Source organism: Chloroflexota bacterium (assembly GCA_020161265.1).
GTDB lineage: Bacteria > Chloroflexota > Chloroflexia > Chloroflexales > Herpetosiphonaceae > Herpetosiphon.
This window is the reverse complement of the sequence record JAIUOC010000005.1, coordinates 57672-115342: the sequence shown is the minus strand read 5'-3', so window position 1 is coordinate 115342 and position 57671 is coordinate 57672. Positions and strand designations below refer to the sequence as shown.

Sequence of the window (57671 nt, the reverse complement as noted above, 5' to 3'; positions counted from 1 at the left end):
ATGCTCTATGTTCTATGCTCTTAACTGCTAACACAATCGACATTTGGCTCCTCGACTTAACGCGGCTGCGCCCCCAACGTAGCCGTTTTTGGGCTGTGCTCAACACCGAGGAGCAATCGCGGGCGCTGCGTTTTCATTTCGAGCATGATCAAGTGCGCTACACGATTTGCCGTGGAGCAATGCGCCTGATTTTGGCCGAATACCTTGGCCGCGACCCAAGCAGCCTTGAATTTAGCCAAAACAACTATGGCAAGCCCTTATTGGCCGAGGTCGATTTGAGCTTTAACCTCTCACATGCTGGCAACTACGGCCTACTTGGCCTCAGCCAACTTGCTACCATCGGCGTAGATATCGAAGAACAACGCCAGCTTGACGACTTGGCAGGGATTGCTCAGCATTATTTTGCCCCTAGCGAACGCCAAGCCGTGCTGAATGCTGATGATCAGACTGCTGCATTTTTTCGCTGTTGGACACGCAAAGAAGCCTATATCAAAGCCCATGGCATGGGCCTTTCGTTGCCACTCTCCAGCTTTGCCGTCTCGATCGAACCAGAAATTGCCCAAGCCCTTGAATGGAACCGCGAAAACACCGTCGATCAATGGCATGTTCAGCCGCTCAGTGCGCCTGCTGGCTACGCCGCCGCCCTTGCTTACCCAAGCTCGGAGGACGTAATACTTGTGCAGCAGCGCGAGTGGATGGGAGTGGCTGAGTAAATCGTTGAGGCCCAATTTTTTGTCAAGCCGCCAGCCCTGTGTTAAAATGCGCTATTGCGTTGAGCACGCACTAGCTTGAAGGGCTTTTGATGCAGCGGTTTCGCCAATCTTCGATCATTCTTCTTCTGACCATGGCTTTGTTGGGCCTTGGCAGCCTGTTGATCGCTCAGTGGTTACGCCCCGATCGTTCGCCACGCATCTGGACAGGTGGCAATATTTTGGCTAACGCCGATTGGCAGAGCGCCGCCGATAACGGGATTCCCGATGGTTGGTCGGGCAATGGCCTCAAACGCGCCGATACCACCAATGGCTATGTGCTCGATGATCAATACAGCTTGCAGTTGTATGGGGTCAATAGTTTTGCCCGTTCACCACGCTTAACTGCCCAAGCAGGCCAGCGCTATCGACTAGGCTTTCAGGCCCTGATCGATCCCGGTACGCAGCGCAGCAGTCTGGGCGCACAAATTCAGGTTTGGGTGCATTGGATCGATGCTGCTGGCGATGATATTCGGCTCGATAAACAAACTCCGGTTTTGCTGGGCTTCGATAGCCAAGGCGCAGCCACGTGGACTCCCGTGTTGGTTGAAACTGAACCCAGCCCCAATCAAGCCGCTTGGCTAGCAATTTCCATCCACGCACTTTCTGATGACCCAATTTATCTTGATAATTTGAGTATGGCAGCGGCTGGCATTTACATCGAACCCTATCCACAGGGCGCAATTGCCGCCGTAAGTTTTAGCGTCGATTGGGAAACAGCCATGGGCGGGGCGATTCACTCGCTCAGTTTACCAACCGATGCGATCAGCAGCGCCACGACCTTGGGTTTGCAAGCTCGCCAAGGCACATTCAATTTGCTGGGCTTGTTTGCGCCGCATCAGATTCGCGGCACATGGTTTGGCAATGGCTACAATTTTTTATTCGGCAACCAAGAGCGTCGCACATGGATGGACGATCCAACCTTTGCTTGGGCTGCCAGCACGCCGCGCCGTTGGCAAACCATCGATTGGTCACAAACGCCGTGGTTCAGCTATGATCCCTATGGCACGGTCGAGAGCGATCCAGCCTGGTATTTTGGCGATTTGCTTGAGCCGCTGCGAAATGCTCAGCAAACGATCGAAAGTCATACATTTAGCCATATGTACGTTGGCTTTGCCCATGCCAAAGAGTTAGCCAGCGACAGCAACGAGTGGCAGGCGGTGGCAAGCAGTCAGGGCATCGCACCCGCCAGCAGTTTGGCTTTTCCGTATGGCGGCAGCGATGGTATGACCGAAGCTCACTGGCAAACATTACAAGCCGCAGGCATTCGCACCATCGTGCGTACTCGCGTGCTCGATGCTACCAACCTACAGCGCGGCCTGAATGATCGTCACTTGTTGATCGATCGGCGTTGGTGGCAACCGCGCCAATTGCCAGGCCACGATCTGGTTGCCCTGCCCGATGTTTACCTGACCCCGCAAACCGCTGTGACTGCAACCAATTATTTGCAGCAAGCCATCGCTAGCGGCGGTGTGATCGATATCTATGCCCATAATTACGAAATTTACAACCCTGAGCAAATTGGCGTTTGGCAAACGGCAATTCAACAGGCAGTTGATGCCCAAGCGTGGATCGCCACTGTGCCGGAGATTGCCGACCGCTGGCGAGCACGCCAAACGCTCCAACTTACTATCGAACAAACCCCTGATCAACTTCGGCTTCAGCTCGCCAATCCCAGCCGTTTCGATTTAGCCCAGCTTAGCTTGCGGCTTCCGGCTGAGAGCACTGGTAGTGATAAAGGCAATTTTGATCAGGCTAACCATCGGCTGATTCTTGATTTACCAGCAAACTCCGCCGAGGAGATTACGATATGGCTCAAACCATCAACGCCGCACGTACCGTAAATGGCCAACGTCGTCGGTTGGGCGGCTTTCATTGGTTTTTGTTGTTGCTGACGATTGGCATGACCTTGCTGATTTCAGCGCCAACTCTGTTTTTTCAAACGGTTCAATACGATGCTAGCGCCACGATTCAACTCGATGCCCAGCGCTATCGCAGTTTTATGGCCGAGCAAGCGTTGCAAAATCAGTTGTGCGATGCCAGTCGCAACGTGGTCAAAAGCATTTTGCCCAAATTTGGCAGCAATACCTTTGGCTCAGCCTGCGCCGCGCCCACTGCTGATGGAAGCCTGATCCTGACCGCTCAAGCCACTTCGCCTGAAAATGCCCAAGCTGCCGCCGATTACACCGCCCAAAAGCTGATTCAGCAAATTCGCGCGGCTGGTGGTCGTGATAGTTTGCGCCGTTTGATGGAGTATGAGCTGGGCTTATTGCTCAAAAATCAGCCTGCTAACGATGAGCTTGGGCGACGGTTGCGCGAATTGATCGGTGTGCAAGCCTTTGATTTTTCGCTGCACGCCAGCACTGAGCTGCCAACAATCAACGCCGAAGATTTGAATGATCTGATTCGAGCATTCGAAGTACGCTTTGATCAAATTGCTTTTGAGTTACGGCAACCAGATTTACCAGCCGAACGGGCACGCGACCTCAAAACCGCCCGTGGCTTGATTGGCACAATCCTGACCGATGTGCTCTACTCCGACCCACGCTACCAATCCGATGATAGCCAAATCAGCGCAGCCTATGTCAAACAAGCGGCAATCTTGCCAACCGAGGCCCGTTCGCAAAATTTTGTGCTCAAATTTGGTTTAGCTTTGATTGTTGGGATTGTTGGTGGGATTTTGTTGGTGTTAGCCGATCGGGCAATCGGCATCGTCGATAAAGTTCGCGAGCTGTGGGAATATCGCGAACTCATTCGCAACTTGGTGCTGCGCGATTTACGTTCACGCTACAAAAACTCGGCATTGGGCTATGTTTGGTCGTTGCTCAATCCATTATTGATGATTTCAATCTTCTATTTAATTTTTGGCTTGCTGCTGAATTCCAATATTCGCCATTTTCATATTTTCTTGATGGTGGCGTTATTACCGTGGAATTACTTTATCGGCGGCATGGCGGAAGGCATGATGAGCGTGATCAGCAATGCTAATTTAGTTAAAAAAGTGTATTTTCCCCGTGAAATTCTGCCAATCACCACATTAATTTCCAATTTGGTGAATTTTATGCTGGCCTTGCCAATCATGTTTTTGATTATGTTCATCACTGGTGCGCCAATCAAAGCCACGCTTTTATTGATGCCTGTGATTATTGTGATCGAAAGCATGTTCATTTTGGGCATGATTTTATTCTTATCATCGGTAATCGTGTTTTATCGTGATGTTTCGCATATTATGGGGATTGTGCTGCAATTGTGGTTTTTTATCACACCAGTATTTTATCCCTTAGATAATATTGCCAGTGCCAATTATGCCAAACTGGTGCGTTGGCTCAACCCAATGGCCTCGATTGTCGATTTCTATCGCGATATTGCCTATGGTGGGGTCACCAACATTCCCGATTATCCAACGCCTGGCTTGCCCAGCCTCGATGGAGTTGCCCGAACTGGCCTGACCGCCTTGATTGTGCTGTGTTTCGGAGCCTATGTGTTCAATCATTACAGCGCCCGATTTGGCGAAGAACTCTAAGCGAGGCAATGATGATTATTTTTGAGAATGTTTCCAAGCATTTTACGATCAAACGTGATCGACGTAATAGTATTCAGGAACGGATCGCTGGTTTATTCAAGCCACAAGTGCTGCCTGACGAGGATTTTTGGGCGCTGCGCGATGTCAGTTTCACGATCAATCGCGGCGAAACGGTTGGCTTGATCGGTCATAATGGTTCGGGTAAATCGACCACGCTCAAGCTCATTACGCGGATTTTACAGCCCAACAGCGGCAAAGTGATTGTCGATGGCAGGGTTTCGGCTTTGCTTGAGCTTGGTTCAGGCTTTCACCCCGACCTAACAGGCCGCGAAAATATCTTCTTAAATGGCTCGTTGCTCGGCTTCAATCGCACCGAAATGGCCGAAAAAGTACCAGCGATCATTCGCTTCTCCGAGATGCAAGAGTTTATCGACATGCCCGTCAAGCACTATTCATCGGGGATGTATATGCGCTTGGGCTTTGCCGTGGCGATCAACGTCGATCCCGATATTTTGATCACCGACGAAGTGCTCGCAGTTGGCGACGAGTTGTTTCAGCGCAAATGCTTGGATCGGATTTACCAACTCAAACGGCGCGGCAAAACGATTTTGTTTGTCTCGCATGCCTTGGGCCAAGTGCGCGACTTATGTGATCGGGCGTTATGGTTTCATCATGGTAATTTGATGACCGACAGCGCCCCAACTGAGGCGATCGATGCTTATTTAGCCGAAACCAACCAACGTGATGCCGCACGGATCGAGGCCGAAAAAGCTGCCGAAAACCCTGAACCAGCAGAACAAGCCACCGAAATCGAAACCAAGACCGAAGAAGAAATCGAATTTGATGCGCGGCGTTGGGGCAGTCGCGAGGCCGAAATCTCCAAGGTAGAATTGCTCAATGCTGCTGGTGAAGTTATTCAAACTGCTACTACCGGCCAAGCCTTAACTATTCGCATGCATTATCAAGCCCACCAAGCGATTGAAAAACCGGTTTTTGGCGTGGCAATTCACCATCGCACAGGCTTTCACATCAATGGGCCAAATTCGCGCTTTGCTGGGCTAGAAATTCCCCAAATCGCTGAACAAGGCTATGTTGATTATCAGATCGAAAACCTGCCTTTGCTTGAGGGCAATTATGAACTTTCGGTGGCGTTATATGATCATACCCTGACCCATGCCTATGATCATCAAGACCGTAAGCATGATTTACGGGTGTATGCGGCCTCGATTGGTGAGCAATTTGGCGCAATTTATATTCCTTCGCAATGGTCTTGGCACAAATAAACAATATTACAGTAGCATTTGCTGGTTAATCCCCAATTGTTTAATGCAGGGAGAACTTTATGCTCAAAACTTGGCTCAAACCACAAGAATGGTCGTTTGATCGGTTTCTCCTATGGATTGCTGGATTAATGCTGCTGGGCATGGCGTTGTTAGTTCCGTTACAAAGTGATACGTGGTGGTTATTGCGCACAGGCCAAGATATTGTGCAGCAACGCACGATTATTACGACTGATCTGTATAGCTGGACGAATCAAGGAAATTTTTGGCCAAACCACGAATGGTTAACCCAAACATTGATGTATTTATTCTATGCGATTGGTGGTTTTCCACTATTAGTTGGAATATTTGCTGCTATCATTGTATTTACATGGCATTTAATCTATCGTTCCGAAAAAATCAATCCAAAATTAGCAATTCTATTTCTAACCCTTGGAATTGTAGATAACGCTAAAGGCTGGAGCGTTCGGCCACAAATTATCACAATTTGCTTGTTCGTTCTATTAATCTTAATGATTCAAAACCGTAAATACCATTGGTGGATTATTCCATTTATGCTGATTTGGGCCAATCTGCATGCTGGCTTTGTGGTTGGAATGGTATTAATCGGTATTATCACTGCGGTAAATATTGTCCAGCGCCAAGATGTTGTGCGCTGGCTAGCAATCAGTGCGCTCTCATTTTTGGCAAGTTTATGCAATCCGCATGGCTATGAATTATGGTTATTCACGCTTAATTCACTTGATAGCAGCACCTATGCGTATATTGAAGAATGGCAACCCCAAAAGTTTACTAAATTTGCGAGTTACCCCTATTTCTTACTGGTTACGGTGCTTGGTTTAGTTTGGTATCGACGACGATATAAGCCAAGCACGAATTATGAATGGTTTTTGGTGCTTGCAACGATTTTATTTGGCATAATGGCATTCCGTTCAGTGCGCCAAAATGTCTTTTTTGATGTGCTAGCAGTATTGTTATTATTTAAGATCTATGCAGTAACTCCCTACAAGCCAAGCAAATTGAGTGCCTTTGAGCCAATGCAAGGAGTTATTTTAGGGCTAACGGCAATTATTGCGATTAGCTTAGTGAGTTTTAGTTGGCTTCAACGCACACCATTATTATCACCAGCAATTCTTGATTCAATGAAGAACTGCCCTGGGAATATCTATAATACCTATAATAGCGGCGGCGATTTAATTTGGTATTTGCCAGAACGCCCTGTTTTCATTGATAATCGTTTTGATCCCTATCCAACTGATTTTATGAATACAAGTATGCAAGTTGAAGATAATGGGCAATATCAGCCATTATTTGAACAATATACAATTGAATGTGCTTTAGTTGAAATTGGCAGTCCAATTGGCAAAAACCTACAAGCCGATAATTGGCAAGTAATCAGTCAAAATCAAACCTATCAAGTATTTTCTCGTCGATAGCCTAGATCAATAATAGAACCAAATGCTTGGTTTATTGTTAGGGAGGTTTTGCATGCGTCGATGGTTTTCGATCAGTTTGCTGTTGATTGTAGCAGCATGCAGCACAACCGGAACACCAACCGCCACTGTGCCAGCCCAACCCAGCCCAACCGCCACGCTAGCGGCCAGCCCAACCCTTGCGCCAACTGCGACAACCCAGCCTAGCCCAACCAGCGTGCCAACTGCCACGCCAATCAGCAGCGACCCTCGCACTGGGCGGCCTGCCATGGCGCGAGGCACCCTAACCCAACGGCCCTACATCACCATGATTGATAACTTTCCGGCGGCCTATCCGCAAACTGGCTTGGATCAAGCCGCAATTGTGTTTGAGGCCTTGGCAGAATACGGCGTTACTCGCTATATGGCGGTTTTTACTCCCGAATTGGCTGAGGTTGCTGGCGATTTAGGGCCAATTCGCTCGGCGCGGCTCTATTTCGTGCAATGGGCCATGGGTTTTCGGGCAGTCTATACCCACGCTGGTGGTAGCCCCGAAGGCCTCGAACGCCTTGCCGCCGATGCTAATGATTTGGTAATTGATATCGATTTGGTTAGTTTGGAAAGCCGCCAGATTTTCGATTACTCACGTCGCTCGTTGCAGCGCGAAGCACCACATAATTTGTATACGAGTGCCACTGAAATTGCCCAATATGTTGATGATCGGGCGAGCGATAGCGCCGAGGCCGATGTTAGCGACGTGGGCTTTTTGTTTGTACCAGAGGCTCCAGTGGCTGAGCTGATTAGCACGATCGATTATTTCTTCATCTACCCCGAAGATCCGGCGGGCTGGCGCTACGATTCCGATACCAACGAATATGCCCGTTTGCGACGCGGCACAGCTCACATCGATGCGGTTAGTGGACAACAACTGACCTTCAAAAGCGTTGTAACAATGGAAGTTTTTGAAGCTCCAATCATCGGCGATGACAAAGGCCGCATCGATCAGCAGGTGATTGGCGAAGGTCGGGCGTTGGTTTTTGCCAATGGCTCGCTCCAAGAGGCTACTTGGCGCAAGGATTCCGAATCGGCTCCATTGCGGTTTTATGATCGGAGCAATGCCGAAATCGTCTTTCCAGCTGGTCCAATCTGGATCGCCGCGATGCCCAGCTTAGATAATGTGAGTTATCAGTAGGGACGAGGGATGAGGATTGATCCACGAAGGACACGAAGAGCACGAAACAATTAACCTTCGTGGTGCTTCGTGTCCTTCGTGGATCAATCATTCAACATCTTTCAAGGTGCGCGAGGCCAAGGTTAATAAAAACAACCCATAGCCGACCAAAATCGCTATATTTGTCCAGATCACGCTCGCGCTGGGGGTTTTGCCAATAATTTCTTGAATTGCGTCGTTGGCATAGAACAATGGAAAGGCATGACCAAGCCAATTAGCCCAAGTTGGCAATTGCTCAGGATTAATCAACAAGCCCGAAAGAAACACCGACGGTAAGATAATCATCGGAATAAACGGGAAAACTTGGCCCTCATGCCGAGCAAAGGTCGAGATAAACATCCCCAGCATTACCGAAGTAATTGCCAGCAGCCAAATCACCCCAAACAACATCCCCAAATCAGCCCACGCATAGCTCAAATCGAACAACCACAAGGCTTGCGCCAAGGCAATTGCTGCCTGGAAAGTGGCCAGCAAAATATAGCCCAGCACATAGCCACCAATAATTTCAATCCGTCGAAAGCCGTTAATAAACATCCGTTCCAAGGTTCCGGCGGTGCGCTCTTGGACTAAGACGATTGCGCAGAGCAAAAATGCCAAAAAATGCACCATAAATGCAGTAATCGGCATGATGTAGCGGGCATTATTGAAACCCTTGGGCATGGTATCGAAGAAAATTTTCAACAAATAAATAATCAGCAACGGAGCCATAACCGATAAACCAAGCAAGCGTTTGTCGTGACGAAGCTGGGTTAGCACCCGTTTGGCAACAACTAAAATGCGGCTCATTCGCTCACCTCGCTTTTTTGCAGCATGCGCAGCACAATCGTTTCGAGTGAATCGGGGTGTAAGGCCAAAGCTTGAATTGTTGAATTAAGCCCATAGCTATGTAAGGCTTCGGCTAAAGCGCTAGGCGTGCTGGCGATCTGCTGGTCGCTGGTTTGCTCAGCCTGTTTGATGGTTAATCGGGTTTGCCCATGCTCCAAAATCGCTTGGGGCGTATCGACAATTAAAATTTTGCCAGTTTGTTGAATGGCGAGGCGGTCGCAGAGCAAAGCTTCATCCATCAGGTGAGTGCTGATAAATAGGGTTGTGCCAGCGTTGGCTAATTCGCGAAAGAGCTGCCATGAGCGCACCTTGAGATGTGGATCGACCGCCGCAGTCGGTTCATCAAGAAAGAGCATGCGTGGTTTGTGTAGCAGAGCACAGGCTAACGAAACCCGTTTCTTCATCCCGCCCGAAAAACCATAGACTGGATGATCAGCGCGGCTGGTTAATTCGGTAAATTCAAGTGCCTCTTGAATCCGTTGCTCCAACTCAGGCACACCATGAGCACTGCCAAAAAAGCGTAAATTTTCGCGGGCCGAGAGATCTTCATACAGCGCCACACCCTGAGGCATATAACCAATCAAGGCACGGAGCTTAGCTTGATCGCGCAACGGATTGAGGCCAAGCACCTGCCATTCGCCGCTATTGGGCTTGAGTGCGCCAACCAAAGCTTTAATCAAGGTCGATTTGCCAGCTCCGTTCGAGCCAAGCAAGCCAAAAATTATGCCTTCAGGTACGGTCAAATCGACACCTTGAAGGGCTTGGACATTGCCGTACCGTTTGGTGAGTCCCCGAACTTCAACAGCGTTCATGGGTTTACTCCTCTGGCTTGAGTCCATTCAGAAAAATATCAATAATCGTGGCAATATGTTCATCGTCGGTTAAGCCATCGGCCTGCAAACTTGGCAAAATCACTTTGCTCAACATTTGGGGCATTAACATCCCCAAAAAAGCTCTGGTGCTGGCGCGAGTATCGTGCTGGCGCATGCGGCCAAGCTGAATTTGATGGATTAAATAGCGTTCCAAAAATTGCTTGATCTGCGGCACAATTTGTTGATTAAGCAACTCGGTTGGATTACGACCCAACAACATTTCGCCCAAAAGCACCCGCATTATCTGCACAGTGCGCGGATTATCGCCTGCTTGCAAGTAACCTTTAGCCAATAATCCCAGCAATTGGCGTGGCTCCTGATCCAACAAACCATCAAGTGCCTGTATATTTTGCAAGATCGGCATTTGAACCTGGATCACCGCTTCCAACAACGCATCTTTATTGGGAAAATACCAATAGATCAAGGCTGGTGACTGAATCTGGGCGCGGGCGGCAATTGATTTGATCGTGGCCCCCCGAAAGCCTTTCTCGGCAAATTCGGCCCGTGCAGCCTCAAGAATTGCTTCGCGCCGCTCTTGTTGTTCATCAGTCATACCATACCTCAAAAAATTGATTGAACGTTCAATCAAAAGTATAGCTATTCCAAATAAGCCTGTCAAGGGGGATTTTGGGCAAACAAAAACGCGACCAAGTTTTTGATCGCGTTTCTGCTGGAGCCTAGGCTACTTACTAGCCCACGGTATCCAAACATCATACTCGTTGAGCACAGCCGTACTCGTCGGAGTTGGTACGTTCGTCGGCGTGTTGGTTGGTGTATTCGTCAACGTCGCCGTTGCTGTTGGTGTATTGGTTGGTGTATTCGTCAACGTCGCCGTTGCTGTTGGTGTATTGGTTCGAGTATTGGTCGGTGTATTGGTTGGCGTGTTAGTCGCCGTTGCGGTTGGCGTGTTGGTTGTCGTCGCCGTTGCGGTTGGCGTATTGGTAGGCGTGTTCGTTGCCGTCGCAATTGGCGTTGGGGTTGGCGTACCGCCGCCAGTGCCTTCGCGCAACGGGCCAGCTACAGCTAAGCCATAGGGTTGGCTAGCAATTGGCACATTATGCGCATTGACCTCAATTTGATAAGCCCCAATTTGCGGATTGTTGATAATTACCCCTTCAGCATTATTGGTGCGATCGCCAGTGCTCTGATTGTTGCCATAATAGCGCGTGCCATCAGGCCCAATCACCACCAGATCAAGATCGTTAACCAATTGTTGGGCCGCTGCCAACGAAGCTGGCGGATCGGTCCAGTTGAGCATAACCCGCAACGGTTGGGTATTGGTCAGCACAGTTAGCGGTTGGTTGGCAGTATGATTGTAGCTGATCGTTTGGCCTGTGCTCAAACCAGCAGTTCGATCTGCCACCCACAAATGATAGGGCGCTGGTTTGGTAATAAAGCTTAAATTGCTGCGACCCCAGCCAGCCACACTATTTGGGCGATTGTAGGGAATCTCTTGGGTTACGCCCGTACCGTATTGACCTGGCGCAATATCAACGGTGGTATTCAGGGCAATTGCCTTGATCACGGCGGCGCTTGGGGAAATCAAGCCTTGGGTCGCCAGCCATTCGCGAATAAGCGCAACCGTACCAGCAACCAATGGCGTGGACATCGATGTACCACCAGAGTACACATAGTTGCCATTGGTTTCGTGTACACCCCATAAAGTGCTGGCACCACTCCCATACGAGCGAGTTGAAACAATATTCGTGCCAGGCGCAACCAAATCGGGTTTGATCCGACCGTCATCGGTTGGCCCACGCGATGAGAATGCCGCCATGCCATTGGCATCATCAGAAAGCGTATCGGAGAGAATTGGCTCGGTTGCAAAACAAAAGCTGAGCAACAGCCAAGGCAAGCCAGTATAGCCACCAGTTGGGCGTGGGCTTTCACTAGCGCCAACTGTAATCACATTTTTAGCAGTCCCAGGTGCCAGCAACGAGTCGGGATCAACCACGCCATCGCCGCCAGTACAAAAACCTAATTCGCCAACATTTCCATCGGCTCCACTGTTACCAGCCCCAAATAGCATGGTGTAATCGGGGTGTTCCCACAGAAATTGGTCGGTGCGCTGGGCACTATAGGGGTAACCACCAAACGAAGCCTCGGTATCGGTGACAGGGCCAGTCAGATCGCCCCAGCTATTGCTATGAATACGGGCACCAGCATCGTAAGCTTGTTGAAACATTGGGTAAAAATCAGTGGGTAAGCCAATAATGTTGCCACTAGCATCTGCCTCAAAGGCTTGGACAACCAACTTGGCCTCAGGCGCAATCCCCGCCATTGAGCCAGTATAGCTATGAGTGGCCGGGTTTGAGCCAGAAAGTGCTCCATTCCCAGCAATCGAGCCAGCAACGTGGGATCCGTGGCCATGGTTATCATCCCAATTAGCTCCAGCGGAAAGCACATGGGTTGATTGAATTCGATTGGCAAAATCGTTGCTGACCGTTGCCAAGGAGCCAGTATCCAAGCCAGTGTCAGTGTAGGCTACAATTTGATTTTGGCCATACAACTGATGGTTAGTCCAAACTGGCTCGACTTGTTGAACTTGACGAGCATATTGATCAGATAATTTAGGCGTGCTTGCCACCTCGATCCAGCGGACTTCGTTAATTCGCGCAAGTTGGAGCAATTGATCGATCGTCGTGATGGCATCGAGCTTGAGGCCTTGGGCTTTGACCGCTTGCTCAGCGCTGGCCAGTTGGTTATCCCAGCCAATTGTGCGTAAGGGCAAGCCCTGATAGCCGCCAGTTTGGATCAACTTCAACAAACCAGGCTGAAACTTATCAGCTAAAGTCCAATCGCCACGCGCATAAAAGCCATCGATCCGATCAGCGGCAGCCTGTTGGGCAGCCGAGCCACGCACCAAATAAGCATAATCGGGCAGATATTCAATAATGCTTAACCCAGTAGCTTCGAGTGCTTGCCGCTGCCTGAGCAAAATTGGCCCACTAAATTGAATAACCGCATACTCGGCAACTGCCTGTAACAACGGATCATTTTGGTTGGCCTGATTCACCACGTTGAGATCGATCGTACCACGTTGCAGATACAACTTGGGCGGGATTGTAGCACTAGGGGGTTTACTAGCCGCGCTTCCTAGGCTTAAAAAAATTAAACCTAGCAGTAAAAGACCATGAAATATTCGCATGCCGACCTCCAGGTGGTTGTGGTAGGTGTGCCACGAGAGAATTATAAATATTGCACACCGTTGAGGGAAATCAATTGTATAAGTATAAAAAATTTTTACCCAAATTACTAGGGTGAATTTGAGTATAAGGATGAAGGATGAGGGATGAAGGATGAAGAGCGAGGGGTCAGGGGCTAGGGATCAGGGGTCAGGAAGTGAGTGGGTTGGGTTTTAACGCAGCGGCGCAGAGTAATTATGGCTATAGGCTAAAGGCTATCGGAAGATTAATTGCAGCCAATAGCCTCTAGCCTATAGCCAACCTTCATAAATCAACCTACCCCAACCAAGCAGAGAACGTGCTATCATAGGCGCACAATTCTACCCAGCCAATCTAGATAGGTTGCATCGTATTATGACATCTGCGCCATCAACTGGCACGACCTCGCTGCGTCGCCAAACCAAAATTGTGCTAGGAGCCAGCCTCGTGTTGCTGGTAGCTATCCTCATTTTTCCGCTGCGTATCTTGTTGCTCCAATCGTTTGCCGAGCTTGAAACAACCTCAATGCAAACCGACCTTGATCGGGTATTAAATGCCTTGCAGTTTGAGCAAAATCGCCTCGACACCGCCTTGGTTTCATGGTCAACCTGGGATGATACCTATGCCTTTATCGAGGCTCCCGATGCTGATTACATTAGCAACAATGCTGGCGATGATGTTTTCGCGACCTATAAATTTAATATTATGGCCTTTCTCAACCAGCAACAAGCTTTAGTATATGGTCGAATGGCCGAAACAGATATATTTAACGATTTACCAGCAAGCTTTTTGCCATTTGTACAGCAAATTCCGCAACTAACGACGTTTAGCGACCCCAGCCAACGCAACTTGGGTATTGTGCGTTTTCAAGAGCGCATTGTGTTGGTTGCTGCTCGTCCGATTATTGATAGCCAAGGCCAAGGGCCAATTCGCGGCACGGTGATTTTTGGGCGCTACCTTGATCAACAGGTGCTGAATGATTTAGCGGCGGTCACTCTCTTTCCCTTCAGCTTGGAAGATGTACTGAATCCACCAAGCGATCTGACAAGCAGCATTCAGCAATTGAGTGATGTCAATCCCCGCCAAATCATCCCAATCGATGAACATGCCTTGCGTGGCTTGCAACAAATCAACGATCTCCAAGGCAACCCAGCCCTGATTATCAACATTATTCGGCCACGCACAATCTACAACCAAGGCCATCATGCCTTGCAGTTTGTAGTGATTTTGACCTTTCTGGTAACCGCAGTTGGTGGCATTGTGTTGTACTTTTTGCTCAATCGAGTGGTCATCAACCGTGTGTTGCGCTTGAGCAGCGAAATCAAACACGTTGCCAATAATCTGCACGAACGGGTAGCGGTGGTGGGCAACGATGAGGTTGCGGGCTTGGCGACCAGCATTAATCAAACCTTGAACGTGCTCGAACAAGCGCAGCTCGCAACCGCAGCGGCTGAGGCTGAGCGCAATCAACTGCAAGCCAATACCTTGGCGGCCCAAACTGAGCAACTAGCGCTCCAAGAACAATTAATCAAAGCTCAAGAGTTTGTGATCGCCGAGCAAGCCACGCCGTTAATTCCCTTCCGCGATGATATGTTGGTGATGCCCTTGGTCGGCGCGATCGATCAGGCGCGGGCTAACCACATTTTGGGCACATTATTGCAAGGGGTTGAGCAACAACGCGCTCGGATCGCCATCATCGATATTACTGGGGTCGCCCAAATTGATGGCTTTACCGCCGAAATGTTGCTCAAGGCCGCCAAGGCTGTGCGCTTGCTCGGCGCTCAATTGGTGCTAACGGGCCTCAGCCCAGAGATTGCTCAATCGTTAGTTGGCTTCGGCCAGCAGTTGAACCAACTTACCACATTTAGCAGCTTGCAGGCAGGCATTGCTTGGAGCATTCGGCGCTAAATTCGCTCTTCTCAACCAATTTTGGCCATGCTATGATGGGGAACAATCGTGATTGATTGTTCCCCATTATTAATGCTTGCCCCAAGCCAATCAAGGAGCAGAAATATGGCCGATTATCAGGTTCCGCATGCAGATCAAACCCACGCCAGTTTTGCTTGCCCTGAGTGTGGTAGCAAAAAACAGTCAATGCAACCATTACTTACATCTGGTATTCACATGTTTCGCTATTTTGTTCAGTGCATTGACTGTGGCTACGAATATACCTACAAAAAGCCCTTGCCCAATTTGAATCGTCAATTGCGCAAGGACCCTTTAGCATGGTTTATGTTAGCGGCAATGCTGTTATTGCTGGCCTTTATGCTCTTTGGTTAGCGGCGCAGCAAGCGCAAGCCGTTGGCAACCACCAACAAGGTGCTCCCTTCATGGCCAACCACGCCCAACGGCAAGGCAATATTGCCAAACAAGGCTGAAGCAATCAGCACCACAATCACGCCGCCAGCAAAGGCAATATTTTGCCAAACAATCCGTTGGGTGCGGCGGCCAAGCCGTAACGCCTCGGCCAATTTCAGCAGATCGTCGCTCAGCAACAACACATCGGCGCTTTGCACAGCTACATCAGTGCCAGCAACGCCCATTGCCACACCCAGTTGGGCGGTGGCCAAGGCTGGTGCATCATTCACGCCATCACCAACCATCGCAACGGGGCCATAGCGCTGTTGCAATTCTTCGATAATCTGGGCTTTATCACCAGGCAAAAGTTCAGCACGCACATCATCAATGCCAATTTGGCCGGCCACATGCTGAGCAACAGCTTGATTATCACCAGTCAACAATACCACCCGTTCAACACCCACAGCGTGCAGCGCGGCAATCGCTTGCTTGGCATCAGGCCGAATCGTATCAGCCAAAGCAATTAAGCCCCAGGCTTGTTCGGTTGTGCCAACGCCAATCACAGTTGCGCCTTGGGCTTCAAGTTTGGCAGCTTGGGATAGCACCGCCTCGCCCCACAAACGGGGCCGACCAACTTGCACCAATTCGCCATGCACATCGGCTTGCGCACCCATCCCAGTGATCGATTGGAAATCAACCGCAGTTGGAATGTTCAGTTTCTGATCTTGAGCATGGGCGACAATCGCTTTGGCCAAGGGATGTTCTGAGAAGGCTTCGACCGCTGCTGCTGCGGTTAGCCATTGTTCAGTTGGTCGTTGACCAAGATCCATAGTTTGCATCACGCTCAATTGGCCTGTGGTCAGCGTACCAGTTTTATCCAAGGCCACGACGTTAATTTTAGCGGCAGCTTCAAGATAGCGCCCACCTTTGAACAACATCCCGTGGCGGGCAGCATTGGCCATGGCCGAAAGCATCGCCGCCGGAATTGAAATCACCAAGGCACAAGGCGAGGCCACAACCATCAGTGCCATTGCCCGGTAGAGCGTGGTTTTAACGCTCCAATCGAGAAACAACAAAGGAATCGCAATCGCCAACAGGGTCATGGCAACCACAGCATAGGCATAATATTGACCAATCACCCGATCGGTAAAATCTTGGGCTTTGGCTTTTTGGCTGCGGGCTTCGGCTACGGTTTCGATAATACGAGCCAACGTCGTATCACCAACTGCTACAGTTACTTCGATGGTCAGAGCGCCAGTGGTATTAAGCGTACCAGCAAAAACCTTGCTCCCAGCGCCTTTATCAACTGGCACTGATTCGCCAGTAATTGCTGCTTCGTTAATTGATGAAGCGCCGATCCGCACAATCCCATCAACCGGAATCCGTTCGCCAGGCCGCACCAACACCCGATCGCCAATCGCCAAATCGGCCACGGCTACGACTTGTTGTGTACCATCAGCGGCGATCAGGGTTGCTTGGTCGGGAGCCATCTCCAGCAGGGCATTGACGGCCCGATGGGTTCGCCCCATGGCATAGGTTTCGAGCGTATTGGAAAGCGCAAATAAAAACATCAAAATTGCGCCTTCGCGGGGCTGACCAACTGCTGCGGCCCCAATTGCTGCCACAATCATCAAGAAATTAACATCGAATTCGCGTTGGCGCAGGCTTTCCCAGGCATTGCCCAGCGGAAACCAGCCGCCGCTAGCAAACGCTACCACATACAACAGCCAAGGCAACCAGGTTGGCACTCCCGCAAAACTTCCGGCCACCCAGCCCAAACCTGTGGTGATCAAACAAATCGCGGTTAGGCGCATCATCCATGGCAACGCTGCTAGCTCATCAAGCTCGGCTTGGGCCTCAGCATGCAGGTGGCGGCTATTAACACTTGTGGTAGTCATGATACCTGCTCCTTAGCAATGAGAATCATTCTAAATTGCTGATAAAAAAATTTCGGCTATTACAACCGTTTTATTAGTTTTATTTAGAATCATTCTAAATTGAGTCTAAATAAAAAGTGCCGAAGCACTCTTTACTGATTTAATTTTTACAACGTTCGCAACGCCCGTAAACCACCACATTGGCCGATTCAAAGGTTGCTCCGGCGGTTGAGGCGATCTGGGCCAGCATCAAATCAAGCTGTGGTGCATGACAATCGATAATCGCGCCGCATTGCGAACAGACAAAGTTCATATGCGGAGTTGTATCGAGATCATAGCGGGTATGCTCATCGGTATTCAACGGCATCGACTGAATAACCCCCAGCTTTTCCAAGGTTGTAATCGTGTTATAAACTGTGGCCTGACCAATGCCATGCTGCTTAACGACTTCGACAATCTCGGCAGCAGTCGGATGACCGCCATGGCGAGCCAAGGCCCAACAAACCGCTTCGCGCTGCGGCGTTGGCCGATAACCATGATGTTCCAATTCGCGTAATAGGCGACGCGCCCGCTCTTCAGGTTGCATAATTGCCATTGTGCTTCAACCTTAGAATGATTCTAACTACTATTCTAGCATCAGGATTCATTTTTAGCAATATTTGCGGGTAACGTCAAGTTAAGCTTCGACAACAATTGGATTTTTGCAACCATCTTTTATCAAGCTAATCACGTATGACCCGCCATACACGCCTCTGGTGATCCTGAATTTGACACCAGTATCATACCAATTACGTGCTGGCGGGTCATGCCATACGATTATATTTAAATTATTATCGCATTGCCGCTGGCAAATAGACCTGTTTGGTCGGCACAAAGACCGCCACACCCAACGATGCGACTGTGCCCACTTTGGTGAAATCGCCAGCAACATACACATAATTGTGATCAACGCTCAGTGAGCTGACGCGACCATTGGGTTGGCTCACCAAACCACGGAAATTCGTGCCATCAAAGCTGGCGATTGGACCAGTTGCCGCTGCATCAATGGTGCTGAAATCGCCACCAAGATAGAGCAAACCATCATCACGCCCAGCCAAAGCATAAATGCCACCGTCAGCCGTAGCAATTTCATCCAAACTACCATCAGGATTAATTTCGTAGAAATTGCCAGCGGTATTGACCATAAACAGCTGACCACGCCACAGTTTAAGGCTATAACGAGCCTTAGGCACTTCCATAAACTGAATTTCTTGCCAGGTTTGGCCATCCCAGCGCTGCATTTCTAAAAAGTTCGAGTCTACATCATTCAGCAGATTGATCGCATAGAAATTATTCTCGAAGAAGAAGAGATAATCCGAGCGATTGAACCAAGCGGGTTGGAGCCGTGGATTAAGGTTTGCACCATCAAACTCCAAGATGCCAGTTATTGGTTGGCTTGCCTGCGGTTGTGAAAGATACGCCAAGATCTGTTGACCTGACTCATACCAATTGACTGAATCTTGGAGATTAATATCAGCGCTCGTCCATGTCGTACCATTCAAACGCCAAACATTACTCGCCGCTTGGCCGGTAGCTAAAGCTTGTGGTTCAAGGAAAAAGCTATAAAGTTGATTGTTGGTGCGATAAAACTGTGAAAGCCCAAACGAATCATTCGTATCAGTTGCCAAGGTTTCCCAGCTCGTGCCATTCCAGCGTTGAATTGAGCCTTGAGCACTCCCGATTCCATAATCGGTAATCACTGGCCGACCAGCATCACCACTGACCACGTTTTGATCATCAATCACCGTCAAGCTCGCCAAACTTTGGGCTTGCGTACCATTCCAAGCAACAATTTGGCTTGGATTGCCATTCACCAACAATTCGCCGCCAAGGTAAAGGGTTGAGCCATTGCTAGCTAAAGCGGTCAGTTTGGTAACTGTCACTGGCAAATTAGCAGCATGCCATTGATCGTTTTCTAATTTCAAGAGTTGCTGATTGCTTTGAATATAGAGATCATTGCCATGAACAACTAAATTGTCAATGGCAACATCAAGTGGGCCACCCACGCTGGTTGCGCTTGAACCATCCCAGCGATAGAGTCGATAGGTTTGACTACTGAGATTATAGCCTACAAGATAAATCGTATTATTCGCTGAGTAGACCGTAAAGGCATTATTGGCAATCCCAACATCGAGTGAAACCCATTGATTATTAACCAAGCGTGCCAAACGGCTATCCACGCCATCAATTTGGGTAAAATAGCCACCAGCAATTAATTCATCAGCATCAGAGGCAAAGCTAGTAACTTTACCATCGAAGATCGTGGCTTGCGGTTGAACCGTGCCATTCCATTGGCCAATTGCATAGGCAAATTCACCAGCAAATTGGCTAAACTCGCCGCCAATATAGAGGGTTTCGCTATAGCTATGCAAGGTTGCAACGGTAATATCCGGCGAAAAGCGATGCAATAATCCGGTAATACCATTGCCGATTGGCTGAAAACTTGTACCATTCCAACGGGCAATTTTGTTTTGGGCTTGTTGCAAACGCTCAAAATCGCCAATCGCAAATAGCTCATTCTCAAATGGCAATACCTTGTGAATTTTGCCAGCATCGTTTGGCTGAAGCCCATAGCCTTGCCATGTTGAACCATTCCAATGCGCTAAACCATTCACCTCAGTTTGATTGATAAAATTAAAATCACCAGCAACGTAGAGATTATTACTTGGATCAACCGTCAACGAATGAATCGAGCCAGCTTTTTGAAAGCTGTTGCCAAGCGAACTATCCCACATCCCATTAATTGGGGGCAATGTGGCTGATTGTTCAGCTACTGCACTCAACAACGTTCCGCCCATCAACACGCCTAAGGCCAAGGTCAAACTGACCAGCGTTCGAAACGGTTTTCTTGCCACTGCAATCATCCTTCCTACTACACACACACGATTGCTTTACTATACGCTAGCTAAATCGGATTGTGCGCACGATTTTGATCTTGGGGATCGGTAGTTGGGGGCTGGGGATCGGGAGTAGAGGCCAGCCGTCAGGGACTAGGGATCAGTAGTCAGGATTTTAACGCAGAGGCGCAGAGTTGTGAAGGATGAAGGATGAGGGATGAAACATATGACCATTGGCTTTTAGAAGATCAATTTGTGGAATTCGTGCAATTCGTGGCTAAACATAGCTTCGCGCTCTTCGCAGTTTCAATCTTCGTGGTATTCGTGGATCAAGCAGCTCAACCCAACAATTTTGGAGCTAACAACATGCAGCAAACCAAACCTGATCTCGAGCACATTATGGTTACGATTGAGCATCCTTTTGGGACTATTGAAGCACCCCTAACCGAATGGATCGCCATCGGGCCAGGCCCACGACCACTCCTCGCCCCAAGCGCTGCGTATGATGCTGAAACAGGCACAGCCCTACCACTTAGCGTCATCCCATTTCGATATCGCAATACATTTTTATCGCGCTTGCTCATTCGATTGAGATTATTACCAAGACCATGGCCAAACAATGAGGATTGATCCTTGCAATATATAGGGGTCAGCAATCAGGGGCTAGGGATCAGTGGTAACAATGTTAACGCAGAGGCGCAGAGGAACGATGGCTATTGGCTGAAGGCTATAGACGAGCGGAACGCTTTTAGGTATTCCCATGATCTTCAATAGCCCATAGCCTGTAGCCTGCGTTATCCTTCGTGCGCTTCGTGTCCTTCGTGGATCAAACCCCGATCCCCAACAACCGACAACCGATCCCCGATATGGTATGATGACATGGGTTTACCCACCAAAGAGTCGAGTAGCACAGGAATATACATGTCACTCCCAAATCAAGCCACCCCAATCGAGACCTATCGCCAACGCAGTGCTAGCTATCACATTGAATTAGAGCAGCTTCGACAACACTCAGATCGTTTTGCCAATCTCCGCTTGGTGTTGTTTGGCGCAGCGCTGTTTGCGGTGATTTTTGGCTTTGCCAATGCACCATGGTGGTTTGCGGTGGCAGTTGGCTTGCTAATTGGCTTTGTTTGGGTCTTGATTCAGCATAATACAGTTGAGGAGCAGCGCCAACGCACTCAAGCGCTGTATCAATTAAATCACTATGGCGTGCAACGCTTGGAGCGCGATTGGGTCAATTTGCCCTTGCGTGTGCCAGGCCTCGACATTCCTGCCGATTCGTATGCTAACGATTTGGATTTGGTGGGTCGTGCTTCGTTATTGCACTTACTTGGCCATTTACCAACCGCCTTGGGCTTGGATACGCTGTTGAGTTGGCTGTTGGCTCCGGCAACTCCCAACACCATTACAGCTCGCCAACAGGCGATCGCCGAACTAGCCCAAAACGTGCAATTGCGCGAAGAGTTGCATGTGGCAGCGCATCATGTGAGCGCTGAACGCGCCGATTTCGAGCAATTTCTGGTTTGGACAGAACAGCCAGCGCGGGTGCTCAACCGGATGTGGGTGGTTTGGCTAGCACGGTTGTTGCCAATTGGGCCAATCGCGGGCTTGGTGGCCTATTTGGCTGGCTGGACGAATGTGCCCTACTGGTTGGTGTTGTTTATTCTCAATATCATCGTGAGCAATGGATTAGGCTTATGGGCCAATCAAGTGATTATGGCGGTCAGTGCGCGGCGCAAAGGCTTTGCTGGCTTTGGCGCATTGTTTCGGGCGATCAACGAGCCGCAATTTCAAGCCACTTTGCTACGCCAAGCTCAAAGCCAATTAACGGCCAATGGGGTTCGCGCCGATCATCAGATGGCGCGTTTGAGTCGCTTGTTGAGCCTTGCCGATCAGCGATTTAGCTATTTTTATATTGTGCTCCAAGGCTTTAGTTTGTGGAATATTCACATTGGATGGTTGCTTGAGCGTTGGCAGCGCGATGTGCGTGGTCAAGCCCGCGCTTGGCTCACAACCTTGGGCGAAATTGAAGCGCTTGCCGCCCTCGCCACGTTGCAAGCCGACCACCCAAATTGGACACAAGCCCAACTGCATACCAATGATCAGGTGATTGCTAGCGGTTTGGCCCATCCATTGTTGCGGCCAGATAAAGCGGTGGCCAACGATTTGAGCATCGGGCCAGCAGGCACACTCTTTTTAATTACTGGCTCGAATATGGCGGGCAAAAGCACCTTGATGCGAGCGATCGGCCTCAATATTGTGCTCGCCCAAACTGGCAGCGTGGTGTGTGCCAACAATTTGCAATTGCCAGTGTTGCGGCTTGCCACCAGCATGCGCATCAACGATTCGCTAGAGCAAGGCGTTTCGTACTATATGGCCGAATTGTTGCGGCTCAAAATGGTGTTGGGTGAGGTTGAGCAGGCGCGGGCCGCAGGCCAACCAGCGCTCTTCTTGTTGGATGAGATTTTGCATGGCACCAACACGCGTGAACGTACCGTTGCTGCACGCCATATCATTGCCCGCTTAATTGGTTTAGGTGCGATCGGCGCGGTTTCAACTCACGATTTGTCGCTGGCAACCGCGCCTGATATTGCCGCCATTAGCCAACCATGGTATTTGACCGAACATTTTGAGCGCGGCGACAATGGCCCAAGCATGACCTTCGATTATCAATTGCGAGCTGGTTTAGCGCCCAGCACCAACGCCCTCAAGTTGATGGAAATTGTTGGTCTGGTCGATCAAGATGTGCCGTTGAGCGTTGCCGCCAATAGTTAGCAGGCCGATTATGCGCCGACTGTTTGATATTTTGGCAATTTGCGTGCTTTTGGGCTACGCTTGGCTGGCAACGCGCAGCCAAGGCGGCGCTGATGATCCAGTCTGGCAACGTGCCAAGGCGCGGGGTGTCTTGGTGGTTGGCACCGATTTTGGCTTCTTGCCGTTTGCTCAATTAGAAGGCCAACAACCAATCGGCTATGATGTTGAGTTGGTTGAGGAAATCGCTCGCCGCCTCGATTTAACCGTTGAGTGGCGGCAAATTGGCTACGATGGCTTGTTTCCGGCGATTGATCCGGCCAATCCAAATCAAGTTGATCTGATTGCCGCCGGAATTATTCAGAATCCAGCTGAAGGTTGGCGAGCACGCTATAGCCAAGCCTATCTTGATGGCGGCCAACAATTATTGGTTAGCTATAGCAGCCCAATTACCCAACAAAACCAATTAATTGGCTTGATTGCGGTGCAACTTGGCTCACCAGGCGAGAGCGTAGCCCGCCAAATGTTCAGCCCTCAACAGATCGATAATAGCCCATACATCGAAATTGCTGCTGCTGATCTAGTGGTACGCGGCTTTTCAGAGGCAGCGATCGTTGGTAATTTAACCGCCTTACAAACCAACAATCGCCAGCAAACCCGTACCCTCGCCAGCCTCAGCTACGAGCCATTTGTCTTGGCGATGCCAATCACCGCCTACGAATTGCAGAACCAAATTAATCGTGAGCTTGGTCAACTACACGCCGAGGGCTGGATCGCCAAGCTCAATCAGAAATGGTTTCCTTAGCGCAAACGTGCCACCAACGTGCTAACCCCAATCACCAAGAAAATAATTAATCCAATATTGAAACCAACTGCAAACAAAGCCGCCAGAATCGCCCCCAGCGCAAATGCCCCTGCCCCAGCAATCTGCATCATCAAACCACGTTTACGCGTGGCCCAATCGATCACCCGCATAATTGTTTCGCCAATCACAGCACCCATAAAAAAGAAGAGAAACAGCGGGAAAAAGCTACAAATATAGGCTCCAACGCCACCAATCACCAAGCTAATCGCCCCAGCCTTGACCGCATCAAGCGGCGCAACTTGGTACATTGGCGATCGACGTTCTTTACGGCATTCAGGGCAAATAAAGCCGACTGGCGTGCGTTCGCTGCATTTCGAGCAGATTGGCCGAGCACATTGAATACAGCGCAAGCCGGTTTCGACCGTTGGGTGGCGATAGCAGTAGAGCGTTTCGCTGGTGGGAGCCATCAACGGGGTTGGATCAATTGGCGGCAGATTAACCGCTGGGTGTGGATTAGCCGCGCCACTTTTGAGCGCCGCCAACGCTCCTTGGGCCGCAATATTATCTGGCTCTAATTGCAGCGCCTGCTCAAGCAACAACCGCCGCTCGTTAAATGTCCCAACTACTTCGGCCAACGCGATTAACACCGGCACATCATTTGGGGCAAGCCGATTAGCTTTGCGCAAGGCGTTACGCGCAGTCGTTTTATCGCCACGTTGCGCCGCCTCGCGTCCAGCACTCAGCAACGTTCCTACATCTTCAGTTTGTTCAAGATCAAGCACAAAATTCCCCTTTCATGGCCTCTACAACCATCCAGCGCACGATGATCCGCGTAGCATGGCTTAGAATGCGCTTATTAGCGTTAATCATACCGTTTTTTGGTTGTTTGAGGAATATTTCGATGCGAATTGTTGTGATTGGCAGTGGGTTTGGCGGTTTGGGTGCGGCGATTCGGTTGCAAGCCAAAGGCCACGATGTGACGATTTTGGAGAAGCGTGATAAGCCTGGTGGTCGGGCTTATGTCTATGAGCAAGATGGTTTTAAATTTGATGGCGGGCCAACTGTGATCACTGCGCCATTTATGATTGATGATTTATTTACCTTGGCAGGCCGCAAAACCGAAGATTATGTCACAATGATGCCAGTCAGCCCGTTTTATCGCATCTTTTTTCATGATCAAAGCCATTTCGATTACTCCGATGACCTGCCAAGCATGGTGCGCCAAATTCGCGAGTGGAATCCCACTGATGTCGATGGCTATTTGGAATTTGTGCGGCGAGCCGAGCAGATTTTCAACAAAGGCTTCACCGAATTAGCCGATCAGCCCTTTTTGAAATTGGCTGATATGCTCAAAATCGTGCCCGATATGATCAAGCTTGAGTCGTATCGCACAGTTTATGGCTTTGTTTCGAAATTCGTGCAAGATGAGCGTTTGCGTCAAGTACTCAGTTTTCACCCGTTGCTGGTCGGCGGCAATCCCTTCCAAACCACCAGTATTTATACCTTGATTAATTTTCTCGAACGCAAATGGGGCGTGTGGTTTGCCAAAGGCGGCACAGGGGCATTAGTTCAAGCCTTGGTCAAATTATTTGAAGATTTGGGCGGCAAAATCGAACTCAATCGCGATGTAGCTGAAATTAGCACCTACAACGGCAAGGCTACGGGCGTGCGCCTACGTGATGGCAGCGAAATCAAAGCCGATGCGGTGGTTTGCAATAGCGAAGTTGCTTGGGCCTATCAAAATCTCTTGCCCAGCAGCATGCGCAAAAAATACACCGACCGCAAGTTGGCTCGGATGCGCTATTCAATGTCGCTGGTCGTGATCTATTTTGGCACTGATCGGCAATATCGCGGCCAAGATGGGCCAAAACTCGCGCATCACGATATTATTTTGGGGCCGCGCTATCAGCCTTTACTTGATGATATTTTCACGAAAAAACAGCTGGCCGATGATTTCTCGCTGTATTTGCATATGCCCACCTTGACCGATCCATCGTTGGCACCAGCAGGCTGCGAGGCCTTTTATGTGCTTTCGCCAGTGCCGCACCTTGGTTCAGGCACCGATTGGCGGCAGGCAGCTAAACCGTATCGCGACCGAATTATGAACTTTTTAGAAGATCGCTACTTGCCCAATTTATCCAAACACATCGTCAGCGAGCATATGATTACGCCCTTGCATTTTGCCGAAACCTTGAATAGCTACCAAGGCAGCGCCTTCTCGGTCGAGCCAATTCTGACGCAATCGGCCTGGTTCCGCCCGCACAATCGCTCGGAAGAAATTCCTAATCTCTATTTTGTCGGGGCTGGAACCCACCCCGGGGCAGGCTTGCCGGGCGTATTATCCAGCGCCAAAATCGTCGATGATTTGATTGGTATTGCTAAGCCATAGCATAGATTGATTCGAGCAGTTTAATCGCTTGAGCAACCCCATCCTCGCTGCGAATGTGTTGGCCAAGTTCGGCGGCATGGGCTTGGATGCTTGGTTGCTCAAGCACTGTTCGCAATGCCACAACCAAGCGTTCGGTGGTCAGACGTTTTTGGTTGATGGGCGCAGCACCAACGCCTCGCCGTGCAATCACCTGCCCCCAAAATGGCTGATCGCCCAGAAATGGGCAGATAACTTGGGGTTTTCCAGCCCGCGCGGCGGCGGCAACCGTGCCCGAACCACCATGATGCACGACTGCCGCAACTTGGGGCAAGAGCCAATCATGTGGTGCTTCATCCAAAACAAACACATTTGAGGATGCTGATTGTTGTTTAATTCCACCCCAACCACTAGCCAAAATTCCACGTAGCCCTAACTGTTGCAAGGCGGCTTGAATTAACGCCGCTCGTTCAGCTTGATGTTGGCCGCGCATGCTGCCAAAGCCCAGATAAATCGGCGCAGCGCCTGCTTGCAAAAACTGGCTAAGCTCCGTCGAAGCTTGCCAAGCAGATTGACGCTCTAAAAACCAATAGCCAGTCACATGCACATGCGCTGGAAAATCGCTGGGCACTGGCAAAACATGCCGGCTATAAGGATATAAAATGGGCACAGGTTGGCCATTATCACGCAGCAAAGGGTTGGCAAACCGACTGATCGCAGCCATGCCCAAGCTCTTGCGCCGAAAATCGTTAATCGTCGTGGCAAACATTAATGATGAAAGCCGATTAACTAAGTAACTAGCGCGATTAGCCCAAGCACCTAGCGAAAAAACTGGCATAAACGGCACAGCAAAGGCCTTGGTTGGCGTATAAAACGGAATCGGCAAGGCTAGCACCGCCGGAATCTGCAACAATTCGGCAACCGATAGGCTGCCAAGGCATTTTGGATGATAGATTAAGAGTTCTGGCTCAAAACTACGAGCCGCCGCCAGTTCCTCATCCAGCATTCGCCGAATTGCAGGCCGCATCTGGCGACCAATGCGGATGCCATCTCGCAGACTGCTGGCATGCTCTAACGCTGCTTGAGTCAACTCCAATACGGTATTTTCAAAGGCAATTAGGCTGATATTATAGCCTTCGATAAAATGACGAAAGCCCTCAGGTGCTGCAATTGCCACATTATGGCCAACCGCCGCCAAACCCTGAGCCAAGGCCACAAACGGCTGAATATCGCCGCGTGTACCAAAGGTTGTAATCAATACTCTCATGCTTGCACCACGTTGGGGCTTGGGCTAGTGGGTGCTTGGAGGTTAGCCGCCAAAGCTTGAATAATCGCCGCCCCAGCCGCTAAGTTTCCACCATCATCTGGCAGCAACAAGCGATCAAGCATGGTAGCGATGGTTGGCAACACATGCTCAAATGGCGGGTTGGCAGCAGGGTCGGCCAAACTATCGCCATGAATTAAGCCAAACGCCAGTAAATCGAGAATATGCGCGACCACTTGCGGATCAAGCTCGGCGCGGATTGCCCCTGCTGCCTGTAATTCACCCAATGCCTGCAACCACAATGATTGCCCAGCCAACGCAGGCATGCCGCTAGCTGCTTGTTGCACATAACGGCCCAACACGCGCCGATCACGTTTCATCAAGGCCGCCATAATCGGCTGCGATTTGAGTGCGTGTAAGACAGCCCGATAAACCCCGCCAATCGTGCCACCATAGCGATTTTCCGCAATTAACTGTTGCCAAGTAGCGATATAGGCTTGAATCGCTTGGGCCAAAACCTGATCAAACAAGTGCTCTTTGGTAGCAAATGCCAAATAAACCATGCCGCGGCTAATGCCTGCTTCGGTTGCAACATCGCTCATGGTCGTTTTATCGTAGCCTTGACGGATTAACAACGCCGCTGCCGCAGCTAAAATCTGCTGCTCACGCAGATTTGAATCTTCACTTATTGGCATATCTCACCCCCGACTAACAGACTAACAAAATTTGATAATTTGTTAGTCATTCTAGCACATGCCAAATCAGCATGCAATTGTAGACTGTTCAAACAGAATAGGTGTGCTATAATCACGGTGTTTTGCCAAATCAACACGAGGCTCCAAATTTATGCAATTACTCTATTTAAGCTTAGATCAACTAGAAGCCGACCCAAGCGGAATTCGCCAAGATCAAGGCGATATTGCTGCACTCGCTGCAACGATTGCCGAACAAGGCCTGTTGCAACCACTTGGGGTTATCGGCATTGGCGCAGATCGCTATCGCGTGGTGTATGGCGGGCGACGCTTGGCAGCCATTAGCTCGCTCGGCTACGAACGCGTGCCCTGCATCAAGCTTGATCTGCAAGAAGCTGACCGCCTGACCCAGCAATTGGCCGAAAACGTGGCCCGCTTGGATCTGAACGATCTTGAAAAAGCGGTGGCCTTCAAACGGCTGCGCGATCAACTGAATGAAGTTGGGGTAAATGGCGACCTCGATGAGGAAGTTGGCAAGCGGGTTGGCTTGGTTGGTCGCTCGGTACGCCGCTATTTGAGCTTGCTTGATCTGCCCGAGGAAGTGCAAGCCTTGCTGCGCAATGGCGATTTGAATGTAACCCAAGCTCAGCATATTCGGCGCTTGCCCAACGAACGCCGCCAAGTTGAGCTAGCACGCTATGCTGCTGATGAAGGTATGTCAGCGGCCCAAATCAGCGGTTTGGCTGCCTATTTGACTGCCAACCCCGAGCTTTCGGTTGAGGCTGCGCTCGATGCGCTCGAAGGTGGCTTGGAACTACGCACCGAACGCATCGGCGAAGTCGAGCAAACTGGCGGTCGATTAAGCCGTGGCTCGACCGAGAGTGCTGGCCTTGATCCCGATGATGCTGATATTTGGGATGATGAAGACGAACGCATTCAGCATGAGCATGATCAATTCTTCGCGGTGGTTGAAGAAACCGAAGCCAAGAAAAATAAATCGCGGGTTTTCCGCATTCGTTCGCTCGATCAAATGGTCGATGAAACTGATCGGATTTCGCGGGCGGTGCACGAGGGCGATTTCAGCAAATGGCTGGAAAGCGATGAAAATGCGCCCTTCAAAGTACGGCTCGTGCTCAAACAAATCGAAACCCTGAGCAAAGCCCTGCGCAGCACCTTGCAAGACCAAGGCTGGGAAAACGAGGAATAAACCAAAGGAGGAATTATGAAGGAGGAATTATGAAGGAGGAATTATGAAGGATGAGGGATGAAGAGCGAGGGGCAAAGGTAAGGATGAATGATGAGGGTAAATCTGTGGAATCTGTGGCCAAAGAAGCCTTCGCGATCTTCGCGTGCTTCGTGGTTTCCTTAGCCGAATCCCTGAACCCTGAACCCTAAAACCTAGCCCCTCAGCAAAAAACAAGGGCGGCTGCAAGTTTGCTTGCAACCGCCTTTGACGATTAGGGTTATGGCTGATCAAGCCAACGCTTATTCGAACGCTTCCCAGTGTTCGGGTGACCGCCACAAGCTTGAAAGAATTAGCTCACGAATTGAGAGAAATTCTTTTGGCAAGCGGTCGTAAAGTTTGATGAACAATTCTTCGTGCGAAAGAATTTCCTTATTCCAATCATCGCGATCAACCGACATCAACTCGTGGAATTGATCTTCGTTGAAGTTGAGGCCGCTCCAATCAAGGTCTTGGTAGCGTGGCATCCAGCCAATTGGGCTTTCGATGGCAACTGCATGGCCGTGAGCACGTTCAACCACCCACTTGAGCACCCGCATATTTTCGCCGAAGCCTGGCCACAAGAACTTGCCATTTTTGTCTTTACGGAACCAGTTGACACTGAAGATCCGTGGTGGGTTTGGAATGGTGCGGCCAAACTGCAACCAGTGATTGAAGTAATCGGCCATATGGTAGCCCACGAATGGAAGCATTGCCATTGGGTCGCGGCGCACTTCGCCGACTGCCGACATTGCTGCTGCTGTGGTTTCCGAACCCATGGTTGCTGCTTGATAGACCCCGTATGTCCAGTTGAAGGCTTGGTAAACCAATGGCATCAAGGTGCTACGGCGACCACCAAAGATAAAGGCTTCAATCGGCACACCTTGGGGGTCTTCCCAAGCTGGGTCGATACTTGGACATTGGCTGGCTGGTGCGGTAAAGCGGGCATTAGCGTGGGCTGCTTTACGGCCACAATCAGGAGTCCATTCTTGGCCCGTCCAGTCGATTGCCTTGGCTGGTGGGGTTTTGGTCATGCCTTCCCACCAAATGTCACCTTCAGGCGTGAGCGCAACGTTGGTAAAGATTGTATTTTTGCTCAAGGCAGCCATGGCATTTGGATTGGTGTCTTCGGACGTGCCTGGAGCTACGCCAAAATAGCCGCTTTCTGGATTGATTGCATACAATTTGCCATCTTTGCCAGGCTTAATCCAAGCAATGTCATCGCCGACCGTGGTTACCTTCCAGCCATCCATTGCAGTTGGTGGAATCAGCATTGCAAAGTTGGTTTTGCCACAAGCACTGGGGAAGGCAGCAGCTACATAGGTTTTTTCACCAACTGGCGATTCAACCCCAAGTACCAACATATGTTCAGCCAACCAACCTTCGTCGCGGGCCATATTCGAAGCAATCCGCAGGGCGAAGCATTTCTTGCCAAGCAAAGCATTGCCACCATAGCCGCTACCATACGACCAAATCGAGCGTTCTTCAGGGAAGTGCACGATATATTTTTCTTTTTCGTTACACGGCCACGAAACATCGGCTTGGCCTGGTTGCAGTGGTGCACCAACCGAGTGCAAACAAGGAATAAAGTGACCAGTTTCGCCCAGCACAGCATACACATCACTGCTCATACGGGTCATAATCTTCATATTGACCACAACATAGGGCGAGTCGGTCAATTCAACCCCAATGTGGGCGATTGGTGAGCCAAGTGGCCCCATGCTGAATGGTACGACGTACATAGTTCGACCACGCATTGAGCCATCGAACAAGCCGTTCAATTTTTCCTTCATTTCCTTGGGATGCATCCAGTTATTGGTTGGGCCTGCATCACCTTTGCTCAAGCTACAAATGAACGTGCGATCTTCGACGCGAGCAACGTCGGAAGGATTTGAACGAGCCAAATAGCTATTGGGGCGTAATTCGGGATTCAATGGAATAAAAGTTCCAGACTCAACCAAGCGCCCACACATCAATGCATATTCTTCGTCAGAACCATCACACCAATACACATCGTCGGGCTTGCACAAGGCAACCATTTCTTCGACCCAACGTTTGAGTTCTTGATTGCGTACATAGGCTGGTGCGTTCATAATACTGATTCCTCCAATGCTTCGCGATGTCGGGTTTTCTGTGAACCCCCTGCACGCCATCGCGAACCTGTCTATAGAATACCAGCCTACTTCTAAACTTAAGGAAAAACTTCACAACTTAAGGCAGAGGGATGACAACAAAGCCGAGGGATGAAGGCAAAAATCAGAAGGCAAAAACTATAAGTACCAAGGAATGAGGCGCAAGCTTTGTATAAGTAGGAACCTCATCTAGGCAATCTGTGCCAATCTGTGGCTAAAAAACCTTCGTGCTCTTTGCGGTTTCTCACATGACTGACCCCTAGCCCCTGACAACTGGCCCCTCAGCCCTACTTCGCCCCAGCCAAATTGAGCAATACACCCTCTAGGGCCAATTGCGGGCTAACATTCTCGCGAATTTGGGTTACTGCATCGTTAATGCTCTTGAGCGTTTTATGAATCGCTGCTAACGGCAACCGCGCCAACGCTTGTAAATCATCGATTCGATCGATATTAATCAGGCCTTGCTGTGTGCCAGCGGCGGTCAGCAGCACATCGCGCCACCAAACTTGCCATAGTTCAAGCATCGCAAATAGTTCATCGCGCTCACGATTGGCTTTGCTCCAGCCTTCGGCCCATTTGAAACGCTCAACCAACGGCTTGCTTGGCAACTCGATCAAACTCTCAAGTTGTTCGGCGCGAGCTTGCAACAAGTCGGGCGATTGCGCCACCGTAGCGGCCCAACCGATGCGGCCTGCACTCCAAGCAGCCACAATCGCCGCATCATCAGGACCAATTTGCCAGCGTTCGATTAAGGCTTGGGTTACTTGTTGGCGCGGCACTGGGCGTAATTTGAGCACATGACAGCGTGAGGTGATCGTTGGTAACAAATCGCCAGCACTATTGGCGACCAAAATCAAGGTGGCAAATGGTGGTGGTTCTTCAAGCGTTTTGAGCAAAGCGTTGGCAGCTTGTTCGGTCATGGTTTCAGCATCGTGCATAATAAACACCCGCCGTCGCCCTTCGTAAGGTCGCAGCGCAATATCAGCCTGCCATTCGCGCACGGTGTCGATGCCCAAACGGGTCTTGATGCTTTCACTGGCCTTTTGTTGGGCGGCCTGTTCAGCTAAACCTACAATCCGTACATCGGGGAAATTGCCCTTAACAATCCGCTTGCAAGCGCGACAGTTGCCGCAAACATCACCATTGTTGGCTTCACAGTTGAGCGCTTGAGCGATGTGTAGCGCGAGGGTTGCTTTGCCAATATTCGGCAAACCCGTCAGCAAATAGGCATGGCTGGCTGCATTACGGGCAATTGCCAAGCGTAATAATTCGACCGCCCACTCATTTCCGATGATATTCCATGCTCCCACCGCTGTACACTCCAATCCATCCAACGATTGATCTATTTGAGCCATGATACCAAGAAAATAACCTAGTACCAAATAGCTGAATGTGAGGTAAATAGATGCCAACGATTAGCCGCATGCAAGCAACTCAAATTGAGCAAGCCGCCGCCTTTATGGCCCAATTTCAACACGATCCCAGCACCCATTTGGGGTTTGCTGGCCCACAAGCCGAACAAATTGCCCAAACCTGGCGTGAACTTGAGTTTCCCATCGAGCAACAATTTGCCTTGGCCTTCGAAGCAGATCAGTTAATCGGCTTAATTGGCTTGGAGCAAATTTCCGATACAGGCCGCGCTTTTTTGTGGGGGCCAATTGCCTTAGGCGAACATCGCTTTGAACTGGCCGATGCGTTACTCGCTGAATTGTTGCCAGAACTCCAAGCCCACGTAACCATGATCGATATTTTTTGCAATTTGCAAAATCAATTTGTGCGTGATTGGGCTGCTCGCCAGCAATTTTACCAGCGCAATACCCACGCAATTTTAAGTTACAAACGTTCACAATTAACTGAACATGTAACTGCTGGTGATGTTGAAAGCTTGCCAGTCGAATTACATGCAGCCTTCTGCGAATTGCATGATCAACTATTTCCCCAAACCTACTACAGTGGCAGTCAAATTCTCGAACGAATCAATCACGATCGCCAAGTATTTATTGTGCGTGATGCTGAGCAACTACTTGGCTACATTTATACTGAACGCCAACCAGAGTTTGCAGAGGCAGGCATTGAATTTGTGGGTGTTGCACCTGCGGCCCGTGGCCAAGGGATTGCCGCTAAAATTATGCAATATTGTTTAGCATGGATTTTTAGCGTAGAAACAATTCAAGAGCTAGAATTAGTTGTCGATCAGGATAATCCAAGTGCGCTTAAAGTATATGAACGTGCTGGCTTCACGTTATTGCACGAAATGATTAGCTTACGTCGTGATGTCGTAGCTCAATAATCAAACAATATAGCGAATATTTGAAAATAGCGTGTTATTGCACGCTATTTTCTTATTTAAGCGCCAATTCTTGCTATTCAGCTAACTGAATCATATATCAACTAGGCATGAAGCAATAGGCTTGGGTATAACTAAAACGATTTTAATCTATCAAGCTATATACATAACGGTGTATTAATTATTTTTACAACTTGAGCTATAATAGAGTACGCATTGCGAGAAACATGTTGTATACTTTGATTCTCCTTTCTCAATGATGCGTAGAGGAGTCTTTATGCAACGACGTATGTTGTTACATCATCCGACCCGCGACCATTGGTTGGTGATCGCTGCAACGGATTCGCAACCATGTACTGCCGTCTCAGAACCCCTCCACCCTGATCAACTTGGCTGCCCCTTGGCTACGTTTCCATTGCACTCCCTTGAACAACACGCCGAGCCATTCGATTTGGCCGATTATGTGTGTATCCGAACGAATCGTGAGGAAAGCACTGCCAACGAAATCGCCGACATGCTCAATAGTGCAATTATGATGGAGCTTGATCAAACCGCCGTAACGCTTGGCTTTAGCGAAGGCGATCAGTTTTTCAAACAGCAGCCCCAACGCTATATCCAAGAGATTGAGCATTGGCTCAACACGCCGCCATCCAATTTAAACCTCGAATATTTGTTGATCGATCAGACTGAAACCCAGGCACTTTTTCAAATTCGTGACCCAACAACACGCCAAGCATGGCGTTTGACCCGCACATTGCCAACCGCTGAGGCCAAGCCCAACGGAATTGGTTGGGGTTGGTCGGCCTAAATAGGCAATACCCCACCGAAAATCATCAATTGATCGACGGTGGGGTAAACTTAGGCTAGAATGGTGGTTAGGTTGTTTTAATGGTGATTGCTAAATTACCCCACCAACCTTGCTTTGGGCATCGCGCGGCTTGCCCCAATAAATAATCTGTTTCCAAGCATCGGTTGGCTCATCGGCAAATACCATCACCAGATCGCCACGCTGTGCGCCATCTAAGGCCATGGCAATCGCCTCGCGCTCGTGACGCGTATAGTGAATATTGCTCTCAGCAAAGCCCGCCTCGGCTAAACCCTCGCGAATATAGCCAGGCATTTCGCCCTCTTTGCGGCCTCGCAAACTGGTATCTTCTTTGATGATGATCTGATCGAAAACCCCTGCCCCTAGCAAACGCCCAATCTCACGCGCATCAACCTCACGCCGATCGCCAGGCACCGAGATCACACAGATCGCTTTGCCTTCGCGTGGCAATTGACGCACGACATCGATCAAGTTGCTGACTGCTGCCGGATTGTGCCCATAATCCAAAATTACGCGGAAAGGATGTTCATCAAAGACATTCAAGCGCCCAGGCGTTTGGTAGAACGAGGTGGTGAAGGTGCGCAAGCCTTGGCGAATATTTTCGATGCTAATACCCAAGCTATAGGCCAGCGCCGCCGCCGCCATGGCATTGGCAACATTGAATTTAGCCCGACCTTCCAAGGTGGCCGGAATCAGGTGTGTCCACAAGAGCGGAATATGGCGGCCCTTATCGTAGAGCGTCACCATATCGCCGTTGACCCCTTTTTCAACCACAATCGCCCGCCCGCCAACTTGAACTTGCTCGCGCACCAAGGGATTAGCCGGATCAAAGCTGAAGTAGAAGGGCTTGGCCCGCGTTCGCGCTACCAATTTTGCCACCAGCGGATCATCGGCATTCAACACGGCCCAGCCATCACGCTTAATCACTTCGATGATCAGCGATTTAACTTTGGCCATCTCTTCGAGTGTATCGATGCCCCGTAGGCCAAGGTGATCGGCGCTGATGTTGAGAATTGCGCCAACATCAACTTCATCATAGCCCAAGCCTTCGCGCAAAATGCCACCCCGCGCGGTTTCCAACACAGCAGCATCAACCGTCGGGTCGCGCAACACCATGCGGGCCGATTTAGGGCCAGTCATATCGCCGCGCAACACCCGCTCACCGTCGATATAAATCCCATCGGTGCTGGTCATGCCAACGTGATAACCCGCCATCTTGAGAATATGCGCGGTCATCCGAGCAGTGGTGGTTTTGCCGTTGGTGCCAGTTAATGCTGCCAGCGGAATGCGGCTTGGCGTGCCCGCCGGAAATAGCATATCGATCACTGGGCCAGCAGCATCGCGCGGCGTGCCCTCGGATGGCGCAACGTGCATGCGAAAGCCAGGTGCTGCATTAACCTCAACAATCCCGCCGCCAACTTCGCTAACCGGACGGCTAATGTCAGGAATAATAAAATCAATGCCCGCAACATCCAAGCCCACAATTTTGGCAGCCCGAATCGCAATTTGGGCATTTTCATAGTGAATCATATCGGTGCGATCGATCGCTGTGCCACCAGTTGAGAGGTTGCCAGTTGAGCGCAAATAGAGCACTTGGCCTGCTTCGAGCACGGTTTCTAAGCTGACTCCAGCTTTTTCCATGCAGCGCTCAGCTTGATGATCGATCTCTAGCTTGGTCAAGACATTTTCGTGGCCAACCCCACGCCGTGGATCGCTATTGACGATTTCGACCAACTCAGCCACTGTCCGTTGCCCATCACCAACCACATGGCCAGGCACACGCTCAGAAACTGCCACCACCTCGCCATTAATCACCAAAACCCGATGATCACTGCCTGGCACAAGTTCTTCAACAATCACATACGAGCGATATTCTTGGGCTTGGGCGAAGGCAACTTGAACTTCTTCCTCAGTGGTTAGGCCAATCGAGATACCACGGCCATGCGAGGCATCCAAAGGCTTGACCACCAAGGGATAACGCAAACGTCGCGCAGCTTGCACCGCACCCTCAGCCGAACGCACCACCCGCTGTCGTGGCACAGGTAAACCAGCATCTTCCAACAATTTATTGGTTAGTTGTTTATCTTGGGCTACTTCGACCCCGATATGGCTAGTTTGCGAGGTAATTGTGGCTTGAATGCGCTTTTGATATTTGCCATGACCAAATTGTACTAACGAATGTTCGTTCAAACGCAACCATGGAATCCCACGCTCCTCGGCGGCCTTGACCAGCGAGGCAGTTGAAGGGCCAAAGGCCAAACGTACCGCCATCCGCGCCAAATCTTCTTTTTCGCGCACCAGATCAAAGGTGGCTCGTTCGGCAGCAGGCATGGCTGAAGGCAAGTGTTCAGGCAACAAAAATTGAATCAAACGCAACGCCAGATTAGCCGCCTCGATCCCGACATCCTCTTGACCATACTGAAAAATCACAAAATACTGGCCATCTTGGCCTGTGCCACGGGTTTTGCCTTGGGTTACGTAGGTTCCGGCCAAACATTGCAACTCAAGCGCCAAATGCTCCATCACATGGCCGAGCCATGTACCATCGCGCAGCCGCTCCACAAAGCCACCTGGTCGCCCCAACGAACAATGATGATCATCGAGGCTGGGCACGAGCGCCAACAAGCGATCAACAAAATCACCCAACAAATGGGTTGGATAAGCCTCAAGCTCCTCAAGATCAACAGTCATGTTGATGGCTGGCTTATACAACCAATAGTTAGGCCCACGATAGACGCGCGTGTCGAGAATTTTCATCGGGAAACCTCCACAGAATAGTGGCAATGGGTAGGCTAGAATTTGGGGAAATGCGAGTGGGTGGCGCAGCGTTGAGCCACGTTGCGCCGTATTGTACCACGAGCAGCGAGCGCGGCAAGAGGCTGGCTAAATTTCTGAGTCGGCGGCTGGCTGTTCAAGGCTAGGGGCAACTGGCAGCGCAGGCATCACCACTGGCGGAATTACTTCACGCTTGATCAGATCATACGACCAGCCATGAGTTAGCACATGCAATTTTACGCCAACGATCGCCTCTTTTTGGCCAACTTTGAGCTGATGAATATTGCTATAGGTAATTCCAGCGCCATCAACCACCGTCACCGAGCCTTCACCAATCACCTGCATCAGATGATCATCGTCGATCTCGGCGGCGGTATTTTCATCAAGGCCCAATCCAATCAGATACGGATTAAAGCTGACTGCCGCGATTAGCCGCCCCAGCCGATGGCGAGCGCCAAAGTGTTGATCAAGCACAACCCGATTGGTTAGCCCAAGCCCTGGCCCAAATTGCACCATGCCATAACGTGGCACGAGCCCTTTGGCCCCATAGGCGATCATATGGGCACTCATCGCCGAAGCGCCCGCACTCGTGCCCGCCACCGGAACCCCCCGCGCGTTAGCTCGCCGAATAGCTGTGGCAACAGGCGTGCCACCAAGCACCGCCGTAAGCTTCAATTGATTGCCACCGGTCATAAAAATTCCGGTCGCTTGGGCAATAATTTCGGTTGCAGCTGGATCATTGGCATTGATCCGTTCGCGCACTGGCAATAATTCGACGCTGGCAACGCCTAATTTACCAAACACCTCAAGGTATTCGCGGCCACCATCCGGCAACTCTGAAGCGGTCGGAATAACTACGATGCGAGCGTTAGAGCCGCCTGCAAGCTCAAAAAAACGTAATAAAATTAGCCGTCTGCGCTGCAAATCCATTGCACCGCCAATTGGCAGCAACGCACCGCGAACGTGTCCATCTGGCACTGGCGAAGGCATTGGGTGTCCTTCCATCAACTGGAGTAGCGTGAAAGCTGCATTATTACGGATAGCAGGCTATTGTGCAAGTTGGAGCTAGGGGTCAGGGGCTAGGGGTCGGGGATCGGAAGTTAGCTGGTTTTTGAAACCACGAAGAACGCGAAGTGCACAAAGGAGCCAGAGGTCAGGGAGCAGGGTTCAGTTTCGTTACGAATTATATGTATTTCACTGCATTTTGGCTTGGCTTTATTACCTGACCTCTAACCTCTGGCCCCTAGCCCCTGCTCTCTAAGCCCTCACTGCTAATCAACCGCTAGTTCTTCGGGGCTGATAAAGAAATCGACAGCGCCGCTACCAATTTCATAATATGCCCCAATCACTGCAATTGTGCCAGCCGCCTCGAAGCTTTGGACGACCGGATTTTGACGCAAACGGGCGACTTGGGCGCGAACATGCTGAGTCACGGCCTCGCGCATGCGGGCTTTTTCGTCGCGAATCGCTGGCAAGCGCTCACAAACCGGTCGAATTTGTTCGATCAGGTAGCGAATATTGGCTGATTCTTTGGCAATCTGCTCGTCGCTGGCTAAGGCAGCCTTGACCGCGCCACAGCCTTCATGGCCCATTACCACAATCAATTTGCACTTAAGATGCGAGATCGCATATTCGATGCTGCCTTGAGTAGCCGGATCAACAATCTGGCCCGCAACCCGCACCACAAACAAATCGCCCAAATTACGGTCAAAAATCATTTGCGGCGGCACACGGCTATCCGAGCAGCCAAGAATCACCGCAAATGGCGTTTGACTAATAATTTGCGAACGGCGTTGATTGACGCTGACTACTGTGCGCTGGGTTTCGCCGCTAAAAAAGCGCTCGTTGCCCTGTTTCAAGGCCTCGATTGCTGCGGATGGTGTATCAACCTCAGGCCCGCGCAGGTTGGCAATATCTTCCATTGAGGCTCGCCCACGAATCGCATCAAGCAGGCGGCGATCAATATTCTCATCAGGAAACTCCGACATAACGCTCCTTATAGATAGGTATCAGGTGTCAATTTGATCCACGAAGAGCACAAAGGACACAAAGGGGTCGGGGATTAGATTTAAGCTCTAGGCGCTTAGCCAATTATTCGGGTAATTCGTGCAATTCGTGGCTAAAAAATTCATCCTTCGCGCTCTTCGCGATCTTCGTGGTTTCGGCCTTTACGTTCTTCGTGTGCTTCGTGCCCTTCGTGGATCAAAACGCGCCCTATGTTCTATGTCCGTTCTGGCTCAAGGCACGAACATGAGCCGCATGATCGGGAGCCAACACAATCGATTCGCCCACGAGAATTGCATCAACACCCCATTCGCGCAGGGTTGGAAGCACGTCAGGGCCATGGATGCCACTTTCGGCTACCAACACAGGCCGCTGAGGGTCGCCGATCGCAGGCAAACTAGCACTAACCCGTTGAGTGGTAGCAATATCAACCCTAAAACTATGCAAATCGCGGTTGTTAATGCCGATGATTTGGGCCTGCAATGCCTGAGCACGGGCCATTTCAGCCTCAGTATGTACCTCAACCAAGGCTTCCATGCCCAAGCCATAGGTTAATTGATACAACTCATGCAGTGTTTGATCATCAAGCATGCCCACGATCAACAAAATTGCATCGGCTCCTGATACGCGAGCCTCATAAATTTGATAGGGATCGTAGAGAAAATCTTTGCGCAACAAGGGCGTAGCATAGCCCAATCGATCAAGGTGCTCATGAATTGAGCGTAAATAGATTAAGCTGCCTTGAAAAAAGCGCACATCAGTTAACACCGAAATCGCCGCCGCCCCATTGCTGGCGTAGGTTTCAGCTAGTTCAGTCGGGTTGAAATTCTCCAAAAAGACCCCTTTGGATGGACTGGCCTTTTTGACCTCAGCGATCAGGCTAATCCGATCAGGCTGACGCAAGGCTTGGCGCAAACTACGCGGCTTGGGGGCGTTACCAAGTTGTTGTTCAAGTTTCGCTTGGGGTATCTTCAATTTTTGGCGCTCGACCTCGGTGCGTTTATGGGCAAAAATCTGATCTAGAATTGTCGCAGTCATCAGAAACCTCGTGGGCTAGAAACCGGTGTGCATGCCGCTAGAGTAGCATATCGTTGCGGGCTATGCCAATTGGCTTTATTGTTGGGAGGCAACAATTCGTGAGTGCGATTTATGGGCGTTTTGATTTCGCCGATGCAACTGGTCAGCCCCAAGCGTTGGAGTTTCGTCAACCCTTGGCAATCTACCAAGCAACGACCAGCGCCGAGGTGCTGACGACGATTCAAGCCGCTCAGGCAGCGGCACAGGCTGGGGCGTATGTGATTGGCTATGTGAGCTATGAGGCAGCAACAGCCTTTGATGCGGCGTTGCAATGTTATCCGCCAGCCGCGTTGCCGTTAGTTTGGTTTGCTGCCTTTGCCACGCCCCAAGTGCTCGAACCAACGGCGCAGCAGTATCAACTCTCGCCGTGGCAACCGACAATTAGCCTTGAACACTACCGCCAAGCGATCGAGGCAATTCATGCGGCGATTGCGCGAGGCGAAACCTATCAAGTTAACTATACTTTGCGGCTACGAGCCACGTTTAACGGCGATCCACTAGCCTTTTATCATGATTTGCGGGCGGCTCAAGCTGCCAACTATTGTGCTTACCTCAATCTTGGTGAGTATCAAATTCTCTCGGCTTCACCTGAACTCTTTTTCGATTGGCGTGATCAGCGGTTAACCACCAAGCCAATGAAGGGTACGGCTCCGCGTGGACGTTGGCCCGAAGAAGATCAACGTTTGGCCCATCAATTATTGGCCTCGGAGAAAAACCGCGCCGAAAACTTGATGATCGTTGATCTGTTGCGTAACGACTTGGGACGAGTTGCGGCGATTGGCAGCGTTGGCGTGCCACGTTTATTCGAACTCGAGCGCTATCGCACCGTTTGGCAGCTGACCTCAACCGTAGCAGCCAAAACTAAGCCCAACACTAGCCTACTCGATATTCTGCAAGCGCTCTTTCCCTGTGGCTCGATCACGGGTGCGCCCAAAGTCAAAACCATGGAACTGATTCGCCAGTTCGAGGCTGATCCACGGGCGGTTTATTGTGGGGCGATTGGTATACTACGGCCTGATGGCAGTGCTACCTTTAATGTAGCAATTCGCACCGTCTGGATCGACCAACAGCGCCAGCAGGCCGAATATGGCGTGGGCGGCGGCATTACCTGGGATTCGCAGGCTGACGATGAGTATGCTGAAGCCCAACTGAAAGCCCAATTGTTGACCGAGCGCTGGCCCCAATTTGATTTGATTGAAACGCTGCGTTGGGATGGTCAGCGTTACTGGTTGCTTGAACACCATTTACGGCGTTTGAGCGATTCGGCGGCCTATTTTGGCTTTGGCTACGACCAAAGCGCCGTGCTGAACGCACTCAATCAGCATAGCCTAGGCTGCTCAAGTGCGCTGCGAGTGCGCTTGAACCTCACCCATGAAGGTGATATTTCAATTAGCAGCAGCCCGCTAACCGCGACCGCTGATGGTCAAAAGGTTAGTTTGGCGACAACAGCGGTTAACTCCCAGAACCGCTTCCTCTACCACAAAACGACTAACCGCAGATTGTATGATGAGTTCACCCAACAATCCCCCGCAGATTTTGATGTATTACTCTGGAATGAGCATGGCCAATTGACCGAATTTACCAGAGGCAACCTCGTGCTTGAACTTGATGGCCAACGTTGGACTCCCCCAGTTGAAGTTGGCTTATTGGCTGGAACCTATCGCGCCGAATTATTGCAACAACGAGCAATCCAAGAGCGTACTTTAGTCCTAGCCGATCTTTGGGCGGCCAGCAAAATTTGGCTGATTAACAGTGTTCGCGGCTGGGTATTAGTTGAGTTAACTACTACAGAAGTTACCATTTCAGGCGAATAACACCCTAGGTACTAGTACTAAAGGTATAGTCAAAAGTGGTATAACGCGATGTGTTATATCACTTTATACTCATATAATCGCGATATGTGTGTACATTTGTGTAGCTAAGTAACTATTAACTGATTCACCTATAACGGTGATCAAAGAGAGGACTAAAGAATGCGCTTTGGGTGATAGACATAGGTTAGGTGGATAGATTAAGGTAGTACCAAGGTAATTTAACCTACTCGCCATGTGTCGCCGTGAGAAGCGCAGATGGTAGCCAGTGTAGAACGTGTAGATGAGGTATGTTATGCCAACCACAGCACACCTACAACAATTAGCGAGAACGGTTCCAGCAACCATTCCCAAGTTGGAATCACCGTTTCCCGCGCAAATCCATCCATTGGCAGCGGAGGTTCAACAGCAGACGACCAAATGGGTGCTTGAACAAGGTTTATTGAGCGAAGCGCGGCGTAAAGCTTTTCTTGATTACAACTATACCTTGTTGATTGCCCGTTGTTATCCGTATGCGAGTGTTGAGCGGCTGCAAATTATCAGCGATTGGAATGCTTGGCTGTTTGAGCTTGATGATCAATGTGACGAAGCGCGAATTGGCCATGACCCTCAAGCATTGGCTCGCTTGCACAATCGGCTTGGGGCAGTTATTCGCGGAGCCACGGTTGATGCTGACGAACCACTACTCGTCACAGCCCTCGCTGATATTATGGGCCGGATGCGGGCGCTAGCACCACGGGCATGGTTTGAGGTTTTTACCCAACACGTTGATGATTATTTTATTGGCAACCAATGGGAAGCCCACAATCGCCTGCATTCGATTATTCCCAGCGAAATTGAATACTTACACTATCGTAAATTTACTAGTGCAGTGGCGATCTATATTGCATTTATTGAATTTATGAATGCAAGTTATTTAACAGCTGCTGAACGTCAATCAATCGACTTACGCAATCTACAAAATTGGACGAACCTTGTACTGAGTTTATGCAATGATCTTGTTTCAGTTAAAAAAGAATTACGTCAAGGCGATTGGCATAATTATGGAGCAATTGTTGCATTACAACGAGGTATTAGTATTCCTGAAGCCTTAGAAATTGTCGCCAATGAGCATAATCACTGTGTTCAACAATTTATAACAACCAACACTCAACTGAAAAATTGTAGCGTGGCACTTCAAAAAGTATTAAACGGTATGATGACATTGATGCGCGGAAATTATGATTGGTCGGATATTACCAGCCGTTATGCTACTAAACTTACCGAATTGTCGTATGCTGCATGAAACGTAGAGATGAATTATTTGCTGAAACAACCAAATTGCATTAGGTTTGTCAAGCATCTAGGAGATTGACTCAATGCCAACCCGTACTACATTGCATCACTTAGCCACGCTTATGCCTCGTGATCTTCCGGTGCTCTATTGCCCATTTCCAGCGGCGATTCATCCCGATGCGGTTGCGATTCAAGCCTCAACCCAAGCATGGGCTGATAGCTTCGGCCTGCTTGACGATTTGGAAACCCGCATCTCCTTTAATCAACGTGGCTATGGTACCTTGATGGCACGAGCTTACCCCAATGCATTGGCCGAGCGCATGCCAACCATCGCCGATTGGAGTACCAGTCTCTTTCTCTTAGATGATCAATTGGATCGCTTTGGCCGTGAGCACGATGCTGGAGCCATGGCAACCCTCCTGCAACGCTTGATGAAGGTGCTCAAAGGCTCGCCAGCCAAGCGCCACGATTTGCCAATTGTGCAAGCAATGGGCGATGTAACCAGTCGCCTTGTGCAAGGTTCTCCCGAAGCTTGGCAACACTACTTTTTTGATTCATTGCGCAAATCGTTTGCAGCAGTACAATGGGAAGCCAATAACCGTGCTCAGGGCTATATTCCAACCCAAAAAACCTATGCAATGCAACGATTGTATACCAGTGGTACGTATTTATGCTTGGCCTTAATTGAATTTGGCAATAACGATTTTTTGCATCCTCAAGTGCGTTTGCATCCAATGGTGCGGCGTTTGTGTGAATATGTGAATCGCGTGGTGTTCTACTCGAATGATATTATTTCGTTGCGCAAAGAATTATTAGCTGGAGATTGGCAAAATTTGGTGTATCTCGTGCATGCTCAACATCAGTTACCAATCGGCGAAGCATTAAATTATGTCGCCCGTTTGCATAATGATACAATCAACCAATTCACTCGTGAACGCATTATGCTCGATAAATTGGCTCCTGAGATTTGTTCGCCAAGTTTGTATCGCTTTGTCGATGGTTTAGCTACCTGGATGCGAGCAAACCACGATTGGTCCACCATGACCTCTCGTTATCAGACATCTACCGAGGAATCCCATGGATCTCAGTATTGTGCGTGAACGCCTGTTGCAGGTTGTTATTTCATTGACGGTCATCATTGGTGTGTTTGGTTTAGCGTTTTTAGGATTAGGAACTGTATTTTCGAATACAGTTCTTTTAATAGTTAGTAGTATTATGGGAGTAAATGCGCTCATCTGTGGTTTTATGTGGTATGGTTACGATAATTATACTAACACCACAGTTGTCTGGTCAATTGGGGCAAGTTTACTGTTTTCAACAATTATGTTGGCTTTGATCCAGCCAGTTTTATCAACTGGCTATATGTTTACCCCATTAATTGTAGCAATTACCGGGCTACAATATATTTCTAATGAGCAAAAAGGTACGATTGTGGTTACTTCAATTAGTAGCAGTATTGTGGCTTTTTTTGCTGGTTTATTTAGCCCATTTAAAGAATATCAAGTCTTGTCATGGTTTGTCTATTTGAATGCAGCAGTGATTATCGGCATCTTTATTATTATCGGCTTTTTGTTGTGGCAATTCAATCAACGCTTGATTAGTATGATCGATTCGATTACTGAATCGAACGCTGCATTGGCGCTCAAAAATGAGGTTTTGCTCTCAACCAACGGCGATTTAAAAAAGCAAATTGAGCTGGAAAAACAATTACGTGAGCAAATTGCTGATCTGGAAGTGCCAATTACCGAATTAGCCCACGACGTGATTTATGCGCCAATTGTTGGTCACCTTGATGATCAACGGATCGATACCTTCCGCGAAGCTTTGTTGAAACGTGTTCACGAACAACGTGCCCGCGCCGTCGTGCTTGATGTTACCAGCATTGCCCATATCGATACCTATGGCTGCGGTTTGCTGACCCAAACGATTCAAACAGTCAAATTGCTGGGAACTCAAGTGATACTTTGTGGTATTTCGGCCTCGATGGCGATGATTCTGACCAACTTGGGGATTTCGTTTGGCGAAGATCTGCGGGTGGCCCGTAGCCCAAGCGATGCGATGCACTTGCTCGGTGTCAGCGAAAAGCAGTTGATGGTTGGTTAAATCTGCCTGTCGGTCGAATGATGAATCGCGGCTTCCCTCTTGCGATGGATTGCAAGAGGGTTTTTTGTGGTTAAATAACCAGCATGCCGAGATAGATTTAGAGGGAGTCTGCTGATGCTACTGACATTAACAACCACCCATACGCCTGCAACCGACTTGGGCTTTATTTTGCATAAGCATCCCGATCGGGTGCAAACCTTCCCACTCCCCTTTGGCGCGGCCCATATCTTCTACCCCGAAGCCAACGCCGAACGCTGCACCATCGCCATGTTGCTTGATGTTGATCCGGTGGCGTTGGTGCGCGGCAATCGTGGCGGCGAGGGTATGCTCAGCCAATATGTCAACGATCGCCCGTATGTGGCTTCGTCGTTGCTATGCGTTGCCATGGGTGATGTTTTTTCGAGCGCCATGGCTGGAGTTTGCAAAAAACGCCCAGAATTGGTCGATTTGGTGTTGCCTCTAACCGTCGAGTTGCCAGTTGTGGCAGTGCGAGCGAAGGCTGGTTTAAGCTTAATTCAACGGTTGTTTGAACCATTGGGCTATCAGGTTAGTGCCGAGCCGATCGCGAATGATAATTCGGCAAATAGCTATCTTGCGCTTAAATTAAGTGCCAATCTCACGGTTAAACAACTGCTCACGCACATATATGTGCTCATCCCTGTGTTAGATAATGCTAAGCACTATTGGATTGGCAACGATGAGGTGAGCAAATTGTTACGCAAAGGCGATGGGTGGTTGGCGCAACATCCAGAATGCGAGTTGATTACAACCCGTTATTTGCGCTATCAAAAAAGCCTCACAAGTGCTGCGCTTGAGCATTTACTCCAAGCAGTTGCGCCTGAAACTACAACCCAAACCGAGCCAGATCAGGCGCAAGTGAGCGAACCAAGCGAACGCCAAAGCCTGCATACTCAGCGCCATAGTGTGATTGTGCAGCGTTTGAAGGCCAGTGGAGCACAACGGATTCTCGATTTGGGCTGTGGCGAAGGCAAGCTTTTGCGCGAATTGCTCAAAGAGAGCCAATTTAGTGCGGTAGTCGGCATGGATTTGAGCACCCGTTCTTTGGCAATCTTGAAGCAACGGATTGAACGCTTGTCCGAACGTCAAAGCCAACGCTTGAGCTTGCTGCATGGCTCTTTGCTCTATCGCGATGCTCGATTGAAAGGCTTCGATGCCGCCGCAATCGTCGAAGTTTTGGAGCACCTTGAGCTTGGGCATTTGGCGGCGTTTGAACAAACTGTATTTGGTTTTGCCCGCCCAAAATTGGTGCTCGTAACCACGCCCAACCGTGAGTACAATCAATTGTTTCCAAGTTTGCCCGCCGATCAGCTGCGCCACCGCGATCATCGTTTTGAATGGACGCGGGCGGAATTTGCAGCTTGGGCCGAACGAGTCGCGGCAAGCCACAACTATCGCGTCAGCATCGAACCGTTGGGGCCAGAAGATCTCAACCATGGTGCACCGTCGCAATTGGGGGTGTTTGAAGATGCAACCTAAACTGCACTTGGCGCTCGGAACCCACGTGGTGCTGTTGCGCACGATCGATCATCAGGCCAAACATAGCGTGGCCCAAGTGGTTGCAACGCCCTGCGAACATAGCGAATATTACACGGTGCGCTGTGTTGATGGTACGGTTTTGCAACTCACTCGCCAAGATTTTGGCCTGCGCAAGCAATTTAACGATCCATTGTTGAGCTTGGAGCAACCGCAACTCACTGAAAACCGCCAATGGATTCAGTATCGTTGTGTGGTTGGCTCACGTGCCTACGGCTTGAATACGCCCGAATCGGATACTGATTGGCGTGGTTTTTTCGTGCCACCAGCAACGGTCAATTGGGGCTTGGCGACTGTGCCCGAACAATATGAATTTGTTGAAACCCAAGAACACTATTGGGAAGTGCAAAAATTTTTGAATTTGCTGTTGCGTGCCAATCCAAATGCGCTTGAATGTTTATATACCGACTTGGTTGAACATGCCTCGCCGTTGGCCTTGGAGCTACGTGCGATGCGCCATAAATTGCTGACCAGCCGAATCTATCAAAGCCATAACAGCTATGTGTTGGCCCAATTTCGCTTGCTTGAGCGCGATTTACGCACCCATGGCAGCTTGCGCTGGAAACATGTGATGCATTTGATTCGCTTGTTGCTGAGCGGCATCCACGCTTTGCGCCATGGCGAATTACGGTTGCGCCACGTTGCCGAACACGATCAACTGATGGCGATTCGCGCTGGCGAATTGGAATGGGATACGATTAATCGTTGGCGAATCGCCCTGCATGCTGAATTTGAACAAGCCTATGCTGCAACCAAACTACCAATTTTGCCCGATCTAGCGGCGGCGAATGCTTGGTTGCTCCAAGCACGCCGCGCCCAAGTGGACTAAGGAGCTGGTTTCATGGAATTAGGAATACCTGAATTATCGTTGGTAGTATTGATTGGGGCTTCTGGCTCAGGCAAATCGACCTTTGCGCAGCGCTATTTCAAGCCAACCGAAATTATTTCGTCCGATGCCTGTCGCGCAATGCTCACCGATGATGAAACTGATCAATCAGTCTCAGCTGATGCCTTTGATTTGGTTTACACCATTGCCGCCAAGCGCCTAGCCTTGGGCCGTTTGACCGTGATCGATGCGACCAATGTGCAGGCCGAAGCACGGAAACCGTTGCTGGCCTTGGCTCGCCATTACCACGTTTGGCCCGTGGCGATTGTGCTGCACACGCCTGAACGCGTTTGTTTGGAGCGTAATTTAGGCCGCCCCAATCGCGATTTTGGCGATTTTGTGGTCAAGCGCCAAATCGATAATTTGCGGCGTTCGCTGCGCACGCTGCACGACGAAGGCTTTCGGGTAGTGCATAACGTTACACCTGAGCAGGTTGATAGCGTTGAAATTGTGCGCCAACGCGCTTGGAGCAACCGCAAAGCCGAGCATGGCCCCTTCGATATAATTGGCGATGTGCACGGCTGCTACCCTGAACTTGAGCGCTTGCTGCTGGAATTGGGCTATAGCATCAACCTCACGCCAGGCCATAATTATGGCTTTACGGTCACGCCGCCTGCTGGCCGTCGCGCGGTGTTCGTCGGCGATTTAGTTGATCGCGGGCCAGATTCAGTTGGGGTGTTGCGCTTGGTGATGAGCATGGTTGAAACGGGCGCAGCTTTGTGCGTACCTGGCAACCACGACGATAAAATGGCACGAGCCTTGGCTGGACGTAAAGTCAAACAAACCCATGGACTGGCCGAAACCATGCAAGCTTTAGCCGAAACTGATGAGACGTTTCGCCAAGCAGTCCGCCATTTTATCGAAGGCATGGTCAGTCATCTGATCTTTGATGATGGCAAGTTGGTGGTGGCACACGCTGGCATGAAGCAAGAGTTACAAGGCCGGATGTCGAAGCGGGTGCGTGAATTTGCCTTGTATGGCGAGACCACAGGCGAAACCGATGAATTTGGCTTGCCCGTGCGCTATCCGTGGGCCAAAGAATATCGGGGCGAGGGCTTGGTGGTCTATGGTCATACGCCAATTCCCCAACCCGAATGGCTGAACAACACGGTTGATATTGATACTGGCTGTGCCTTTGGCGGAGCACTCACCGCGCTGCGTTATCCCGAACGTGAGTTTGTGCGAGTGCCAGCCTTTGCCCAATATGCCATTCCCAAACGGCCTTTAGAAATGAATGCGACCCAACTTTCAGCCCAGCAAGCCCATGATCAAGTGCTCGATTTGAGCGATTTTCAAGGCAAGCTGCAAATCAGCACTAGTTTGATCAGCCAAATCAACCTGCGCGAAGAACAAACCAGCGCCGCCTTGGAAGTGATCAGCCGTTTTGCCATCGAGCCACAATGGCTGATTTACTTACCACCAACGATGTCGCCTTCTGAAACCAGCCAACTTGGCAGTTTCTTGGAGCATCCTGCCGAAGCCTTAGAATATTATCGGCGGGCGGGGGTCAACGAAGTTGTATGCGAAACTAAGCATATGGGTTCGCGGGCGATTGTGATTATCTGCCGCGATAGCGAGGTTGCTCGTGAGCGTTTTGGGGTAACTGGTGAGCAGATTGGCGTGTGTTACACCCGCACTGGGCGGCGCTTCTTCAGCGATCCTGAGCTTGAAACGGCATTTCTGCAACGGCTACAACAAGCAATTAGCACGCTTAATTGGTGGGAAAGCTTCGATTCAGGCTGGTTTGCCTTAGATTGTGAAGTGCTGCCGTGGTCGGCCAAAGCGCATGATTTGATTCAAAATCAATATGCGCCAGTTGGAGCTGCCGCAACTGCTAGCATGAGCGCGGCCCAAGCCGCGTTGCGCCAGACCGTCACGCGCATGCCCGAATCGGTTGAGTTGCAAGCGTTGATTGCCCATACCCAACTGCGCCAACAGGCGGTGCAAGGCTATGTTGAGGCCTACCAACACTATTGCTGGCCTGTGCGCAGCCTCGATGATTTGCGTTTAGCCCCGTTTCATCTCTTGGCTTGCGAACAACGCCCATTGTATGATCGTGACCACGAGTGGCATATGCAAACTTTGGCAGCCTTGGCCGAGGCCGAGCCGCGTTTATTGGTAGCCACACCCTATCGCGTGGTCGATTTGCACGATCAAACCAGCGTTGAGCAAACGATCGAATGGTGGCAAAAACTGACAGCGGCGGGCGGTGAAGGTATCGTCATCAAGCCCAAACAATGGGTTGTCCAGAATGCTCGTGGTATCGTGCAACCTGCGATCAAATGTCGTGGCGCTGAATATCTGCGCATCATCTATGGACCTGAATACGATTTACCCGAAAACTTGGAGCGCTTACGCCAGCGCGGCCTGAGTGGTAAACGTTCGTTGGCGCTGCGCGAATTTGCCTTAGGCCTCGAAGCCCTTGATCGTTTTGTCAATCGTGAGCCATTGCGCCGCGTCCATGAATGCGTTTTTGGGGTGCTTGCCCTTGAAAGTGAGCCAATCGATCCAAGGTTGTAAGGCTTGGGGATCAGTTGTTGGGGGTCGGGGATCGGGTTTGATCCACGAAGGACACGAAGTGCACGAAGGAGCGAGGAATCAGGGGCCAGAGTGTAGGGATCAGGTTTGATCCACGAAGGACACGAAGCGCACGAAGGGGAGTGAGGCTGAAGGCTATCGGATTAATGAGCTACCACAAAATATTCCGATAGCCTTCAGCCAATAGACTCACTCCCTGAACCCTAGCCCCTTACCCCTGGCCCCTCGTGCCTACTTCTGATAGCGCGTAATCAAAAAGCCATGTTCTTTGAGAAATTGCAAGCTGAATTTAGCGACCATGCGGTGTTCGGGCTGACTGGGCGCAGCAAAATGGCTAATAAAATAACGCTCACCATAGTAAAACTCAATCTCGGTCGGCGTAATACTAAATGGTGGGGTAGCCATCAGCGGCGCATATTCTAAAGTGATAATCATCTGCTGGCCGCCAACAGGCAATAATTGATCGATCGTCGCGCGATAGTGGTTACGCATCTCGTGGGGCAAAGCAACCAAGGCCGCCCGATCATAGACTAAATCGATGTTGCCAACATCGGCGGTGGTTAAACTTAAGACATCGCGATTCAGGATCGTAATATTGCCGGAAACATAGGTAGTTGGGTTTGGCTGCACATAATCAAGCTCTTGCTCAACAAAAAATTGCTCAATCGCGGTGGTCACCAACTCCACTCCAATCACAGCCTCGGCATATTGGCTAAACCAACGCAAATCATTGGTTTTACCACATAAGGGCACCAGCACCCGTTTGCCCTGCAAAAATTCGGGCGTAGCAAAATGCTCAACATACGGGTGAATATCGCGCCGATGAAAGCTGGTTGCGCTACCACCTTGTTGCCAAGAATTGATCCAAAATGTTGCTTCCATTGCAGGCTCCTTAATTCTCACACAAAGGTGCAACCGATGCCCCAAGCAAATTGCTGGCGAGAAAAGGGGTGCATGGGCTAACCGCATCACAATGGTGATTATCCTACACGCATCTCACACTTGATTCAAATATTAATTGCTCATAATTAATTAACATCCTATTAATAAAACCTTGGTTAAAGGTCGTTAGACTAACGCCTATCATTTGGCCTTGGTTAATTTTTTAGCTCTTTTAAGGAGTCTGTATGTCGCTTTCGCGTCGCCAGTTATTGTTGGGCGCTGCGCTAGGGGCCACAGGCGCAGTCGTTCATGAGGATGTTGGGGCAGCGCCGCTGCAACCCTCGACAACTGAAGCCATGGCAACTCCGCCATTCGAGGTCATCGCGCTCTCGCGCATGGCCTACGGAGCACGTTCGGGCGATTTCGCCCGAGTTCGTAGTATGGGTTTAACTGCCTATGTCGATGAGCAGCTTAACCCTAATTTCAACAACGACACCGATTGTAACACCCGCATCGCCAACGCCACCTTGCGCATCGTCTATGCCGCTGGCACGGGCTTTCCGGCCATGGATGAAATGCGTGGCCTCGTCACCCTCAACAAAACCCAGCCCGAATTATGGGAATTGCGTGTACATCCGTCTAACACCGAGCGCATTCGCCCAATCGATGAAGTCGTAGCCGCTAATTGGATTCGCGCAATCTACAGCAAATGGCAATTATTCGAGATTATGACCGACTTTTGGCATAATCACTTCAACGTTTGGGCCTATAGCGATACGCGCATCTCTTCGCTTTGGCCGCACTACGACAAAAGCGTCATTCGCGCCAATTGTTTTGGTAACTTCCGCAGCTTCCTCGAAGCAGTTGCCACCAGCCCAGCCATGCTCTATTACCTCGATAATGCGACCAGCCGCGACGGCCCCGCCAACGAAAATTATGCCCGCGAACTGTTTGAATTGCACACCTTTGGTTCGCAAAACTACCTCAATAATATTTACGACAACTGGCAAGAAGTACCGCGCGATTCCGAAGGCCGCCCTGTTGGCTATATCGACCAAGATGTGTATGAGGCGGCCCGCGCCTTTACAGGCTGGACAGTAGCCGATGGAACAGGCGGCATTCCCAACACGGGTTTATTCCATTATCTCGATACATGGAACGATAATGCCCAAAAGATTGTGCTGGCCAACTTCTTAAATGCCAATGCTGGCCCCCAAGCCCATGGCAAAGCCGTGTTGGATCTTGTGGCCAAACATCCGGCCACGATTCGCAATCTTTGTACTAAACTCTGCCGCCGTTTGGTCAGCGATAATCCACCGAGCACGCTGGTAGATAAAGCAGTAGCAACCTGGACAGCCAATTATTCAGCACCTGATCAGATTAAGAAAACTATTCGTACAATTTTGCTGGCTCCCGAATTTTTGAGCACATGGGGCGGCAAGATTCGCCGACCAAATGAAGTTGTCGCCGCCTATTTGCGCTCAACTGGAGCCGAAGTTAAACCGAGCGCCGAGCTATTTACCTGGGTTACCTTGGCGGGTTATCGCATGTTCAATTGGGCTACACCAACGGGCCACCCCGACGAAAGTGGCTATTGGAGCAGCAGCAACGCCCTGCTCAATACCTGGAACTTATTATTCCACTTGCAGCAAAGCTACTTCCCGCCTGCAACCTTCGATTTGCAAGGCCAAATGCCAGGCAGCGTTACCACCGTGCGCCAAATTGTCGATTTCTGGATTATGCGCATGCTAGGCTATCAGCCTTCAGCCTTGGTCAAAACCAAATTGCTCAAACTGATGGGCCAAAACGGCAACCTCGATCAACCACCAACTGGAACCGCCAATGACATTAAATTACGCTTGAGCAGCCTTGTGCATATGATCGGCATGCTCCCTGAATTTTATACGCGCTAGGAGGCTGCAATGGATTTAACTCGTCGTCAATTTGTGGTTGGCTGTAGCAGCGCGATTGCAGCTATGGCCGGTGGTCGTTTGGGTGGTTTGGCCTTTGCCGAGCCAGGTGATATTAACCGTGATATTTTTGTCGTGGTGTTTCTGCGTGGTGGTTGCGATGGCATCGGGATTGTTTCGCCGCTTGATGATGCTAATTTTCAAGCCGCCCGTAGCACAATCACTTTTCCAGGTAGTGGCACAGGCGCTGGCTTTGAATTAGGTTCATTGAGCAATGTGCCGTTTTGGTTGCACCCCAAAGCTGCTGCCTTCAAAGAACTCTACGATAGCCAAGATTTGGCCTTTATTCACGCCAGCGGCTTGACCAACGGTACACGCAGCCACTTCGATGCCATGGATTTTATGGAACGTGGCACGCCCGACAATAAATCGACCAGCACTGGTTGGCTGACCCGCCATATGGCCGCCACGCGTCCCGACGGGGTTGTGCCAGTCATGTCAACGGGCTCAGCCTTGCCCGCCTCGTTGCTTGGCAGCCCCAACGCCGTCACGATTTCGAACGTTCAGCGCTACGCAATGCAAGGTTATTCGACCTATGGGGCGCAACAACAAGCCTCATTAAACGAAATTTATAGCCAAACTGGCAGCTTGCTTGATGGCCCAGCCACCCGTTTGCTTAGCTCAATCGCCGCAGTCAAGGCGCGTAACCCCGCCAATCCCTATGTGCCGATTACCACCTATCCCGCTGGGGGCTTATCGGATTCGCTCAAAGCGATCGCCCAGATGATCAAACTAGACGTTGGTTTGCAAGTGGCGACGCTCGATTTTGGGGGCTGGGATACCCATGAATCGCAGGTGCCAATTTTGGGCAACCAACTTGATTTATTGACTCGTTCGCTGCATGCCTTCTACAACGACTTGGTTGATTACCACAGCAAATTGACGATTGTGGTGATGAGCGAATTTGGCCGCCGCTTGAAGGCCAATCGGAGTGCTGGCACCGACCATGGCCATGGCAATTTGGCGATGGTTTTAGGCGGCAACGTCAATGGTGGGCGGATTTTCGGGCGCTGGCCAGGCCTCGCCAATGCCCAACTCGACCATGGCGTTGATTTGGCGATCACCACCGACTATCGCACGATTTTGAGCGAAATTGTGGTGCGGCGCTTGCGCAACAATCGCTTAGGCTTGGTCTTCCCACAAATTAGCCAATATCAACCGCTTGGTTTGGTACGGGGTACAGATCTAACGATTGATTGGACTTCAGGCTTCCGCTCATATTTACCAATGGCCCGCCGCTAGCAGCATCATTGCGTTCAACAGCTTAATTATAGGGTTATTAGCAGCCATCCGAAATCTGGATGGCTGCTAATCCATGTTGGGATATATTACAAAAAGCCCTCGGTATCCGTAAAAGTCCATTTGCTTATACAATTACGACAGGATTTAGTAGCGCAGCTAAGCGGTTGATCAGAGCTTCAAAGGTTGCAACGAACGTGTGAGATCGCCAGCAACCTACGCTGATTGTGCCAACTGCCATGGACGAGATAGCCTATGATTTTGCAAGAGTTTGCTCGGTATCATTCGCATTATTTTTTTGATCCCGATGACGCGATCTTAGCACCGTTGAAAATTTCCAATCCTCGCGCCATCGATGGCTTGATTTGTATGCTGCCTGGCAGCGCAGTCGTGTTTTATCGTACTCCACGCGGGCTATTTTTGCGCTTGAATCGGCGTGAATTGCAAATTGGCGATGCTACCAGCGCCGATGTGATTCGCGGCGAAACCAACACCTTGATTGTGTATGAACATGTGTATGAGCGTTTGCGCTGGAGTTACACCCCGCCAGCTTGGATTGCGCCGCTCGTGCCCAACGAAAATGCCAGCCTCGACGAGGAGCATTTTGATTTTGGGGTATTTATCTACAATGTGTTGAGCAACAAGCAACGCAAACGGCTAGTTTTTTCGCGCAAATAAGCCATCTTCGCAGATTCTTCACGGGTTCAGGCTACAATACAACCATCACCCAGTGGAGGCTTGTATGAGCGCAAAGATTTTAATTGTTGAAGACGAGCGCAAAATAGCGGTTGGTTTACAAAATTATTTAGAGGGCGTAGGCTATAGCACCATCACCGCCAGCGATGGCCAAGCTGGCCTCGATATGGCGCGGCGCGAGCAGCCCGATTTAGTTTTGCTGGATTTGATGTTGCCTGTGGTTGATGGCTTTACGGTTTGTCGTACCTTACGCGCTGAATCAAGCGTCCCAATTATTATGTTAACTGCCCGGGTCGAGGAAGTTGATTCATTGGCAGGCTTGGAATTGGGTGCTGACGATTATATTACCAAGCCATTTTCGCCGCGCCAAGTGGTTGCCCGCATCAAAGCTGTGCTACGCCGCGTCAATGGCGAGCTAGAGCCACCCATGATTGTGCGCAAAAGTGGGATTGAGATCGACCTGCAACGCCGCACCGTCTTAATCGAGCAAAACCCGATCACCAGCCTAACTCCCACCGAATTTGATTTATTGGTAACTTTAGTGCGCTCTGCAGGCCGTCCCTTGACTCGTAGCCAGTTGCTTGATGCGGTACAAGGTGAAGAAGGCGAGGCTTACGATCGCACCGTCGATGCGCATATCAAAAATGTCCGCCGTAAGATCGAGCCAAATCCTAGCGTTCCGCGCTATATTTTGACGGTCTTTGGTGTTGGCTACAAATTTGCGGAATAAGCTATGAAACTGCAACGAAAATTATTATTAACTCACATCGCAGTTGCGCTCGTTGCAATTTTGCTGATTACGGCGGTGGCCAACTTCACCGTCAATCGCTATTTTAGCGATCTTGCGGCCAAACAAGCCAAACAAGCAGCTCAAGAGTTTGCGCCAACCTTGGCAACCTGCTATCAAATTATTGGCAGCTGGGATTTTAATGGCCAGCGTTGTATGCAGCTTGGGCCACGACCGTTCATGCCGCCGCAATTTCGCCATGTCGTAGTAGTTGATACCGCTGGTGAGATTGTATTTGATAGCCGTGGGCGCGGCCAAATCAATAAACCAACCAACACCATTACCCAACGTGATATCGAACGTGGCGAGCCAATTAGTGCTGAAGATGGCACCATAATTGGCACGGTAATTGTGCGGCCCAATCAAGGCCAATTTGGCGCAGATGAAGATTATTTTTTGAGCATGGTGCGGCGCAATATTTGGTTGGCCGGAGCAATTACCGCCCTCTTAGCCTTGGCAATTGGCATCGGCCTAGCCCGAACCTTGGCCGCGCCATTGCGCAGCCTGACTGCCGCCGTGCATCAACTGGCACAGGGCGAGCGTTCAGTCCAAGTTGACGATTCGGGCAACGATGAAATTGCCGAATTAAGCCAAGCCTTTAACACCATGAGCAGCGAACTACATCGCTCGGAGCAAGTGCGCCGCCAGATGGTTGCCGATATTGCGCACGAATTGCGTACCCCTTTGAGCGTGCTGCAAATTGAGCTTGAAAGCATCGAAGATGGAGTGAGCAAGCCCACGCCGGCGGTGATTAGCTCCTTGGGCGAGGAAGTGCAACAACTTAATCATCTGATTGAAGATTTACGCACGCTTTCCTTAGCCGATGCTGGTCAGTTGAGCCTCAACCCAGTCGAGCTAGAACCCCAAGATGTGGTCAATCGTGCGGTCAATCGCATGCAATTAGCAGCACGCGAAAAACAATTAGAGCTAGCCAACGATAGCACCGAACAGATCGATTTGGTCCATGCTGATCCATCACGCTTACAACAAGTGCTGGTTAATCTTTTGCAAAATGCCGTTCGCTATACCCCGCAAGGTGGTAAAATTCGCGTGACTGCTCGCCAAAGTGCTGGTGAAGTTATTTTGGGCGTTCACGACACTGGCGCAGGCTTCGACCCAACCGAGGCTGCCACGATCTTCGAGCGCTTTTATCGCACCGATAAAGCCCGCGCTCGTGATACGGGCGGCACAGGCTTGGGCTTGGCAATCGTCAAAGGCCTCGTGACCGCGATGGGTGGCCGGGTTTGGGCAACCAGTGTGCCGAACCAAGGTTCAAGTTTCTATGTTGCTTTACGAGCAATCAGCACCAAGGAGGGTGTATGACCGATTTGCCTGATGTAAGCGCAATGAACGAGTTTCAACGCGGCACACTTGCAGACACGCTTGGAATTAGCTTTACCGAAGTTAGTTTGGATCGCGTAGTAGCGACGATGCCGGTTGAGCGCAAGGTGCATCAACCATTTGGCTTGCTGCACGGCGGCGCATCGGTTGTTTTGGCCGAATCGCTGGCCTCGGTGGCTGGTTGGGCCAATGTGATGCACAACAATCAACTGGTGGTTGGAGTCGAAATCAACGCCAACCATCTGCGCTCAATCCGGAGCGGCGTGGTAACTGGAGTGG

44 protein-coding genes (1 of these 44 only partly in view) are annotated in these 57671 nt (G+C 50.2%); 27 read left to right on the top strand and 17 right to left on the bottom strand.

Annotated features, from left to right (window positions below; all coding sequences use genetic code 11):
- Nucleotides 1-14: 14 nt before the first annotated feature.
- The 6 genes from LCH85_12630 (at nucleotide 15) to LCH85_12605 (ending at nucleotide 8156) form a co-directional block, all read left to right on the top strand.
- Complete coding sequence (locus LCH85_12630; protein MCA0352835.1) at nucleotides 15-713, top strand: 4'-phosphopantetheinyl transferase superfamily protein; 699 nt, start codon at nucleotides 15-17, stop codon at nucleotides 711-713.
- 89 nt (nucleotides 714-802) lie between these two features.
- A complete protein-coding gene (locus LCH85_12625) occupies nucleotides 803-2593 on the top strand; it encodes a hypothetical protein (GenBank protein ID MCA0352834.1) in 1791 nt (596 codons plus the stop codon).
- Complete coding sequence (locus LCH85_12620; protein MCA0352833.1) at nucleotides 2560-4272, top strand: ABC transporter permease; 1713 nt, start codon at nucleotides 2560-2562, stop codon at nucleotides 4270-4272. Before LCH85_12625 ends, LCH85_12620 begins: the two co-directional genes overlap by 34 nt.
- A gap of 11 nt (nucleotides 4273-4283) precedes the next feature.
- Nucleotides 4284-5555: an ABC transporter ATP-binding protein gene (locus tag LCH85_12615; GenBank protein ID MCA0352832.1), complete on the top strand. Its 1272-nt coding sequence runs from the start codon at nucleotides 4284-4286 to the stop codon at nucleotides 5553-5555.
- 59 nt (nucleotides 5556-5614) lie between these two features.
- Nucleotides 5615-6988 carry a hypothetical protein gene (locus LCH85_12610; protein ID MCA0352831.1) on the top strand — a complete coding sequence of 458 codons (1374 nt, stop codon included), beginning with the start codon at nucleotides 5615-5617 and terminating at the stop codon, nucleotides 6986-6988.
- 52 nt (nucleotides 6989-7040) lie between these two features.
- Complete coding sequence (locus LCH85_12605) at nucleotides 7041-8156, top strand: DUF3048 domain-containing protein (protein MCA0352830.1); 1116 nt, start codon at nucleotides 7041-7043, stop codon at nucleotides 8154-8156.
- 87 nt (nucleotides 8157-8243) lie between these two features.
- On the opposite strand, the gene LCH85_12600 is transcribed toward LCH85_12605, so the two are convergent.
- From LCH85_12600 to LCH85_12585, 4 genes are all read right to left on the bottom strand, one after another.
- Entirely contained in the window at nucleotides 8244-8981 is a 738-nt protein-coding gene (locus tag LCH85_12600; protein MCA0352829.1) for an ABC transporter permease, read from the bottom strand.
- Nucleotides 8978-9832, bottom strand: a complete 855-nt coding sequence (locus LCH85_12595) for an ABC transporter ATP-binding protein (protein ID MCA0352828.1) — start codon at nucleotides 9830-9832, stop codon at nucleotides 8978-8980. Before LCH85_12595 ends, LCH85_12600 begins: the two co-directional genes overlap by 4 nt.
- 4 nt (nucleotides 9833-9836) lie before the next feature.
- Nucleotides 9837-10445 carry a TetR/AcrR family transcriptional regulator gene (locus LCH85_12590; protein MCA0352827.1) on the bottom strand — a complete coding sequence of 203 codons (609 nt, stop codon included), beginning with the start codon at nucleotides 10443-10445 and terminating at the stop codon, nucleotides 9837-9839.
- 129 nt (nucleotides 10446-10574) lie between these two features.
- Complete coding sequence (locus tag LCH85_12585) at nucleotides 10575-13040, bottom strand: S8 family serine peptidase (GenBank protein MCA0352826.1); 2466 nt, start codon at nucleotides 13038-13040, stop codon at nucleotides 10575-10577.
- Between the two features lie 391 nt (nucleotides 13041-13431).
- Here LCH85_12585 and LCH85_12580 point away from each other — a divergent pair, with 391 nt between their 5' ends.
- Nucleotides 13432-14964 carry an STAS domain-containing protein gene (locus tag LCH85_12580; protein MCA0352825.1) on the top strand — a complete coding sequence of 511 codons (1533 nt, stop codon included), beginning with the start codon at nucleotides 13432-13434 and terminating at the stop codon, nucleotides 14962-14964.
- 105 nt (nucleotides 14965-15069) lie between these two features.
- The gene (locus tag LCH85_12575) at nucleotides 15070-15336 is read left to right on the top strand and encodes a hypothetical protein (protein ID MCA0352824.1); all 267 of its coding nucleotides are present in this window, start codon (nucleotides 15070-15072) and stop codon (nucleotides 15334-15336) included.
- On the opposite strand, the gene cadA is transcribed toward LCH85_12575, so the two are convergent.
- From cadA to LCH85_12560, 3 genes are all read right to left on the bottom strand, one after another.
- Nucleotides 15333-17252, bottom strand: a complete 1920-nt coding sequence (gene cadA, locus LCH85_12570) for a cadmium-translocating P-type ATPase (protein ID MCA0352823.1) — start codon at nucleotides 17250-17252, stop codon at nucleotides 15333-15335. The genes LCH85_12575 and cadA overlap by 4 nt on opposite strands.
- 139 nt (nucleotides 17253-17391) lie before the next feature.
- Nucleotides 17392-17826, bottom strand: coding sequence for a transcriptional repressor (locus tag LCH85_12565; GenBank protein ID MCA0352822.1), 435 nt, complete (start codon nucleotides 17824-17826; stop codon nucleotides 17392-17394).
- A 235-nt stretch (nucleotides 17827-18061) separates the two neighbouring features.
- Entirely contained in the window at nucleotides 18062-20125 is a 2064-nt protein-coding gene (locus tag LCH85_12560; GenBank protein ID MCA0352821.1) for a hypothetical protein, read from the bottom strand.
- Between the two features lie 903 nt (nucleotides 20126-21028).
- Here LCH85_12560 and LCH85_12555 point away from each other — a divergent pair.
- Both LCH85_12555 and LCH85_12550 read left to right on the top strand, forming a co-directional pair.
- Entirely contained in the window at nucleotides 21029-22885 is a 1857-nt protein-coding gene (locus tag LCH85_12555; protein ID MCA0352820.1) for a hypothetical protein, read from the top strand.
- 10 nt (nucleotides 22886-22895) lie between these two features.
- Complete coding sequence (locus LCH85_12550; protein MCA0352819.1) at nucleotides 22896-23666, top strand: ABC transporter substrate-binding protein; 771 nt, start codon at nucleotides 22896-22898, stop codon at nucleotides 23664-23666.
- Here LCH85_12550 and LCH85_12545 read toward each other — a convergent pair.
- Complete coding sequence (locus LCH85_12545) at nucleotides 23663-24448, bottom strand: hypothetical protein (GenBank protein ID MCA0352818.1); 786 nt, start codon at nucleotides 24446-24448, stop codon at nucleotides 23663-23665. The genes LCH85_12550 and LCH85_12545 overlap by 4 nt on opposite strands.
- A 119-nt stretch (nucleotides 24449-24567) precedes the next feature.
- Between LCH85_12545 and LCH85_12540 the strand changes: the two genes are divergently transcribed.
- A complete protein-coding gene (locus LCH85_12540) occupies nucleotides 24568-26055 on the top strand; it encodes a phytoene desaturase (protein MCA0352817.1) in 1488 nt (495 codons plus the stop codon).
- Here LCH85_12540 and LCH85_12535 read toward each other — a convergent pair.
- Complete coding sequence (locus tag LCH85_12535) at nucleotides 26045-27298, bottom strand: glycosyltransferase (protein ID MCA0352816.1); 1254 nt, start codon at nucleotides 27296-27298, stop codon at nucleotides 26045-26047. The genes LCH85_12540 and LCH85_12535 overlap by 11 nt on opposite strands.
- Nucleotides 27295-27990 carry a TetR/AcrR family transcriptional regulator gene (locus LCH85_12530; GenBank protein ID MCA0352815.1) on the bottom strand — a complete coding sequence of 232 codons (696 nt, stop codon included), beginning with the start codon at nucleotides 27988-27990 and terminating at the stop codon, nucleotides 27295-27297. Before LCH85_12530 ends, LCH85_12535 begins: the two co-directional genes overlap by 4 nt.
- Nucleotides 27991-28141: 151 nt before the next feature.
- Between LCH85_12530 and LCH85_12525 the strand changes: the two genes are divergently transcribed.
- Entirely contained in the window at nucleotides 28142-29194 is a 1053-nt protein-coding gene (locus tag LCH85_12525; protein ID MCA0352814.1) for a ParB/RepB/Spo0J family partition protein, read from the top strand.
- Nucleotides 29195-29472: 278 nt separating this feature from the next.
- On the opposite strand, the gene LCH85_12520 is transcribed toward LCH85_12525, so the two are convergent.
- Nucleotides 29473-31302 (bottom strand): phosphoenolpyruvate carboxykinase (GTP), encoded by a 1830-nt coding sequence (locus LCH85_12520; GenBank protein MCA0352813.1) that lies wholly within the window; start codon nucleotides 31300-31302, stop codon nucleotides 29473-29475.
- 326 nt (nucleotides 31303-31628) lie between these two features.
- Nucleotides 31629-32651 carry a DNA polymerase III subunit delta' gene (gene holB / locus LCH85_12515; GenBank protein ID MCA0352812.1) on the bottom strand — a complete coding sequence of 341 codons (1023 nt, stop codon included), beginning with the start codon at nucleotides 32649-32651 and terminating at the stop codon, nucleotides 31629-31631.
- Between the two features lie 95 nt (nucleotides 32652-32746).
- On the opposite strand from holB, the gene LCH85_12510 reads away from it, so the two are divergent.
- Both LCH85_12510 and LCH85_12505 read left to right on the top strand, forming a co-directional pair.
- Nucleotides 32747-33631: a GNAT family N-acetyltransferase gene (locus LCH85_12510; protein MCA0352811.1), complete on the top strand. Its 885-nt coding sequence runs from the start codon at nucleotides 32747-32749 to the stop codon at nucleotides 33629-33631.
- Nucleotides 33632-33905: 274 nt separating this feature from the next.
- Entirely contained in the window at nucleotides 33906-34436 is a 531-nt protein-coding gene (locus tag LCH85_12505; GenBank protein ID MCA0352810.1) for a hypothetical protein, read from the top strand.
- 90 nt (nucleotides 34437-34526) lie between these two features.
- On the opposite strand, the gene cphA is transcribed toward LCH85_12505, so the two are convergent.
- The 4 genes from cphA to trpC form a co-directional block, all read right to left on the bottom strand.
- The gene (gene cphA / locus LCH85_12500; GenBank protein ID MCA0352809.1) at nucleotides 34527-37211 is read right to left on the bottom strand and encodes a cyanophycin synthetase; all 2685 of its coding nucleotides are present in this window, start codon (nucleotides 37209-37211) and stop codon (nucleotides 34527-34529) included.
- A 126-nt stretch (nucleotides 37212-37337) separates the two neighbouring features.
- Nucleotides 37338-38219: a cyanophycinase gene (locus tag LCH85_12495; protein ID MCA0352808.1), complete on the bottom strand. Its 882-nt coding sequence runs from the start codon at nucleotides 38217-38219 to the stop codon at nucleotides 37338-37340.
- 281 nt (nucleotides 38220-38500) lie between these two features.
- Entirely contained in the window at nucleotides 38501-39217 is a 717-nt protein-coding gene (locus LCH85_12490) for a carbonic anhydrase (protein ID MCA0352807.1), read from the bottom strand.
- A gap of 226 nt (nucleotides 39218-39443) precedes the next feature.
- Entirely contained in the window at nucleotides 39444-40271 is an 828-nt protein-coding gene (gene trpC, locus LCH85_12485; protein MCA0352806.1) for an indole-3-glycerol phosphate synthase TrpC, read from the bottom strand.
- Between the two features lie 98 nt (nucleotides 40272-40369).
- Between trpC and pabB the strand changes: the two genes are divergently transcribed.
- From pabB to LCH85_12450, 7 genes are all read left to right on the top strand, one after another.
- A complete protein-coding gene (pabB, locus tag LCH85_12480) occupies nucleotides 40370-42124 on the top strand; it encodes an aminodeoxychorismate synthase component I (protein MCA0352805.1) in 1755 nt (584 codons plus the stop codon).
- Between the two features lie 292 nt (nucleotides 42125-42416).
- Nucleotides 42417-43406, top strand: a complete 990-nt coding sequence (locus LCH85_12475) for a hypothetical protein (GenBank protein ID MCA0352804.1) — start codon at nucleotides 42417-42419, stop codon at nucleotides 43404-43406.
- A gap of 73 nt (nucleotides 43407-43479) precedes the next feature.
- Nucleotides 43480-44496: a hypothetical protein gene (locus LCH85_12470; GenBank protein MCA0352803.1), complete on the top strand. Its 1017-nt coding sequence runs from the start codon at nucleotides 43480-43482 to the stop codon at nucleotides 44494-44496.
- Nucleotides 44474-45499 carry an STAS domain-containing protein gene (locus LCH85_12465; GenBank protein MCA0352802.1) on the top strand — a complete coding sequence of 342 codons (1026 nt, stop codon included), beginning with the start codon at nucleotides 44474-44476 and terminating at the stop codon, nucleotides 45497-45499. Before LCH85_12470 ends, LCH85_12465 begins: the two co-directional genes overlap by 23 nt.
- A gap of 114 nt (nucleotides 45500-45613) precedes the next feature.
- A complete protein-coding gene (locus LCH85_12460; GenBank protein MCA0352801.1) occupies nucleotides 45614-46996 on the top strand; it encodes a 3' terminal RNA ribose 2'-O-methyltransferase Hen1 in 1383 nt (460 codons plus the stop codon).
- Nucleotides 46986-47882 (top strand): nucleotidyltransferase domain-containing protein, encoded by an 897-nt coding sequence (locus LCH85_12455; protein MCA0352800.1) that lies wholly within the window; start codon nucleotides 46986-46988, stop codon nucleotides 47880-47882. The genes LCH85_12460 and LCH85_12455 overlap by 11 nt, the downstream gene beginning before the upstream one ends.
- Before the next feature lie 12 nt (nucleotides 47883-47894).
- Nucleotides 47895-50459 (top strand): polynucleotide kinase-phosphatase, encoded by a 2565-nt coding sequence (locus LCH85_12450; protein MCA0352799.1) that lies wholly within the window; start codon nucleotides 47895-47897, stop codon nucleotides 50457-50459.
- A 249-nt stretch (nucleotides 50460-50708) separates the two neighbouring features.
- On the opposite strand, the gene LCH85_12445 is transcribed toward LCH85_12450, so the two are convergent.
- Nucleotides 50709-51359 (bottom strand): thiopurine S-methyltransferase, encoded by a 651-nt coding sequence (locus LCH85_12445; protein MCA0352798.1) that lies wholly within the window; start codon nucleotides 51357-51359, stop codon nucleotides 50709-50711.
- Between the two features lie 245 nt (nucleotides 51360-51604).
- Here LCH85_12445 and LCH85_12440 point away from each other — a divergent pair, with 245 nt between their 5' ends.
- The 6 genes from LCH85_12440 to LCH85_12415 all read left to right on the top strand — a co-directional run.
- A complete protein-coding gene (locus LCH85_12440; protein MCA0352797.1) occupies nucleotides 51605-53272 on the top strand; it encodes a DUF1800 domain-containing protein in 1668 nt (555 codons plus the stop codon).
- Nucleotides 53273-53281: 9 nt separating this feature from the next.
- Nucleotides 53282-54571, top strand: coding sequence for a DUF1501 domain-containing protein (locus tag LCH85_12435; protein MCA0352796.1), 1290 nt, complete (start codon nucleotides 53282-53284; stop codon nucleotides 54569-54571).
- 252 nt (nucleotides 54572-54823) lie between these two features.
- Nucleotides 54824-55246, top strand: coding sequence for a hypothetical protein (locus tag LCH85_12430; GenBank protein MCA0352795.1), 423 nt, complete (start codon nucleotides 54824-54826; stop codon nucleotides 55244-55246).
- A gap of 64 nt (nucleotides 55247-55310) precedes the next feature.
- Nucleotides 55311-55994: a response regulator transcription factor gene (locus LCH85_12425; GenBank protein MCA0352794.1), complete on the top strand. Its 684-nt coding sequence runs from the start codon at nucleotides 55311-55313 to the stop codon at nucleotides 55992-55994.
- Between the two features lie 3 nt (nucleotides 55995-55997).
- The gene (locus LCH85_12420) at nucleotides 55998-57374 is read left to right on the top strand and encodes a HAMP domain-containing protein (GenBank protein ID MCA0352793.1); all 1377 of its coding nucleotides are present in this window, start codon (nucleotides 55998-56000) and stop codon (nucleotides 57372-57374) included.
- Nucleotides 57371-57671: the 5' portion of a hotdog fold thioesterase gene (locus tag LCH85_12415; protein MCA0352792.1), read on the top strand. The gene runs 119 nt beyond the window's last position; only the first 301 of its 420 coding nucleotides appear in the window; the start codon lies at nucleotides 57371-57373; the stop codon falls past the right edge of the window. Before LCH85_12420 ends, LCH85_12415 begins: the two co-directional genes overlap by 4 nt.

What these genes read in the sequence shown, in the direction of transcription:
- LCH85_12630 (MCA0352835.1), top strand. Translation starts at nt 15, where the DNA reads ATGCTCTTAACTGCTAACACAATCGACATTTGGCTCCTCGACTTAACG.
- LCH85_12625 (MCA0352834.1), top strand. Translation starts at nt 803, where the DNA reads ATGCAGCGGTTTCGCCAATCTTCGATCATTCTTCTTCTGACCATGGCT.
- LCH85_12620 (MCA0352833.1), top strand. Translation starts at nt 2,560, where the DNA reads ATGGCTCAAACCATCAACGCCGCACGTACCGTAAATGGCCAACGTCGT.
- LCH85_12615 (MCA0352832.1), top strand. Translation starts at nt 4,284, where the DNA reads ATGATTATTTTTGAGAATGTTTCCAAGCATTTTACGATCAAACGTGAT.
- LCH85_12610 (MCA0352831.1), top strand. Translation starts at nt 5,615, where the DNA reads ATGCTCAAAACTTGGCTCAAACCACAAGAATGGTCGTTTGATCGGTTT.
- LCH85_12605 (MCA0352830.1), top strand. Translation starts at nt 7,041, where the DNA reads ATGCGTCGATGGTTTTCGATCAGTTTGCTGTTGATTGTAGCAGCATGC.
- LCH85_12600 (MCA0352829.1), bottom strand. Translation starts at nt 8,981, where the DNA reads ATGAGCCGCATTTTAGTTGTTGCCAAACGGGTGCTAACCCAGCTTCGT.
- LCH85_12595 (MCA0352828.1), bottom strand. Translation starts at nt 9,832, where the DNA reads ATGAACGCTGTTGAAGTTCGGGGACTCACCAAACGGTACGGCAATGTC.
- LCH85_12590 (MCA0352827.1), bottom strand. Translation starts at nt 10,445, where the DNA reads ATGACTGATGAACAACAAGAGCGGCGCGAAGCAATTCTTGAGGCTGCA.
- LCH85_12585 (MCA0352826.1), bottom strand. Translation starts at nt 13,040, where the DNA reads ATGCGAATATTTCATGGTCTTTTACTGCTAGGTTTAATTTTTTTAAGC.
- LCH85_12580 (MCA0352825.1), top strand. Translation starts at nt 13,432, where the DNA reads ATGACATCTGCGCCATCAACTGGCACGACCTCGCTGCGTCGCCAAACC.
- LCH85_12575 (MCA0352824.1), top strand. Translation starts at nt 15,070, where the DNA reads ATGGCCGATTATCAGGTTCCGCATGCAGATCAAACCCACGCCAGTTTT.
- cadA (MCA0352823.1), bottom strand. Translation starts at nt 17,252, where the DNA reads ATGACTACCACAAGTGTTAATAGCCGCCACCTGCATGCTGAGGCCCAA.
- LCH85_12565 (MCA0352822.1), bottom strand. Translation starts at nt 17,826, where the DNA reads ATGGCAATTATGCAACCTGAAGAGCGGGCGCGTCGCCTATTACGCGAA.
- LCH85_12555 (MCA0352820.1), top strand. Translation starts at nt 21,029, where the DNA reads ATGTCACTCCCAAATCAAGCCACCCCAATCGAGACCTATCGCCAACGC.
- LCH85_12550 (MCA0352819.1), top strand. Translation starts at nt 22,896, where the DNA reads ATGCGCCGACTGTTTGATATTTTGGCAATTTGCGTGCTTTTGGGCTAC.
- LCH85_12540 (MCA0352817.1), top strand. Translation starts at nt 24,568, where the DNA reads ATGCGAATTGTTGTGATTGGCAGTGGGTTTGGCGGTTTGGGTGCGGCG.
- LCH85_12535 (MCA0352816.1), bottom strand. Translation starts at nt 27,298, where the DNA reads ATGAGAGTATTGATTACAACCTTTGGTACACGCGGCGATATTCAGCCG.
- LCH85_12530 (MCA0352815.1), bottom strand. Translation starts at nt 27,990, where the DNA reads ATGCCAATAAGTGAAGATTCAAATCTGCGTGAGCAGCAGATTTTAGCT.
- LCH85_12525 (MCA0352814.1), top strand. Translation starts at nt 28,142, where the DNA reads ATGCAATTACTCTATTTAAGCTTAGATCAACTAGAAGCCGACCCAAGC.
- LCH85_12520 (MCA0352813.1), bottom strand. Translation starts at nt 31,302, where the DNA reads ATGAACGCACCAGCCTATGTACGCAATCAAGAACTCAAACGTTGGGTC.
- LCH85_12510 (MCA0352811.1), top strand. Translation starts at nt 32,747, where the DNA reads ATGCCAACGATTAGCCGCATGCAAGCAACTCAAATTGAGCAAGCCGCC.
- LCH85_12505 (MCA0352810.1), top strand. Translation starts at nt 33,906, where the DNA reads ATGCAACGACGTATGTTGTTACATCATCCGACCCGCGACCATTGGTTG.
- cphA (MCA0352809.1), bottom strand. Translation starts at nt 37,211, where the DNA reads ATGAAAATTCTCGACACGCGCGTCTATCGTGGGCCTAACTATTGGTTG.
- LCH85_12495 (MCA0352808.1), bottom strand. Translation starts at nt 38,219, where the DNA reads ATGCCTTCGCCAGTGCCAGATGGACACGTTCGCGGTGCGTTGCTGCCA.
- LCH85_12490 (MCA0352807.1), bottom strand. Translation starts at nt 39,217, where the DNA reads ATGTCGGAGTTTCCTGATGAGAATATTGATCGCCGCCTGCTTGATGCG.
- trpC (MCA0352806.1), bottom strand. Translation starts at nt 40,271, where the DNA reads ATGACTGCGACAATTCTAGATCAGATTTTTGCCCATAAACGCACCGAG.
- LCH85_12475 (MCA0352804.1), top strand. Translation starts at nt 42,417, where the DNA reads ATGCCAACCACAGCACACCTACAACAATTAGCGAGAACGGTTCCAGCA.
- LCH85_12470 (MCA0352803.1), top strand. Translation starts at nt 43,480, where the DNA reads ATGCCAACCCGTACTACATTGCATCACTTAGCCACGCTTATGCCTCGT.
- LCH85_12465 (MCA0352802.1), top strand. Translation starts at nt 44,474, where the DNA reads ATGGATCTCAGTATTGTGCGTGAACGCCTGTTGCAGGTTGTTATTTCA.
- LCH85_12460 (MCA0352801.1), top strand. Translation starts at nt 45,614, where the DNA reads ATGCTACTGACATTAACAACCACCCATACGCCTGCAACCGACTTGGGC.
- LCH85_12455 (MCA0352800.1), top strand. Translation starts at nt 46,986, where the DNA reads ATGCAACCTAAACTGCACTTGGCGCTCGGAACCCACGTGGTGCTGTTG.
- LCH85_12450 (MCA0352799.1), top strand. Translation starts at nt 47,895, where the DNA reads ATGGAATTAGGAATACCTGAATTATCGTTGGTAGTATTGATTGGGGCT.
- LCH85_12445 (MCA0352798.1), bottom strand. Translation starts at nt 51,359, where the DNA reads ATGGAAGCAACATTTTGGATCAATTCTTGGCAACAAGGTGGTAGCGCA.
- LCH85_12440 (MCA0352797.1), top strand. Translation starts at nt 51,605, where the DNA reads ATGTCGCTTTCGCGTCGCCAGTTATTGTTGGGCGCTGCGCTAGGGGCC.
- LCH85_12435 (MCA0352796.1), top strand. Translation starts at nt 53,282, where the DNA reads ATGGATTTAACTCGTCGTCAATTTGTGGTTGGCTGTAGCAGCGCGATT.
- LCH85_12430 (MCA0352795.1), top strand. Translation starts at nt 54,824, where the DNA reads ATGATTTTGCAAGAGTTTGCTCGGTATCATTCGCATTATTTTTTTGAT.
- LCH85_12425 (MCA0352794.1), top strand. Translation starts at nt 55,311, where the DNA reads ATGAGCGCAAAGATTTTAATTGTTGAAGACGAGCGCAAAATAGCGGTT.
- LCH85_12420 (MCA0352793.1), top strand. Translation starts at nt 55,998, where the DNA reads ATGAAACTGCAACGAAAATTATTATTAACTCACATCGCAGTTGCGCTC.